A 41,522-nucleotide genomic window follows, 5' to 3' on the forward strand; every position below is an offset into this window, starting at 1 on the left:
TCAGTTGATCGTCGGCGGGGAACAGCATCTTGAATGCTTCGAGCGTATCGTCGGTCAGGCGGAAGAGGATGTCTTCGTACTTTCGACCTTTGTGACGCCTCACGGCGAAAAATACACAGAACGCCACGAACGTGTCCGAAAAGCACTCGAACAGGCAGCTCAGCGTGGCGTGCGTTGCCATTTGTTCTACGGTACAGCTCTAGACGCCGACAGAAAGAACGCCATCGCGATGCAGGAGCTGAATGTACGGCTCTCCTCGGTACGGCGCGCGCGGGGCTTTGTGTTTACGCAGCGCGACTCGGTTCGAAGCCACGTGAAATGCCTTGCTGCAGATGACGGCCACGGGGGCGCGGTCGTCGTGCTCGGCTCCTCCAATTGGTTGTCGTCGCCCTTTTCAGCCTTGGAGGTGTCTGTCGAGCTGACCGAGAACCGCGCAGCCGCGGCCGGCCTGGATCTTTTGCGTTCGATCGTGTCACCTCTTTCAAGCGCGAGCCGTTCGATTGAAACGCTGCAGTTCATAGCATCGGATTTAAGGCGCGCGCGGAGCGCCTTATCACCCAGCGCCGACGTGGGTGGTATTCCGGTTAGAATGAACATTCTTCAGGCTGACGAGCACGAGCGATTGCTTCGGAAGGTGGCACACGAAGCCGACGAGCGATTCGTCTGCTGTACCAACAAGGTCGGGGCCCCCATGGTGCCAGGGCTCTTTAACCCTGCCGAAATCGCAGGCCGTAGGCTCGACGATGTCCGTGTTTACTACTCGCGTCAGACTGGGCCGATCAAGCGGCGACACGTCAAGGCGCACCGCGAACGGCTACATGGCGTGGTCGATTTGATTGCCGTCGAGGATCCGCAAGTCCATGCAAAGTTTCTTTTGTGGGACAGAAATCACGTCGTGGTGAGCACGATGAATTGGGGCTCTCAGTCGGGTTCACCCGATAATCCTCTCGACGAGATCGGCCTCCATTTGGAAGGGCATGGCTTAGCCGAGTACCTCCTGGCGAAATTCGAGGGTCAACTCGACGATTAGTATCTGACACGTATTTTGGGCCGCCGCGCGCCAATCACGCCTTCTGAAATCGTTGGACTTTTTCGCTGAAAAGCGAAAGGCGTGGTTTCGCCAGCTATCGCGCAGCACCTCTGATCGCCTCCGCTTCGCGAAGGAGTTTCGCCACGTCGGAACCTACACAGCGAACAAGCGTGTCCTGATCTAGAGCATATACGGCGTCGACCGTACCTGCACCAGCCGCAAACAGTCCGAGATACTGTCCGCGAGACAGCGCAACAGGCAGATCGATCAGCTTGAGTGCGCCTTTCGGCAGCCCGAACTCCAGCCTTCGTAGCAGTTCATCGAGGGCTTCCAAGAACGCTGGCTGGTCGGGAAATAGCGCTGAAAGAATCTGATGAGCGGATCGCAGGTGAAAGCGCGCGCCGTCAGCAATCCGGATGATGTCCCCGTAGCCAACCGCGCCCTGGAACGGAGTGGTCGAATAACGACGCTCCAGCTCATCAATCGACGTACCCTCGACCCAGTCGAACAGGATCGACGCACGCTTGCATCGTGCCCAGAACTCAAACTCGTCACGGCAGTACCTTTGAATCCCTTGTGCCATCGCATGTCCGAAGCGTTGTGCGACGTCACCTGCGCGCGCGCTTTCGGACCGCCCGCGCTTCATGACCGGCGTGTAGATGCCGTCCATCTCGGCCAAGACCTGAATGGTGCCGAGCACCTGCACCGGATCGGTCTGCGCCACATTAAGCTGTCGCATCAGTTCGATAAGACGCAGGCTCGATTCAAAAGACAGCGACGACGCACCGCAGGCTCTTCCAAGCAGTGTCAGATGTACCAACTCGCCATCAAGTTCGGCGAGGCCCGCCTGTAGCAGTCGAGCCACCAGCGCCGACACGTCTCCTTCTACAAGCCGCATCCATTGTGGATTGGCGCGCGAAGCAGAGTAACCACCAAAGGTATTCACAAGAAGGCCGGGAATTTCTTCGGGGCGCACCCCGCGCACCTGGCTCAACAAGCGCAGCGTCCACGTTGGCAGGTCGCGTTGCTGGAACGACGATCTTACGTCTTCCGGCGTGCCCAAGACATATTTCTGGAAGAGTTGGGCGCGCTCGACAGGCGTGTCGGCCAGGATGATCGCCTTTCCGATCTCATTGTAGCCGAGGCGACCCGCCCGGCCTGCCATGTTCTTGTATTCTGCAATGGTGAACGGCCGGCCATCCTCACCGACAAATTCGTTCTCCGCCAAAACGACGGTCGAGGCTGGCGTGTTTATTCCCGCCGCAAGCGTCGTCGTGGCCGCCAAGACGTGGATGCCACCGTTGGTGTTGCGATAGCCTCGCTCGATCGCTTCGCGCTCTGCCCGAAGCAGGTTTGTGTTGTGGAACGCCGTACCGCCCTGCAAGCATTCACGCAGATCCTGCGAAGCTCCAGTCAGGTCTTGTGTTGGCAAGGCGGCGATGACGCCCGTGGCAGGTGCGAGACCGAGTTCCCTGGAAAGATATCGGGCGCAGCCCTGCGCTGGACCGCGCATGTTCCGAAAGACAAGAAGCTTCTCGCCTTTGGCCACCAATTGCTTAGCTAAAGGAACAATGACGTCTTGCGACGACGGCTTGTCTCTTCGCTGCACGATTTGATGTGACGGCAGCTGCGCTTCCGTCTTGGTCGTTCCGTCGACATCGACAAACTGAAAGACACCTCGCCGATCGAGAACGCCCTCGATCAGCGGAACTGGTCGTTCCCGCGAAGTCAGGAGCGGCAGACCCAGCCAACTATCGAAGCTGTTGAGATTGCCGATCACGGCCGACAACACGACGAGTTGAGGCACGACGCCACGTTCCCGAGCCCGAAGCAACAGCGCAAAGATCAGTTCGACGGTGATGCCGCGCGTGGGGTCGGTGATGAACTGGCCTTCGTCAAGGACCACCAGCCCGAGCTGATTCAAGAGACGCGGCGATGCGAGCGCCAGATTGAGGAACATCTCGTAGGTGAAGAAGGCAAGGTCATATCGGCCGCTCATAACCGGACCGACACCGTCCGACGCATCGCCGCTGCATCGCATGACTCGCAGCCCGGCAGGCGCAAATCGCGCACTGAAATCCTCGAATTTTTCGTTCACAAGGGCTCGGTACGGCAGAAGGAAGACGGCCTTCTTCCCCGCCGTGACGGCGCGGATCGCGGCCACTTCGCCGATCAGGGTCTTACCTGAACTGGTCGGTGCCACCACGAGCAAGGACTTGCCTTCAAGGACTCCATGTTCATTGACGGCCTTGAGCTGTAGCGCATTCAACCCCTGCGGAAAATGCTCCTCCCACTGCTGGACGACTTCCTGCGGGAAACCATGTTCGGCCAGCTCAGTGAAGGAGCCCGACATTTGCCGAACGGCGACCGTCGGGAACGCGGCTGCAAAGTTGTCGCCACGTTTGAGCACGGGAAAAACCAGCCCACCTTGCACGGTGCCGAGAAACACCGGCGTCTGGGTAACGCTAATTCTTTCGGCTTCGACGCGCGTGAGGCGAATGATCTCGCCAGCCACCTCTGGAAAGCTGACCGTCTCGCCCACAGCCTTGGTCATGGCCTGTATGGTGGCGTAGGTCAGAAGGCCGTGGCCCGTCCCAGGCTGTTCCCATGCGGCTTCGTGGGTAGCGCAGGCCGCGAGGAGAATCCGACCTTCGCCGTAGACCTCCGCCACGGCGAAGGCACTCCGTGGGCGGGCCTCTGTTTCGAGGACGCGCGCTGGCGCCTGGCCGCTGAAACAGCAATCCAAGATGCACAGCACCGCCCTAGCCTTGGTTCGCTTGAAGGCCTCGGCCAAGGCCGCCATGGGAAGCGCGGTATGCGCTAGGTCCGCAGCGTCTGTGTCAAAGAGCACCAAGCTGCCATCAGGTGACCCATGACCGGCGAAGCCCACCATGACGACGTCGTCCTCCTGCGCCGAGTCCAGCGCGCCGAGGATGGCGCCAGATACGTCCGCATGAGTTGCCCGCTCGTCGACGAGGAGATGCGCCGAAAGCCCCTCGATTGTATCGGTGAACAGCGCCCAGAGGGCTGTCGCGTCCCGCCGCGCGCCACCGAGCTCCGGAATTGTAGGGTCCCGGTGCTTGTTGACGCCGACAAAGATCGCCCTCGTCGCCATATCGCCTCCTAACGGCTCCGGATTGGGAGATGCTCGATCAAATCGTTGACCTCCACCCTCATCGCTCCAACCTCACGCGCAGCCTTCGCGCTCGCTCCTGGAATGCGCCTTCACCTCCCTCGAGGATGTCGCAGACCGCCTTCCTGATCTCGGCGTTCTCCAACCCGCCCGACCTGTACGAGATCGGCGGCAGGGTGCCGTGCGGATGCGGCCCGGCATCGGCAATGATGATCTGGTCCGCGTCGGTGTTGATCACAAGGTTCGCGTTGTGCGTGACCATGATTACCTGGCGGTGGGCCTTCGCCTCGATAAAGAGGTGGACCAGCTCATCGAAAACCGACTTGGGATCTAGGTTCTCCTCGGGCTGGTCGATCACGAGCGGTCGGTTGTCGCTGTCATCCAACGCCAGATAGAGCAGCAAGAGCACGATGCCGCGGGTGCCCGGCGACAGTTTGCGGATGTCGACACCATCGTAATCGATCCCATACCGGATCGAGATGTGATCGGTGCTGAACAGCCATTGCGCAAAGCGCTTCGACCACGCGCGAAATTCTGCCTGGTCGGTGTGCGCGACCGGAGAATGATCCAACAGATCCTTTTGATAGAGGCGTCGGAACTCCGCCATTGCCGCGATGACGGCGGCCGAATCCCCGGTCTCCCACGCGTCCTTCAACACCTCATTCGCCTTCTGCAGCAGCGTGCCCTTGCCGCGGAATGCGCCGGCTTTCCTGAGGTCGATCAGACCGTCTTCCGCCTCGGACGCCCATTGCTCCACATTGGCGACACGCGTGACGGAGAAGGAAAGCTTCTTCAGCGTGCCGGACGCCGCGGCGAGCCGCGCCATGAGCGGCGCGTACAGATCCTCCAGCACTGTTTGCTCCGCGACAAGCGCGTCGAACGCCCGGCCATAGGCCTCCTCGCGCTGCGTATGCAGATCACGCGCGCGATCTCTGGCGCCCTGGGCGTCTTTCAGCTTATCGGCAAGCGTTTGCAGCGCCGCAGTCTCGGTCGCGATGCTGCCCGAAAGAGACGTGTAGCGCCGCTGCGTCTCCTTGTCGGCGCTGACCAGCTTTTCCAGCCGCGCCATCTCTGCCTCGAGCACGGCCTGAGACAGCGTGCTCAGATCGGCGTCGTCTCGAAAGTACGGCATATTCGGATCGCTCGGCGTCGGCGTCGTTCCCTTGAGCTTGGCGATCTCGCCGTCGACCCATTTCACATAGCCGGCGAGATCGTTGTCGACGGGTCCCTTGTAGTCCAGCAGGAACGACGCCCACTGCTCTGCCGACATGCCACTGTGGGTATGGCGTGACTGGGCCTGTCTCAGCGCTTCAGGGGCCTGGTTGCGTCGCAGGTCCTTCACCTCGTCCTGCATTGCCAGGAAAGTCTGCCGCTGGCCGGCGAACTGGCGCAGCTTCGCTCGAATCTGGTTTGCGGCTCCGGCCAGCTCGGTGTGACGCTGGGCTCGCTTCTCGCTTCCGGCCGAAACGAGCTTCGCACGATCCGCCGTGTAGGCGTCGACGAGCTTCTTCTTTTGCGCAACCTGTCCCTCATAGGTGGCAATCAGCTTCTCCTTCTCCAGCTCGGTGCCGATGCGCTCAGAAATCTGCGCCACGGCCTCGGCCTCGCGTTCGCGCGCGAGGCGATGACGCGACGCGCGGTGGTCGAGAAGCTCGGCGAAGTCCAAGGTGCCGTCCCGAGCGTCATCTGGATGGGCCTCGAAGATCACACGTTCGATTTCGCGCAGGAGACCGTCAGTCAGCCCGCTCGACGAGCACAGCTCCTCCACGAACTGCTGCGACAGATACCGCACGCGCTCATAGCTGAAAGGCCCGTTCGCATCCGAGCCATCGAGCGCGCGGTTGCTCGGTTCTCCGGACGCCCAACTCACCTTGACCTTCCCATCGCCGACAAGGGGCCGGGCGCGGATGAGAAAAGAGGGGTTGGCCCATTCCTCGGCGTTCCACGCCTCGTCCGAGATCGAGTCGCATCCCGCCGCGATCATATCGGCCAGCGCGGTCTTGCCGGAGCCGCGGGCGCCGATGATGGCGACCAGCCCGGGATTGAGCGGAATGACCGGCGTCGTCATCCAGGGTGCATCAACGATCTCGATACCCGAGATCACCTGCGATGGCGTTGCCGATGCCGGCGGTTCGGCACCCACATGCGCGCGGCCGCCGGGGTCGATGCACGCCTGACGTAGAGCATCGAACTCCAACCCACCCTTGATCCAGGAGAACCGGTCCCCGAACGGCGAGGCGACATCGTCGAGCTTGTGGGCGTCGCTCCCGTGCAGACAGGGTTTCAATCCACCGTATCGGGCTCGCATTTCATCGGGGGCAAGATCCCTTCGGCCAAGCCAGAACTCGCGCTGCGCCGGGCTGCTGGCAAAGATCACATGCGCGAAGCCTTCGATTTCGCGTCGGATTGTCTGGTCGGCGGCCTCCCGCACGCCCGACGTTCCGTCGGTCGCGCCGCCCGCGACCGCAATCAGGATGTTCTTTTTCGCCCATCCGCTCTCCGAGAACACCTCGCGCAACTTCTGGAAATTGACCTTGAACTGGTTGGCCCCATAGGCCAGCGCCGCGTTGTCGTCGGTGATGTTCGGGTCGGCCTTCTTGCCAAGCCTGATGAGGTCCGCGCGCGTGCAGTCGAAGCGGTCCTGCATGACGTTGAACTGCAGGCGCGACAGCAAACGCTGCAGTTCCTCGACGTGCTTTGGATCCTCGGGGCTGACAAACAGGTGAAGATTGACGAACCCGCCCCTGGCCGTAGCCACATCGAGCCGGAGTTCGACATTCGGGAAGATCAGCTTGGTGGCAGGTAGCCGGCCAGCGGCCTTCTGCCTCAGCACCTCCTCATAGGTATCCGTGACGTAATAGTCGGTGACGGCGATCGCCTCGATGGCCGGCGTGGCCCTCTCCAGCGCGGTGAGATAGTCAGTCCAGGCCGTGGGGCCGCTGAACTGGTTGTTCATCACCGTGCCCGGTGCGTGAATATGCGGCTCCCACCTCCGCCATTCCGATCCCCGACTGAGCATTGGCCTCCCCCTTCTACGCGCCCGCGCGGTTGGCCCGCGCGGCGATATCGGCGCAGCGCGCCATCAGCGCCTCGAAGGGTTCGGCATCGTCCAACAGCAACCCGTCCTCGACCATACGGCCGTAGTCTTCTTGCAGTGCCTTGGAGGCATCGCCGCCGGGCACGAGCTGCAAACCGCCATTCACGGCGGCCACGTAATCGATCGGATTACGGTCGGCGGCCTTCTCGGCGAAGAACATGCCCTTGTGGCGCGCGACAGCGTTCGCCAGCTCGCGATCCGCGAAAGCCGCCTTCGCAAGTCCGGCCTCATCGAGCCGCACGACGTCGTGCCAGTGTCGCGCGAAGCGATCGCCGCGGAGCCGCTCCTGCAAGCAGAAGACGTGGATCGCCGTCGCCTTTTCCCAGAAGGTTCGCTCGGCGTGCATCACGCGGGGCCGTGCCGTTGGGAACACCACGCCTTCGACCAGGCCCGATGCTTCGCAGGCGATATCCCGCAGACTTGCCGGCTCGCCCGTCGATCGAGCGCCGAACTCCAGCATCACGCTTGGCGCCACGTAGCCGGAGCCTGCCGCAGTCGCCTCATAGTCGATGAACAGCTTCTCGCCCTCGACGCGGATCGTGGCGACCAACGCCTGCGCGGCCAGCGCGTCCGCGATGACCGGCTGTGCGGCTCCCGCCACCCACTCCGGCAGGCGCTTACGCACCTCGCTCGACCAGCGCTTCTCCTCGCTGCGAGTTTTCGGCAACGCCTCGCCGTTGCCGTCTACCAGATCGGGCGCGATCGCCCGGATGTCGTAGGTCAGGTCGACGTCCTCGGAAAACCGCCGAATGACCCCATAGGCCTTCGACAGTGACGTGCCGCCCTTGAACACCAAGTGCTCGCCGAGCGCCGATCCGTAGAGCGTGGCGAGCGCCCACACCACCCATACATCCTTCTCAAGAAGGTGCGCGGGTCGCCCCGACCGATCGGCCGCGACGCTTAGCGCCTCGCGGCGCTCGGCGACCGGGAGGAGGAGAAAGGCGTCAGCCATGCGCCGCCTTTCCCACGCTGCGCGCGAGCCAGGTCGGAAGCTGCGGCGCCGCCGCCACCAGTTCGCTAAAGGTCGACGGAGGGAGCTTCCGCTTCAATGTCTTCAAGGCGGCTTCCGCCTTCTCCGGCCCAAGCCAGGCCAGCGCTCGCACCGCCTCGCCCGCCGGCTTGTGAGCCAGGGCGAGCTGCCAGCGAGGAGCGTGACGAAGTTCGACGACCTGCTTGCCGAGATTCATCGTCCGGCTGCGGCCGGAAGTCAGATAGACCGATCGAACCGGCACCTGGGTCGTCAGGCCGAGTGTGTTGGCCGCCGCCGCCCCGCTCGGGACGATGACTTCACCACGCTGGTTGGCGAGCGCCTCGACCGCCTGCTGGACGGAGGGAGCCCTCGTGCCGAACCGGCTCGTGATGGGACGGAGATAAACGCCGCGACCGGCCCGGATCAGTTGACCCCGCTCGGTCAGACGCGACAAGGCCTGATCCACCGCGGCACGATTGCCGAGATGGAGCAAGCTTTTAGCCGCTACGGGCGCGCCTTCCGGCAACCCTTCGGCATGTGCAAGAATCTGCTCGGTTAACCGTTGCATGGCCGCGCTCCTGTCAGAAATATACGCGGTTTTCTGACAGGTTTCAAGCGAACGGACCTGCCCGGGAACCGTCCGTTTCGGCTAGATCAAGGGCGCGCCCCTATCGAGCAGACCGTCCAAAAAGTCCTCTCGCGAGCCGAGCGGGCCCGCGAGCGTGGCAATGATCAGCGCCTCCACGACCTGGCGGGCCAAAGACGCGCCATCACCCGCTCGTTCGTCGAGATGGCGGTCATGGCTCGCCCGTGGAGGAAGGCGCTCCGCACGTTGAAGAGTTGCTCATATTGGTCGGCGAAGCGTCGATCGCCCAGCAGGCCGGCCACCCGTCCCCGCATTCTATTCGTGGCGCGCATCCCTTTGTGGCGATCAGGCGCGATGCGAAAGTTCTTCTGATAGTCCGCGCCCAAGCCGAGCGCCGCCTCAATCGTCGTGATGTGCGCGAGGAACTCATCCACGCCCTCGGCCAGGAATGCGCGGACAAGGAAGTGAGGGATCGGCGTCTCGAACAAGACCGATTGTTTCGCCTGCTCGACGGTCACCCATCGGCTCTGGTCCCACACCGTCAGCTCGGTCTTTGCATCCTCCTCCAGGTGGAGCTCGATCGGGCGCTCCTCCTCGTATGTCCCGCCATATCCGTCGTCGTAGACTCGGTCCTCCCAGCTCAACGTATCGGGGGACGGCGGCGAGCTGGGACGAACGACGATGTCGTTGTCGATCGTGTAGACCCATGGCACACGGAAGCCGCGCCAATCGAATTCCCGCATGGTCGACCAGCTTTCCCAGGGCGCGAGCAGCAGGAAGAACAGCGCATCTTCCAAGGCCGTCGGGAACCGCCCTTTATGCGGTTCGATCCGCCCCAGATCCTGGCTCATATCCATGAACAAGACCGGGACCGCGCGCTCCTCCGGCTCCTGCTCGAGCGCCACGACCTCCTCAACGATCAGCCAGTGGAATTCGGAGAAGCGCTTGGCATCGAAGTCCTGACGCGGATAATGGCGCCTTAACCGGGCCGTATCGATCACGCCGCGCAACTCGTCCGCGCTCAAACGGCACACCCTAGCCGGACCAAATGCGAGCGGCGGCAGGTCGGCGCCAAGATCAAGCGGCGCAAGGTGAATGCGCCTGGCCCGGGTGGCGCGCAGCGCCGCGTCCAGTGCCTTCGCCGCCTCCTCCACTGGCAAGGCAAGATCGGCCGTGTCCTTCTGCAGGTGACATGGAAGACCCAAGGCTCGCAGCGCGGTCGCGAGGGCGAAGTTCGGCCCTTTCTTGCCGGCATTTGGATAGCCGTCGCGGCAGATCTCACGCAGCCGCACAAAGGCCGGGTGCGCAAGAATATTGTCAGGCCCGGGCGGAGGGAGCCGCCACAAGTCCGTCATCGCCGCCAGCATCGCCATGCTTGGACCGGTTTCGCTCATCAGGAGATCCGCAGCCGCCGCAAAAGCTTGCCGAGAACCGTCTCATACTCCTCGGGCTTGGAGAAATCCGCGTAAAGCTTGCCTTTCAGGAACTCCGGCAACTCACAATCCTCGTAGAGCAGCGGCAGCACGACCACCTCACCGCTGGCGATCTCGCGGTTCATCGCCACGTCGAGCTCCTTCTTCACCCAAGGGGCTCCGATCGACTTTTTCGACAGCACGACGGCGATGTAGCGGCTGAGCTTCATCCCCTCTTCCATCTTGGCGATCAGCGAGTCCCCGATGTCGATTTCGGCCTCGTCCAGCCAAACATGCTCGACGCCATGAGCGAGCAGGTCCTTGCGAAGCTGGCGCACGAACGGTTTGTCGACGCCGGTGTGGCTCAGGAAGATGCCGTGATACTTCTCATGCGCTGGATGGGCCTTCTCCAACGCGAGGCTGTCGCGAACGAGCTGGTTCTGGGCTTCCTGCGACGTCGGCGGACTCAGCAGCCAGCCCGTCGTGGCCCCGAGCGTAACTTGGCCGCCGAGGCTGTAGCCCTCCGGCGTCCCAGCGATCGACGCATAACCTTCGCCGGGATTGGAAAGACACAGCGTCCAGCCGCCGGTCCGCGACAGAACCTCAAAATAGCGCGCGAAGGGGCTGTCGGGATCGACCGGCTCCATCCTGCGCCCCTTCTTCACGAGAAGCTCCGAGCGCTTGACGAAACTCGCCACCTTCGGCGTCACATATCCAAGATGGGTTTCGCGATAGCCGAAGAAGTTCGCCCGCTTCGGTTCGGACAGGCACCAAACGACCGTCGCACCATCCGCAATCGCGGCCTCCATTTCCTTGCGCCGGTCCTCGCCATCGAAGGCGGAGTCGAGATCGTAGCGATCGTTCTGCCCCTTCAACTTGCCCAGTTCGTTGAGTTCGTTTGAAAACTCTCCGGCCTTGCCGAACAGGAAATGCGTGTAGCTCTCCGGATTGATGATGATCGTGTCGTATTCGTAGAGCGGAAAGGCCGCCCGCTCTCGATCGGCATCGGGCTGGCAGAGCCCGAGATTATCGATCTCCACGCCTTCGATTTTGTCGCCGGTGTAAGTCACCCCAACCGTCAGCACCCGTTTCATGCGTCGTTCCCTCCGGCCGCCTGCTCGGCCGCCTCTCTCGCTTTCACTTCCAAAACCTCGCCGCGGCTGCCGACGAGCGCGATCTCGATGCCGGCCAGTGCGCAACGCGGCGCAAGCCGCTCGGCCAGGCGCAAGGTGCCGTCGGTCAGCGGCGCCACGGCGACCTGACGCCCCTGCGATGGCGTCGCCATCAGCAGGCCCACGGTTTCGCAAAGACCGCGGTAGAGCCGCGACACCTGACCTGGATGCCGCGTATTGATGATGCCGCCCTTGCATTCGGCCGCGATGACATGGTCTCCGATAGCCGCGACGACATCACCGAGCCCGGACTTCGGGTTGATGGTGATCGTCTTGCCCTCCGGATTTCGATAGACCCCGCCATAGGCGGTGCTACCGAGGCCGGAGATTTTGGTGAACGCTCGCCGGCCCAACCAACCCGCGAAATCGAATTGCTTTCCGTGTTCGCCGTCGGGATAGACACGGACGTCCCATGCGCCCTGCGTGCGGAGCAAGTGCATCGCGTAGGCGACCATCACCGCGCCTTCGTAGAGATGGTGCTCGTGGGGACCGTCCGCTTTTCCGGCGCGGTTCGGCGGCGGCTCCAGCGCCGTCACGAGATCCTCGAAGTCCAATCCAGCCTCCCCCGCTATATCTGCGCACGCGCGGCGCGCAACCATTGACAGGCGCTTATAACCGGCCATATTTGCCCGGTAAAGGAGACCCTGTCATGTTTGCCTATAACCCCGAGAAATTTGCGTCGCTGTACGCAACCGAGCTTGGTCAGCGCATCTGGACCTTCCTCACGCGGCCCGAAAATGTCGCGCGCCTGGAAACCGCATCCGAACTCGGCAAGCCCGCGGTCGAAGGCATCGAGGAGCAGCTCCTGGCGGAGTTTCGCGAGGAGGTCCTGGCCGACCGCGTGAAGCAGATGGTCGGCCATATGGTCCGGCAGATCCTGGAGCAGCGCGATTGGGTGCTCGACCAGACCGACGTGAAAGTCCAGTCCGTCCCCTTCAGCAAGGCGGCGCGCTATCGTCGGCCCGACTGGTTCACCTTTCACGCCTTCCGCAACAGCAGCGATCCGCGCGACGTCGTCATCACCGATCGCCGGCAAAAGCCGACGCTGCCCGCCGGCCCGCGCTGGACCTTCTACGCAACCTTCGCCAGCCCGCTGAAGGCGGCGGTGGCGTTCGGCGTCAACGACATCAAGCAGCTTCGTCAGCAGGTCCATTCGCACGGCTATCACCGGGTGCAGGTCCCACGCACGCTGCGCCGGGCATGAGACGAGCAGACGATGAGTGATCTTTTCGACGTCGATGGCGCCAATCTCGATCGCGGGTTCGAAAACCTGAAAGCCGCCGAGCTTCCGATCGAGCAACAGCTCCACACCATGCTGCAAGAGATGTGGGAGCGCTACGAGCCCTATGCCGATCCCGACTTTCGGCATGGTTTCGCACGCGACGTCGATGGCCGTTTTTGGGAGATGTATCTGGGCTGCACGCTGCTCGAGGCGGGCCGCACCCTGCTTCCCGTCGTCGAGCGCCAGCGCGAAGGCGGCCAGCCGGATCTGTGCGTCCTGGAAAATGGCCGCCGAATCTGGATCGAGGCCATCACCCCTGATGAAGGCGCACCGGGTCCGGACCAGATCGCGCGTCCCGTTCCCCTCAATGAGGGCGGCGGTCTCTTCGCCGCACCGATCCGTCAAGCGCAGTTGCGCACGTCCGGGGCGTTCTGGACAAAGGCGCAGAGGATCGCGCGCTATCTCGAACAGGGGGTGATCGTCCCGGAAGACACGAGGATTATCGCGATCAGCGCGAGCCGCTTCGGCGTCTATGTCGCCGAGCAGCCGTTGCCGCTGATCATGACCACGTTGTTTCCGATCGGAGACGCCTACATCACCATCGATCGCGAGACCGGCAACGTCGTCGAAGAAGGATTTCACCCAGCCCCCTTCATCGACCGCGAACGCAATCCGATCCCACGCACGGCATTTCTCGACGAGCGTTTCGCCGACATCTCCGGTGTGATCTGGTCGCGCGTTGGCCTCGGCAACTTGTCGCGCAAGACCCGCCCGCTGACCTATGTCAATAATCCTCTGGCACGGGTTCTGCTGGCGACAAATTGGGGCGTCTGGGATCGCGAGTTCGTCATCACGCCGCGCGGCGACGAATGGGAGGCCAATGACATCCTGGCGCAAGCCGCAGCGGAGGCATCATGACGATGCGCCCGCGTGCACGCGCCAGGCGCGTTCCCGCCCTTGAGGTTTGATCATGGCCGTCGGCGATGAGCAGCGACTGATCACGCCCATCAGCCAACGGCAGTTCGAACTCTATGCGCTGTCGCTCGAACATGGACCTAATTTTGATCCCGCGCAGATCTTCGGGAGCTATCAAGCCGGGCGCGGCAGCGCGAGCGGCTGCATCCTCCTCGACCCGGAGCGCGGGACCTTCACCACCCTGGCCCTGCGCCGGCGTGTCGATCATCGCTGGGTCCGCGTCGATGAAGGCGGCCCCTATCCCACTCCCGAAGCCGCGCTGGATCACCTCAACATCAGCATGCGCGCCGGCGAGCCGCCCGAGCCATTACCGCCAGGCGCGCGGCGGCGGCCGCTTCTGCTGAAGACCGGATCGCGAGGGACATCGCCGGAGTTCGACCTGCTGACGAGCACGATCAGCCATTGTCCGGCGTTGATGGCGGTCGGCGAATGCTACCTCGCGCTTCCCAATCCTGATGCCAACTTCGTCACCGATCTGCAGACCAACAATTTCGCGTCCCGCCTCTTCGAGCTCTACCTTCTTGCCTGCTTTCGCGAGCAAGGCCTGATCGTCCGGCAGGAGCATGTCTCTCCGGACTTCCTGATCGAAAACGATGGCGCCGCCTGCTGGATCGAGGCAGTGACCGCCAACTCCGAGACGCCCCGCTCCGGCGGGATCGGGGATTGGGTGCATGCTCCCGTTGACCGGAATGAGCGCATGACTGGCGCGCCAGCCGAGCGCTTCGCCAAGACGCTGCGCGGCAAGCTTCAGCGCAACTATCATGAACTGGCTCATGTGAAGGGGGCGCCCTTGGCCCTCGCGATCGCCGACTTCCATGAGTCTGGTTCGATGGTGTGGAGCCGCGAGGCTTTGCCAACCTATCTCTACGGCCTGCGGGCAGATGTGGAAGGCGAAGGTGCCCAGCGCCGTGCGGTGGGCACGCCTATCAGCACCCTGACCGGCAAGCATGGCATTCCGGCCGGACTGTTCCGCGATCCCGACTTCGCCCACCTCTCCGCCGTGATCTTCAGCAATGCGGGGACCTTGGCGAAATTCAACCGCATGGGTTTTCTCGCCGGATGGCGGCCACCAGGTCTCACGATGACCCGCCGCGGCATTCTCTTCGACCGAACGCCTGGCGCGCTGGAGCCCATTGATTTCAATCTTCCAGTCGATAGCGCCGAATACCAGGCGCTTTGGCCTTGGGGCGAAGCCTGGTGCCAAGAACTGGAGGTCTTTCACAACCCGCAGGCGACGCACCCCATTCCCTTCGACCTCATGCCCGGGGCGACACACTGGTTCGAGCGCGACGGCGCCGTTGAATGCAGAACCATCTGGGCGAACTCGGTGATTTCGTCGATCACGTATCTGCGCGTGGCCGGCAAGCCCGAGAAGACGGACGGCGCGCCGGGCGAAAGCGAGCTGCCATGATGTGTCTGCCAGCCAGGCGTCGCCGTCATCGACCCTCAAAGGAGCATCGTTGAACATGGAAGCCGAACCATCCGACCGGACCATCGTCCTCCATCTCCTGCGCGGGGCTGTACCCGAGCGTGCCAACGAGATCAGCGGCCTGTGGAGCCAGTACGGTCATGGTGTGGAAATCGGGCCGAGCACCAAGGGCGTCACGATGAACGCCGATGACAAGCGCATCCGGTTCGACACCAAGACGATCGATTTTTTCTGGCTGCTCGGCTTCAGCGCATGGCGCGCCATCGAGGTGTATTCGCCGGCCCTGTTGATGGCGACATGGACCGGGATACCGCTAGACCAGGCCCTCAAGATCGATGCCGAACGGGGGCAATATGAATTCGATTACAAGCAGCGCATCAGCGCCGCTCAATCGCTCTTCGCGGCCGAACAGACCGCACAGATTTCCTGGCCTGCGGACATCCCCGAGCCGACCGCTGACCGCGACAGCTTGGGAGATATCCAGCACGAGACGATGTTTGACCTCGTCTCGTTTGCCCTCGCCTTCGCGCTGCTGCACGAATTCCGGCACGTCATGTATTGCGCCGACAAGAACGCACCGTCGACGCTGCCCGAGGAGGAAATCGGCTGCGATAACTGGGCTCGCGAGTTCATGACCAGCGGTCTCGCCGCCTACGCGAAAGAGCATGGGCACTGCTACGCCCAAGTACAGCAGAAGCGCGCGATGGGAATAGCGCTCGCCGCCGTGATCATCCATGCCATGACGCCAACCCACACGCATTGGGGCAATCGACAATATCCGCCGATCGCCGAGCGGCTGACAGCCATGATCGGCGGCTACAATCTGCCGCCCGGCTCGTCCTTCTGGCCCTTCACGGCCTGCCTTCTCATCGCGCTCATGAGGCAGGAGAACCGGCCACTCGACATCGTCGCATACTCAAGCCATTCAATGGTCGAGGCCCTGCTCGACCGGCTCCGCTGACGCTGTAAGGAGCGCGACGTGCCGGTCTATTTCATTGGCGAAGATGAAAACGGATGCTCCCCGATCAAGATCGGCGTGGCGAAGAACATCGAGGCGCGCAAGCGCAACCTCCAGACAGGGAATCCCTTGGAGCTGCGGCTGCTGGGGTGGATCGAAGCGACCGACACCTTCCAGCTTGAACGAGAGCTGCACCAGCATTTTGGATCGACCCATGTGCGTGGAGAATGGTTCGACATCGAACCGGGTGACATTCTCGCCATTCTCAAGCGCGCTGGCCGCGATGGATTTGTCGCCAAAAACGCCGACGCGTTCCAGGTCGTTGGATATGATCGCGACGCCATTCCTGAATATCTCGGCGTGTGGGAGTGGGCCGATCTAGAGATCGACGAGTGCTGCCCGTTCTGCGGATGCCTGTGCGGCATGCATTTTCAGGAAGCCTCGCAGATGTACTATTGCATCCGATGCGACACGCTGACCGACTTTTCCGAGCTCGATCCGCGTGAGTATCCGCCGGACGAGTGATGTCCTGAAACGCGGAAAGATGCCAACCCGGAGAAGCTGAAACCCGGCTTTGCGCTTCTGAGGGGAACGCCTTGCGGCCGGCATTCGTCTCAGCCGATCCCTTTTGCGGCCCCCGCAACGCCCCTTCAGAGTGAGAGTGCGGAGCGGCTTCGCTGCGACGGGTGGGCCGCCGCGGAGATCGGTGATGTCCAGAAAGACCAGACAAGCTCGGACTGGCCAGGACCGGGCGAGCCATATGATGAAATCACCGACAATATCATCGCAGAACTTGAGGCCGGGCGCGTGCCTGGGTCCAACCTTGGAGGACGGCGGCTGCGAAGGCGCCGCTTGCCAACGCCGCGACCAAGGCGGAATTATTCCGGGATCAACGTGCTGATCCTTTGGAGCGCCGCGGTGAACACAGCTTTTCGGGCCAGAGCCGGCTCACCTCCGCCAAGCGCTCCCGCTCGGCGGCAATGTCCGCAACGGCGAGCGCGGCACGACCTTCGTGTACGCCGACCGATTCGCAACCGACGCGCCCGAGCAGGCGCGAGCGGCGATCGTTTGCTGCGCAATCTTGCTATGCTCGGATCCTTCCCTCCTACTGATTCGCGCCTGTCCATGAGCATTTTATCGAGCGACCCGACTATTCAGCTCGCATTCTCAACGTTCGAGAACAAAGGCGTCTATGCCTTGCTTCTCGGCTCTGGTCTCTCTCGTACGGCCGGGATTCCAACTGGCTGGGAGATCACTTTGGACTTGGTTCGTCGGGTTGCTCTCGCGCAAGGCGTAGAGAACCAGGCCGATTGGGCGACGTGGTATCGCAAAAAGTATTCTGCGGAACCCGACTATTCAGTGATTCTGGCAGAACTAGCGGCCTCGCCTGCCGAACGGCGATCCATCTTACATTCGTACATAGAGCCTGACGAAGACGACCGCGCAGAGGGAAAGAAACTTCCAACTGTCGCGCACCATGCCATCGCCGGCCTAGTTCGCGACGGGTATGTTCGGGTGATAGTAACAACCAATTTCGATCGGTTGCTAGAAAACGCCCTGCGCGAAGTTGGCGTGGAGCCAACTGTCGTCACCTCCGTTGACACTTTGTCAGGAGCCGAGCCGCTCACGCATAGCCCGTGCTACGTGCTGAAGCTTCATGGTGACTATAAGGATGCACGCATCCTGAACACCGACGAAGAGTTGGGCGCTTATCCGCCGCAATATGATGCGCTCCTCGATCGGATTTTCGACGAGCACGGCCTTATCGTTTGCGGCTGGTCAGGCGAATGGGATGACGCGTTGCGGGCGGCATTGTTGCGAGCGCCTAACAGGCGTTACCCTACTTTCTGGAGCATACGAGGGAAAGTTGGGCACGGTGCGGAGCCCATCATTAGTCAGCGTAAGGCTGTGGCGGTTCCGATTACCGACGCCGATAGCTTCTTTCTGACGTTGGCAGAGCGCGTGCAAACACTCGCGGAGACTCGAAAACAGAGCCCGCTGACAATTGATCTACTCGTCGGCTCCATCAAACGATACGTTGCGCGGCCAGAATTCCGGATTCGACTCGATGAAGTTATCACACAAGAAGTTACCAAGCTTTTCGACCGCCTGGACGCGAAGGAGCTCTTTCCGCAAGGTGCGTGGTCCGTTGAGGAATTTCGCCGGCGCCTTAAGCTCTATGAGACCGCGGCCGAGCCGCTCGCTAAAGCCTTTGGTGTCCTCGGGCGATGGGGGGATAACGCCGAGTTTGCAATCATCGCCGATACGATCCGCGGTGTGGTTGCCAGGGCGAACAAGGTGGGGAGTGGCCTGAATTACTGGCTAGACCTAAGGACCTATCCAGCTGTTCTACTCATGACGGCCTATGGTCTTGGACTTGCGCGAGCAGAGCGTTGGAAGACGTTGCATGACCTGTTCTCTCTCTCGATGCCTAGAGAGGAGCGGGACCCCAAACGCCTCGTAAATTCGCTCTTCCTGTGGGACTGGAGGGGTTCAGACGACAATCTCTGGAACAATGTTGAGGGTTTCACGACTGCCAACAACCGTCGAAAAACACCGCTCAGCGACCATCTATTCGACGTAACTTCCCAGTGGGGCGCGGCTTTTTTAGGCATTCCCATAGATAATGCTCTGCTGTTCGATCGTTTCGAGGCGCTGGGGGCATTGGTCCACCTTGAAGAGAACAGCGAAAGCGAACTGAAGGATCAATTGGAGAACGGCGACAGGAAGGCTAGGATGTCGGTCGGTCGCATCGGCAGGCGAAGCGAGGGGCGACGCTCAATAGAACACGAGCTGAAATCGACTCCTACCAGGCAACAACTGCTTAAAGCAGGGTTCGCATTGGGCAGCGAAGCGTACCTCGATCTATTTCTGGAAAACCTGTCACGGGTAGCGAGATGGATGGAGTGGCGCTGACACTCCACCTAGCGATACCGGCCAGGGAGCAAGCCGGACGATGTCTATACGCCTGGGAGAACTGTTTGCCTGTACGGAGCAAGGCGGCGCTTTCGTCGCCGAGTCTGCCGAGGGCCGACTGCTGCACATAGGCGAGGTGCCCTCCGGCCTCGCCTGCAACTGCGTCTGTCCCGGCTGCGAAAGGCGACTGGTTGCGAAAAAGGGAGATGTGCAGGCCCACCATTTTGCGCACCACGCTCAGCAAGACGGCCGGTCATGCGTATCCGCCGGCGAGACGGCTCTGCATAAGTTTGCGAAACGCATTCTGGATGAGCGCCTGGAAATTACTTTACCAGCGCAGGTCGTGGAGGAGCAGAAAGATCGCGAAGTTGTTGTCCGGGCCGCGAAGCGCGCTTTCGATCAAGCGATTCTGGAAACCAAAGATGGCCAGATCGTTCCCGACGTCGTGCTGCTCTTACGCGATCGCCGGCTCATCGTAGAATTCAAGGTCACTCATCCGTGCGACTCGGAAAAAATCGCTCGGATCCAAGCGATGGATGTCGGCGCAATCGAGATCGACCTCTCGCAATACCGCGACCACAAGCTCAGCGAGATCGCAGACGAGATACTATATCACGCGCCGCGAATGTGGCTGCACAATCCGCGGGAACGTGAAGCGCGCGCCCGCCTCGAAGAGCGAGCTCTGCTGCGAGCAGAGGAGAAGCGGACAAAAGTCGAACATTATCGCGGCTCTTACCGCCATCGTTCACCGTCAAATGCGCCGGGAAGCGGGGCCTGCGAATCTGCGGCCCGGCAAAACGGCCTCGCCGACCTCATTAATCTGCCTGTTGATGGGTCTGGTTGCTTCACCGTGGCCGTTGCGGAATGGCAGGCGGCTGTTCTGGAAGTATTGCTCACCCCAACTAAGGCGCCCTTCCGAACTCGCAATGGGCTCGCGACACTCCTAAACAAACGATGGCTCGACACATCGTTTACTGACATTTCAGATGAAATTGCACGTGCGGTGAGAGCGTCTGGGATTCCGTTCAATTCCCCGCTCGAAGCCGTCGAAGCATACTTGACGCAACTCGAGCGCCTTGGTTTCGTTCATTCGGGCCCGACCGCGATTTGGCGGCCCTCACATACGCTGCAGGCGCGTATCGACAAGGCTCGCGAGCTCCGCGCGCGCCCGGTGAAGCGCACGCGACAGCTCCGTCAATTAGTTGAGGAACTGATTGCCGATCTTCCAGCTGACGAGACCGCAGCTTTCGTATTTGAACAATGGTCCTGTTCAACACTCCCGAAACGCGGCCATTCACCTCATGAAGCGGTCGACTTCGATGAAACGAGGTGGCGATCGTTCACAAACGACCTGGATAACATCGCGACCCAAATTCGATTCTCGCCGCGAGAACGCTTAGATCTGATTGGACTTCCCTACCAAGGCGCGCTAGCGCGCGCCCTCGAACGCCAGCACGCAGAGGAAGCCGAACGTCAACGCGCCAACAAAGCGAAAATCGAGGCAGATAGAGCTTCGCGTGTCGCCGATCTGCGGAATCGCGCGCTTCGACAGATCAGTGGGGAAGCGGAAATCTGGCTCGTGGCGATAAACTCTAGCACTGGGGGACGCCCTCCCATCGAGGCCGCTTCAGATAGCCAAGGCGGTCACGAGGACGCAGTCGGCGCTCTTCATTCCCGAGCACGAGAGATTGAGGTTCAGCATCGAGCGAACGAGCGGAAGGCAAAGGCCGTCGCCGAGCTCGCCGTGCTCGCACAATCCCGGTACTACGACGACGAGCGGGCAACCTTATGGATGCGAGGCAGGAGGCGCGAACTGGGTGGTAAATCGCCAGAGGAATTCACGATTGACGAGGCTACCCGACAGCGATGTAGTGAACTACTACCTACGAAACGTTCGCGTCGGTAGGCGTTCGGATGTTCAGTGTCCATGCACCGCGTCAAAACAATGAATCGGCCTTCTAAAAAACACCACTACGTGCCGCAGGCGCAGCTTCGGAATTTCTCTGCAGATCCGGAACGCAATTTTCTTTACGTGCTAGACAAGCAAACGGATCGCTCCTTCCGAACCTCGATACTCAACGCTGGCTCAGAAAACGACTTCAACACCGTCAGTCTCGGCGCCAGCAAGTGGAACTTCGAAGATCTATTCCAGGAGGTCGATACCCGGTCGCCCCGTCTTATTGCGGAGATCCTCTCGCGCGAGTCGGTAGCCTGGCTATCCGAGGATGATCGTCTTGCTTTGGCCGACTTGTTCGCCACCCAAATGCTCCGCACGCATTTCAGTCGGACCACACCGGCGCACCTCGCCGATCGTCTTCGGGAGATGACACGGCAGCTAGGCTACGATCCGGATCAGGATCCGACCATGGCGAAGCCATCCGATGCCGCGCTGCGCCTCGGCGCAGTACGGACATTCCTCAATCGCAGCGAGCAAGTGGTCGCGCTTCTGCGCCTGTATCCCGCCCTCTACCGAGCGAATGGAGGCCATAAGTTCATAATCTCTGATCATCCCGTCGTGCTGATGAATCCCTTCCCCTATGGGGAGCTTGGACTTACTTCGCACGGCATACTTGTCGTCCTGCCGATCTCACCCGAGATCATGATAGCTTTGCACTGTCCGACAATTGTGAAGCGCTACGAGCTGGCTGAACAAGCGGGTCTCGAGGCGGATCAAAAGGAACGAGTGTTCGGATACAGAGACGGCCTCAGGTCCGGCAACCCGATCGATATTGATGAGGAGACGGTGCTCTTCCTCAATCATGAGCAAACTATTCATAGTGCGCGGTATCTCTACGCCGCCACGGATACGTTCGGTCTCGCGCGCGAAGTGTTGGAACAGCAACCTCACCTTCGGTCCGTCGCGACACACCTGACGTTAGGCGACTTGGGACGGCCGCCTAAACGAGATTCAGGGATGCCGCCGGGAACACACCTCGTTGTCCACGGTCCCGCCGATCACGGGGTGCTCGCAATTGACGAAATCGACCCTTCGGGAGAAGGGATCACCGCACGGACAGGCCAGATCGTATTGTTAGCCCAAATGGCATCTGATCAGGGAATGCTCCGTGTCCAACTCTATATTGATGGACGCCCCATGCGCACCCTGGGCGCGGCCATGATCGAGCCTTTCGGAAACACGGCCGATGGCTGGTTCCGCGTGGTTCATCGTGATGCCAGCTTGAGAGAGTTAGGCAAGCGTCTGGATCGCAACCGCCTTTAGGCTTCATTTTCTGGCCAGCATGCCGCCGATATTGAACGTCGAGCAATTGGTAGCAAACGTCGCGAACCTTACGCAGTGAAGCGCATCTCTTCTTGGACCGTGGCGCTTTCGCCCACAGTTGGGTGGGCTGGAACCGCCGACCACCTGTTCCACACTTTGTGGTGCCCTTAAGTCACACATCCATTAGCTCGACATGTTGGTGTCAAGCAGCGCCAGAAGTGAGCGCACCACAACTAGTCGTCGACGTCCGATCGTTGTCGTGACGATACGCCCAGTTCCTATCAACTCGTAAAGCTTCGTGCGTCCCAAGCCGGTCACTTCGCATGCATCGTCAATCGTGCAGGTGAGCCGCTGGGCGAATGGCATTGTGCTCCGTTCTGCGGCTTTCGGAGCGGATGGAATGACTTGCGACTGTTGTCCGCCAGTTTTCTCTCGTCGATTGTATCTCACGCGGCCCTCCTATTCGCAGAAAACTCGACGAGACAAGAGTTGATTGTGTGACGAGCAACGTCAATGCGAACAGCCGAGGGCGCTCGCGTGCGACAGCGTACGTCAGCGGCGGTTTGAATATTTCCGGACACCAATGGCGATGAGGAAATTTTTCGCGAATGCGCCAGCCACAATGAGGCATCGTGCTGAAGCAATTTGGCGAATATCGGCAGCAAAGTCCGCAAGCGTTCGCCGCTGTTCACCAGCGTCTTATTCAACCATTATTCAACGAACGCGGCTGATGGCTACCTAAGTGCCTTAGTTTGCTGGCGCTCCCTAGGGGAATCGAACCCCTGTTTCAGCCTTGAGAGGGCCAAGTCGATCCGCTCGATGATCATCCTGAAAAGAGTTCGGCGATAGAGGCCCATAGATGTCAATCGCCGATTCGTCTGCCCGAGCAGGCGCGACCGCACCAGTTTCGCACCAGAAACGACCCAACCGAAGCGTAACGAACGCGATCGGGTTCTGACGAAAAGACAGCAACATCAACGAGGCCGATCGCTATCCCGCCGCTCATAACGATCTGATTGCTGGTTCGAGTCCTGCCATTTGCACCAGGATAGCAACGACTTATACTAGAACGCCTTTCTTGGCCCTGCCGAAGGACTAGAGACTGGATCGCCTAGAGCAGCGAACTCGCAGCCCCTAGGTATCCGCCACAAGCATCAGACATGTCGGTCAATCGAACATTCGCCGAACGGACGTTAGCTAATTTGTTCCAATCGTATCTAGTTCACCTCGATCATGCGCTCCTTTCGAGGCCCTGCTGACTTGCGGACTCTACAAGCCGCGAGCGCGACAATGCGCTTCTGAAACTTTTTAGATGCCTCTCACCGCCAGTCAGCGCTACCCATAGATATCGATCATCTTGGGATCCAAGATCCGCAGAAGAGTCAACGCTTCGCCCTCGATCGTCCGGACGCTTTGAACCTTGACATCGAATTGCTCGATATGTCGGCGATCAAACCAATAGCTCGCGGACTCCTTCTTGACAGGTCCGACCCGGTTGACGCCTGCGAGCGATAGGCTCACGCTCGATCTCAGGTCGATATCGTCCCGAACTCTTAGACCCCCAACCATGATCCCCGGCCATTGCCACTTCGTGCCTGCCAGATCCTGTGCGATCAGGATCAAAGGCTCTCGTGTCATCCGCATGATTCTTATGCCGGTAGCAGCCAGGCTTGCTTTGAACTCTTGAGAAAGCCCGACTACAGCGTCGAGCGAAATATCTCCGATCGCTTGAAGCTTCGGCTTGATGAGGTACGGAGGAAGGATGAGATCGGAGGAATAGACGTCGGCCATCCGTTCGGCATTTCGCGAGCGCTCGTCCAAGGGACGACCGATGTCGTCGGAACGGCAAACGAACGATTGACCTCGGTGATGATGCCAATGTCCAAGCTCATGACCGGTGCTGAACCTTTTCCTGTTCGGTTTAGCTCCGTCGCTCACATAGACGATCGCCCGGTCCTTAAAGCCGATGATCTGGGCTTCGCAGCCGACGAGCCGCCTGTACAAGACTTGCACGCCGACACAATCCGCGATGGCGAGGAGGTCGATTTCCTTGGCCTCGGAAATGCCGAGTTCGACGAGGAGCTGTTCGGCCGGGCGCAAGCTATCATTCCTTCAGCTTGCCGGACTCGTCGATAAGCCCGAGTCGCAGACAAGCCTCGAGGAAGCTGTCGAGGTCGTTGTCTGATTCGATACGCCGATTGCGTGCCGCAATGGTCATGTCGCCGGTGAGGTCGACCCTTTTGGTAACGGCAGAGTGGATCTCACGCTTCTTCGCCGGGTCGAATGATAGGACCATTGCGCTGAGGGGTGCTTGAGATTCGCGCGGACGCTGCCGGGCGGCCGCGAATTTCCGGCGCTTCGCAGCGATTTCGGGAGCCTGGAAAACCGCGTCGAAACTTTCCAGCAGATCGTTCGGATCCATGCCCAAGGCGATCAGATACTCGTCTAGTTCGGATCCTTCGAGCGACAGAATCTCCTGCTGGATCTCTTCCAGGAGCTCTTCGCGAAACGAGAGTTCACGATCGGTCTCCATCACAATTTCCCTTCCTTATAGAGGGAAGCACCCCACTTCTTCATTCTCTTCCTGACAGTTTCATAGTTCGTTACGTCCCATCCGGTTTCGGCGAGGATTTCCTCCCGCGTCGCGTTGTCGTCCAGGAGGAGCAGCAGCGTTTTTGCCTCCTCGTCGTCGCAGATCCGGTAGATCTGCTCGCGGAGGAATGCGGCATCCTGGGGAGGCCCCAGATCCTGCGCGAGTTCGATCGGGTCGGGCGCATCGGCCGACGCGGCTACGAGCCGCTTTCCCTCGATACGGCGGACCGTTGCGCTTCGGCGCCGATCGTTGGACGCAATGCTGTTCACCGCGCCCAACAGAACTTCGAATGCATCGTCTCCGGCCTTCGAATCCGGATTTAGCCAACGTGCCCGAGCGCTCTGAAGGAGGTCATCGACTTGCAAGGTGGTGCCGCGCACCTTCACCCGCGCCAAAGCGACCAGCTTCTTCCGCTGGTCCGCGGTAAGCGTCAGCAATGCCGCCGCTTTTGGGGATTGATCGGTCAATCGGCTACCTCCGAAAGCCATAGCTCGCGAATCGAGCGAAGTAGGAAATAAATTTAGCGGAATTCCGCTTCCGACTTCTCACTGGTCGCGAGCTTTAGAAGGTAGGGGCTCACTTCGAGCCGGAATACATTAGGCGAGACGAATATGACAGCCAAGCTGACCTTTTATCCCCTTGTCAGCGCCGACGTCACCCGCATCGACCTGCCCGAGGTGCTCAAGGCCGACCCGCGGGCCGCCATATGAGCCTTCCCGTTGCAGCAGAAAAGAAGTTGAGCTTCTTTCTTGAGCAATTTTGCCCGGATCCGGTGGCGATCCGGAACGCGTTGGAACGCACCCGTCTCTGCACCGAGGTCGACCGGCTACCGGGTGAAACGATCTGCAAGAGGGGCGACCGTGTCCAGGGCTGTTGGCTCGTCATCGATGGCCAGGTCGAGATCCGGGCCGACGATCAGATCGTTACCTTCCGCGGGCCAGGCGAACTTTTCGGTGAGCAGGGTCTGGTGCACGTCCTGTCCGGCAAGGATGGTGCCCGGACCGCGGACGTCAAGGCGATCGGGCCCGTCAAGCTGCTGTGCATCGACGCCTCGTTTCAGGAGCGACTCGACGACCGAGAGAAGGTCATCTGGACGCTGACGCTGGCGGGCGTGATCAACCACAAACTCGAGCAGGCAACCAATATGCGCTCCGAGTTGCGCAGCCTGGCCGCGCAGCATGAACTGCTTCTCCGCCGGTTTTCGGACGGAGACGCCCTCGGCCTCGTCAAGATGGCGACCAGCGGCGAAAGACCTTCGATTCAGAACCGCCGCGCGATCGTCCTGTTCAGCGACATCGCCGGCTTCAGCATCTGGTCGGCCTCGAAGGCCGCGATCGAGGTCGCCGAACACCTCGGCAAGCTCGCGGCGATCCAGATCAACGCGATACGCGGATCCGGCGGCCAGATCGACAAGCTCATGGGCGACGGCGCGATGGCCTACTGGTTCGTCGACTCCGACGACCGCGAGCGGTGCGAGCCGACTTCCGCACTCGCCTGCGTTCTGAAGATCGCGTCGGAATGCAAAGCCTACTTCGAGCAGCACGGCCTGCCGCTTGGCCTGCGGATCGGGCTGCATGCGGGCGACGTCTCGTTCGGCGACTTCGGCGCGGAGAACAGGATCGCCGTCACGCTGCTTGGCGCCGCGGTCAACACAGCGGCCCGGTACGAACAGGCGAAGTCGCCTGAACTCGGCGACATCAGGATCAGCCCGACCTTGCGCGACCTGATGGTCCGGTCGGGCACCAACCCCGACACGTTCCGGGGCCCGACGAGGGTGGCAGTGAAGCACGACGTCGAACTCGACGTCTATTCCATCTGAGGAGAAGGTCATGCCCTGGAATCAAGATCGCGCTAAATCGAGAATCCGCGAGCACCTGAAGACGGTGCCCGAAGTCGATCGCCAAGTGGCGCTCGACAGCGCCGTCCCGGCTAAGCGGGGACTGTTGAGCCGCATGCCGAACCGCGAGGCGTTCGTCGTCGAAGGCGCGCACCTGTACGGCCAGCTTCTCGACTTCGAAGATCTCGTCACGGAGCACGGTCAGGAGACCGAGGCGGCACACCGCCGCCTGCTGCGCTTTCTGAACATGCACTACCGGGTCTGGGACTCCATCGTCGAAGGCGACGACGGCGACCGCATCGACTATCACGGCGCCCGTCTTCACGCCGTCATCGCATCCCCGGTCGGCAACCCCGCGGCGCAGATCGAGCGCGCCGTAGCGCTTGCCCGGAAACTTACGGAAGCCGCTCGGAAGGTCGGCGACGCGCACGGTTTTCCCTCGCGTATCCGTTTCGGCATCGATCACGGCAAGTGCCTCGCCATGACCACCGGCCGCGGCGCGCACGAAAAAGACACCCTTTTCCTGGGGCGGGCCGCGAACCACGCCGCGAAGCTCGTCGCTTCGAGCTCCGAGCAGGGCATCTTCCTCACCGACACGGCCCTGAAGCGCGTCACCGCCGGGGCAATTCAAAAGCGCGCGGGTACCATGACGCTCGACGAGGCTTACGTCGAAACCGCAGCGAGGAAATATGCCTTCAACAGTCTCGATCGAACCGCCTCGGCCGTTGCGACGGATTTCTCGGAGCCGATGTTCCGCTTCAAGCGCCCGACGCTGCCGCTGTCCACCGTCAAGTTCAGCGAGCTGTCACCAGCCAACTCGATCCGCATGGGCATGGCTTCGATCTTCGCGGACATCGACGGCTTCACCAACTTCGTCGACCAATCGATCCTGGGCGGCTCCGAAAAGATCCGCGAGGCGGTCAAGGTCGTTCACGTCATCCGAGAGGAGCTCAACTCGGTCCTGAAGGAAGATTTCGGTGGCAAGCGCGTGCGTTTCATCGGCGACTGCATCCACGGCTGTGTGGCCGAAGGCGAGCGCGCCGACGATGCGGCGAAAAGCGTGCGCGAGGCGGTGCTGTGCGCCTCCGCCATGAGGTCTTCGTTCGATCTCTGTCTGGAGACGGTGCGTTCGGACGCCGCAATCGATTTGGCGGTCGGCATCGAATACGGCCCGACCCCGTTGACCCGACTGGGCCACCGCGGCGACGAGGGCGTCCGCTGCGCCGCCAGCCGCGCCACAATCGACGCCGAACGGACGCAGCAGGCCATCGAACATGGCGGCGTGCGCCTGGGCGCGGCCGCGGCCGCCGTCGCCGACCCAGCCGTCCGCAAGCACTTCTCGGCAGGCCGGCTGATGTCATTCGACTCCGCTTCGGACCTGCTTTGGACGGCGCAAGCACCCGCGGTGCAGATTCTCCGTAGCGAACCGGCGGCGCGCTCCCATGCAACGCTTTCGAAGTCGCCGCGGGGATAATCGCCGGTCATGTCGCTCGCCGCGCTCGCACAATGCTGTCCCACATGGGCGGAGTTCCGGCCAGTAGACGGTCGCGAGGCGCACGTCGACATCGTTGCGGTGCGCGCCAGCAAGACCTTCACCAGGCTCTTCGAGCTCAAGTTGCTGCACCTTGGCAGCGACGTCAGCGTGTTCGAGCGCGAGATCAGCAAGGCACTGCCGTCGTGCTGCCCCGAGCGGCATATCAACCCGGACGGCTCGTTCTGCATCGGGCTGCGTGCCGGCGAAGGCATCACGACCGAGACCGCACCGGCGTGGTGGGACAAACTGCATGCGTTTGCGCTCTGCCAGGAGACCGCCGAGGAGACCGGTTTCTGGCCCAACGAAGCCCAACTTTCCCACGGAGAAGCAGGCGAAGTGGAGCTCGCGGCGGAGAATGCGGCTGATCAACTCGGCTTGCGCGCGATCTATCGCGAGGCCGTCGCCTTCGATACTGGGCTCATCGCGTCCGGCTTGCGCAAGATCGCCCCTAAGACCGGAGCGTTGCGGAACGGGCGCAGCGCGTGCGTCTGCGGGCGCGCCGATCGGCACGGACGCGTCATGCTTCGCCGGGATTGCCGTCGTAGCGGGCTCGGCTGCCCGATCGTGTTCGAACACCGGCGCCGTGCCCTGGTCGACGGATTTTGGCGTAGCCTTCGGGGCCATGTGACCTGCTGCGGCACCATGCAGGAATGCCCGCTCAGAAAGACCGACGGCAGCGCCCGTCCTGTGACCGCAGCGCAGGGGGTTACGACGTGACCTCCTTCTTTGTGCTCACCTCGGCGGAGGCCATGGCTACAGCCGAGGCCATCGAAGCACTACGGCCGCTGTCGTGGTCGGCCGCTCTGCTCGAACGCGCGGGCGAGCGCGGCGGCCTGTCCACCAACAACATGGCGACGCTGTTCGAGGTCCGCTTCGGTCGCGCGCTGCACGATTGCGGCGTCGCGCCCATCTAAAGGAACTCCTGCCTCGCTAAACAAGTGATTACCCGTTTGCGAGCGATAGCAATCGCCGTGGTAGCTACCTTGTAGCTATTACGGATCGCCAATTAGGAGAAGCACAGCTAATCATTTGATTTTAGTGGTACAGTTGGGTGGGTACTGCCAACTCCCAGCCGGGGCCTTGATAAACCTGAGTTATTTGCTGCCGCAGTGTCAGCTTTTGTAGCGGACTTTTGTATTTCAGCAATGAGTTTTAAAATCAACCTGACTGTCGCATACTACTATTCCTAACGGCGGGAGGAGCTTGATGGCTTGGCAACCGGACATTTGGACGGGTGATGTGCGTCGGGTGCTCTATATGCGTTTGGTGAAGGAGTTTGGTCCGCTCGAGGATTGGGAGAAGACGCACTCGCCCGGGCGCAATCTAGACCAGCAGTTTGAGGATTTCTGCGCTGCGTTTGCCAAAGCTGTCGGAGCCAAATCTGGAGAGGCGGTTCAGATTCAAATTCGGTTTGCGATGCCAGAGACAGCAAAGGGCAGCAACTGGGGACGACAGGCACAAACGGCCATTCTGAACAAGGCGGCCGCTTTGGAAGCTGGCTTTATCGAGGACAAGCACCTTCCAGACCTGCAAGCCGTCGGGCGACAGCCTTCGCTGGACCAGCTTTAAACTAGGTCCTAGCAACGAACGCCTTGGAAGGGGGCTCGACCTGCAGGTATTGCACCTGCGCGCTATGGAACAAGAAAATTCCCAAGCCGAACCGCGCTAGCTAGCTCGAACCAGGTGATGGAGCACCGAAGAAAGGCATTAGCCTTTTCCTCTGCTCGCCATTCGCAACCATATTGAAGTAGGGCACCCAAAGCTTTTCCTGAACTTTCCGAACAACGCCGTCGTATTCAGGGATGGCCCAAAGCTTCTTCCACGCCGCCCCATCGTGTTGGGCAATTACGAAATTGATCGCACAGATCGGATCCATTGGGGGTGTAGGGACACGCGGCGGGGCCGTCTGCATCAACGCACACAGGTTAGCCCCAGCATGGAACTTCGCTTTCTCTAGGCAACTCCCGGGAAGAAATCCAACCGTTTGGGCAAACTGATCCTGAGCGTGCCCGCCCCTCTGATAGTGAACCCACGGATGGGGCTCCGCAGAATCTCCCTCAAAACAATGCGTGTCGATTCTCCAATGATCTTCCACTGCGACGGACGTGTTCCCAAAAGCAACGCTGCCTTTAACGCAAACCTGAAAATCTGCGCGCCGTATTCGATCAAAGTGCTCGCCTCCTAGCCGTGTGGCAACTTCGACCTTTTCGTAGCACTCGTAAATTATCTGCAGCGAAGCTCTTTCAAGCTTTGTCTTCGCTGGATGCAACTGACGCGCAGCGGGCGGGACAATCATAAGCTCCGGTATCCGAATGGCTCTATAACGCCTTCCGGTGCCGTCTTCCGTTGCAACCACGCTGGCCTGATTGCGAATTGACCCCAAGCTTCCCAGCAAACCCGCCGCCAAGTCGGCCGTCTGCCTCACTCTATTCAACGCGTTTGCGAAGCGCTGCAAATCCGCAATCGTTTCCGTCCAAAAAACAGGTAACTTCATGGCCTGAGCCGCTTGAGATCATTTTTGTCCAGGCGACCGTCGTCCTTATGCATAAGCGCAACATCCAGCGCCGCTTGTTCTGGCTCCAACCAAGGCTCTCGCGTGACGGCCGGAATCATAGAAATCGCAGTCTGCGGATCGATTGGGACCAAGCGTCCTTGCTCTCGCGATATGGTGCAAAGCCTCCAGTACCGATTATTCGGCTTCGATAGCGGCTTTAGGCTCTTCAACTTGAAATGAGCAATTAGCTTTTCCACGCGTTGAGCTGCGGTGAGCTCTTGAAGGAAATGTTCGGCATCGACGCCATGCCAAAACCTTTCCAATCCTCGCGCCCACCAGCGCTTAAACGCTTTCGAGCCCAAGCCGCAATACGCGGCAGTGTCGATTTTTTTTAGCAACGTCTTCCAGGATGGGCCGGATGCCTTCACATCTATCCCAAGCCGTACCGCGACCAACGCTTCGTCAATCAACAGCCCTTCTGGCTCGAGGAACGTCCGTACGAATGCTCCAGCGCCAACGTGAACGGCTCCCCCCTTGGCCATCCCTGCTTGCATTCTCTGGAACAGTCTCTCGTCGGACCAAAGCTCAAATTCCTTTACGGTTAGGCCGCACATGCCCGCTAAGCGCTTCTCACTGAACGCCCTGCGCGCTGACAGTTCATCGTATAACTCCCTTAAGGCTACGCATCGCCGCGTAACATCCAAGGCATCTTTGCGCGCAGCATCTTTCGGAACCAGAAGATCAAACAGGTCATTGCTGCCCGGGTCAGCTCCTACGAATTTTCCTACAGGGACTGGGTTGGCAAAACGAATCAATGGATAGTCGGCCAACAACCGACTCTTCTGCTTCGCCCGAATATCTTGAGCTATGCCAAGCCCAGTCCCCTTCACACCCGGGTCGCTTGACAGATCGATATCCACCAAGACACCCGCAATCGGCTCTTTCGTTCTGCTGAGAAGCCCTTCGCCTACTTCGGATGGCTTCATCCGACGCCACCTAAACCCGGCGCTTTCGACGACCTCATTGAACGTATCGCAATAAGCATCAACGTCCTTTTGATCGTCAACCACTACCCAAATTCGCGTCGTCTTAGGCACGACCAACTCCCTCATCAGGAACAAGCACCTCGAAGCAGGTTGCGTACCCAAGCGGGGGCTTCCCCACACTAATTTCGCCACCAAAATTTTCGACGATCTGCTTCACAATCCACAAACCGATTCCCGTACCGACGGCGAACCGTCGCTCTGGTGCAAAGCTCGGCGGAGCATCCTGGATCGTTACAAAAGCGTCGAATATCTGCTTTCGAAGTGATGATTGAATACCATCCCCTGTATCACAGAAGCGAAGCACCAACCTCTTTTGAGACACCCGATCTGCTTCAATTAGAATCTTACGGTCACCGCCTCCGCGCTTAATCGCCTTTATCGCATTCGTGAGAAAGTTAAGAAGAATGGAGCTAAGTTCAGCTTCATGCATTGGCGCTGCAAAGAGTGGATCCAACTCGGGTACTTTTGTTTCGACCTCGATACCTTGCAGCTCGACTATGGACTCTACGCCTTGTGCAAAATCTACGACGGCCTTTTTCAAACTGACGGGGGCCCGCTGCCTAAGATTTCTTGATGCCATCGTCTCATTGAAGTAGCCCGTGAAGGCTTCGATCCTCTGTCGGGCGCCGTCAACTCGCGTGATCGCTTTTCGGAGACTGGCGTCCTTCGAAACACTACTTGCAAAGGCCAACACTCGATCCATGTCTAGACCGAACGTCTGAAACGTGACACGAATCTCGTGAGTGAATTCGGCACTTGCCATTCCGATGCTGGCCAGAAATCTCAGCATCTCAACTTCTTGAACATAAGCAGCTGCATCGGCCTCAACATCCCGAAGGCCCTGTTCGATGGATTCCAGTTCGTGCCGCAGTTCAGGCGGAGGACTCTCCGCACCCGTAAGGTCGACTTTCTCAATTAATTCCTTGACCTTCTGCCGCATACTACCGGCGTCACTCGCCCGTTCGCGCGCTTTTGGCTTTCGTTCGCTCGCAGCACCAACCCGTCCCCGATCTGAGGCAATTGCATTTACAGCGGTAATTAACACAGAGGACAGTAGATTTTGGAGTTCCTGAAATTCAGGGTTGTCAATCAATCCCTCTCGCGACGTACGCTCTTCAAATCTGTCCCCTTTGACGTCATGGAGTTCGACGACACCAAAAAAATTTCGATTTGCTATTGGCGCAAGTGTTTCCGCTCGGCGAGAGTAAATGAAATCTAAGCCAAGCCAATCGTCGTCGGGGTCGCCATAGGGAACGACTCTGAAGCCGTTCCTATAGACTCTAATACCTCCTCGCTCACTGAGAAGCTGACGGATGCGAGTTGAGACGATACCTGGCAGAAGATTACCTTGAAGAATGAAGTAGTGCGCTTTCGCCGCAAGGTCGCGCAGGTGTTTGTAAGCGACCGGCTTCTTGTTGTTGGCATCATGGTGGATTTGCTTCCATGAGCGATTTTCGCCGAAGCGATTTTTCGTCAGCCTCCATTGTGCAACTCCCTTGGAGTCGACCCGCACTTCTATGATGGCGTGGGCGTGAGACAAAATCTCTGACTGCAGATCGCTAATAGTCGTATCTTCGAAAAGCTCTCCCTCTCGAATGAAGCGAACTTCGAAGCCGGGGTCAGCGCTCTCATCTCCCGCCACCTTGGCAATTGGAAATGGCTGCAACAGTCCCACTACATTGTGAAGACAACGACGGAGCTGATCTTCACTCCAAGAATCTCTTAATTTTTCGATCCGAAGAGTCGTGCCTAGCGCTTTATCATTGGTTTGCTCTAGCCGAGCCTTCACGTCTCCGAGCTGAATCCCGGGCTTGAACGCGTCCCAGTCGACGGACAGCCGAATTCCCTCCGTCCTACGGCTCTTTGTTGTAAGCAGAAGTGATCGCCCCAAACGCTCGGCTGCGAAACGTCCGATACCTTTTCGCCCAGCGCGAATGCGGCGGAACTTAGGGGACTTAGGCTGCTCCACCTTTCCGGTGCTCGCGATACGCAGGAATCCGTTTGTAAGCTCCTCCAGCGTCATCCCGCTTCCATTGTCTCGGATCTCGAGAACTGAAGGCTCTTGCTGCGTGAGGACGACATCTACGTGAGTAGCATCGGCGTCGTATGCATTCTTAATCAACTCAGTCAGCGCGGTCTCTTGTTTGCCCACCAACTCGCGCCCGAGTCGAGCAATAACGCTTGCATCGGTACTGAAGGAAACATCCTTACTGGCCACGGGGTGCCTTCCGCTTCTTGCTTCCAAGACGTCGCAGTGCTCGTCTCTTAGTAAGCTCCATTTCCATTTGACTCACCGCCGCTCGCCATTCCGAGCCGAAAAACTGAGGCATCACAAACTCGTCCGCGAGGGCGCGGGCTATTTCCGTTGCTCCAGAGCGCAAAGCTATATCGATCCGATTGAACATTGCTTTGCTAATATGTTTTTGGGGCAGCAGAATCGGAAGGCGTCGCACGTCCTTTAGCTCGAATTTAAGGACACCGCCTCCATAGACTCGGCCAATTCGTTCAGCATGAAGTTGCGTGTAAGTCGAAAGGACAGCGACGCAGACGCTACGCATTGTTTCTTCATCTCGGCATTTGAATCGTATGCGATGGAGCGTGTTCGTGCAGGTCACTCCTCTCTCGACCATAGTTAGGTGCGGACCGAGATGATTCATATAACTAAAGACGGCATCGCATTCACGTCCGAGCTGAACGCGCCACCAAGGCGCCCTTTTTGAAAACCAGAGAACTCCTTCGCGGCGCTCCTTGGTGATCTTCAGGAGGTACTTCCGCAGAGGAGATCCGCGTTTCCCAAGTGCGCCCTTTGGGAGGAACAGCAGAGTCCTTTCGCCCAAACGGGCCAGTTCGCGGGCATCTTCCTTACTGAACGAAAGTCCCTTTGCATGACGCGCTCGCCCGATAATGGGCGTCATGGCCCTAGACGGTATCTTGCTTTCACGGGCCGTTTCTTGGTTCAGCAGGAAGAAGTCGTTGGCCCCCGTAACAACTCCGATTTCGACCGTTGCGAGTTCAGCTAGAGTGACGCTGCTATCAACCGTGAACTTATCGCCAGCCGTGGGCACGTCAGAATGATAAACGCGATCACTGGCGATTTCTCCACGCTCGAGTCTTTCCGCGGGGCCGTGGCCATAATCCGCAGCCAAAACTAAAACGGCGCTTTGCTGCGCATCGCCTTCCCACTCGATTGCCTCCGTGACACGAACGAGTCTAACTTGCCTGAATCGTCGCAACAGCTCTTCGACAGCGGGACGGGCATAGTCCGCGAATTCAATGGAAGCAGGAACGACAAAGGCTAGCCGCCCCCCCTGCTTCAAGAACTCCAGGCTATGAATGAGAAAATACACCCATAATCCAGGTGCACCTGAGACGATGTCCTTGAAGTTCGTCGTCCCTCTGAGTTCTTTTCGCTTTTTTTGACTCAGGTCGTGATTGCGGGTGAACGGAGGATTAGCGACCACCGCATCGAAAACTCCCAATTCAATTGGCGATTGACGCAAGAAATCTACGTTGCGGAAAGCTGCGCTTAGGCCGGGAAACGCCTGCTTCGTTTTCTTGATGGTGCGCGCATCGATTTCACAGCCGACAACCGTGCCTGCAGATTCTGCTCTCAATCGATGGAGGACTGCTCTTACGAGAGCACCTTGGCCGATACTTGGCTCCAGAACCCTCTGGTTTGGTCCGGTTACCACCCAATCTGCCAGAAAGTCAGCTAGATCTGGTGGTGTGTAATAGGCTCCAAGTACCTTCCGTCTGGCTTCTTGCACGAATCCCGCCCCCAGCTCTCGCCGTGCCCCCTATACAAGAATTTGCCGCTGACGTCTTTTTGCCGAAACCGCCACGTTTTGCGAAATCAGCGGCGTGTCACGGCTGCAATACTACCTCGCGGCGGGCACCAAAGCGGAAGGTGGCAGCGAAAATGCAGTTGTATAAATCCTAAACGGACGTATAGATTATTTACAGATCCCGTCTGGAGGATCCTCACGTGCCCACGGCTCCCCTCATCACCTACATCCGCGCATCTACCTCGGGCCAAGGCCGCTCAGGCCTGGGCATTGAGGCCCAGCGGCAGACCCTGGCCCACTTCGCGTCCTCCGAGGGATACGAAGTGTCCCGCGAGTTCGTTGAGGTAGAGACGGGCAAAGGCTCTGACGCGCTCGACCGCAGGCCTCAACTCAAGGCCGCCCTGGCCGCTGCACGGAAGCTCAAGTGCCATGTAGGCGTGGCGAAGCTGGACCGGCTCAGTCGCGACGTTCACTTCATAAGCGGGCTCATGGCGCACAAGGTGCCCTTTGTGGTCGCTGAGCTTGGCCCTGACGTAGACCCGTTCGTGCTCCACCTGTTCGCCGCGTTGGCCGAGAAGGAACGCGCGCTGATCTCTACGCGCACCCGGCAAGCCCTGTCGGCCGCTAAGGCCCGCGGTCTCACCCTAGGCAACCCTAAGCTCCACGTGGCCCGCAAGGGAGCCGTAGAAGCCGTGAAAGCCGAGGCGGACCGCTACGCCGCGAACGTGCTGCCGATCATCCGAGAGGCCCAGAAGGCCGGCGCGAGCACGCTCAGGCAGGTGGCGGACGCGCTGAATGCTCGGGGTATCCCTACAGCCCGAGGAGGCCAATGGTACGCCCAGTCGGTCGCAAACATCCTTGAGCGGGCATAGGGAGCGGCCACGATGTCAACCCTTGGGACAATGATGGTGCTGCTCTCCACACTCCTCACTGCGTTCCAGGCCCCCAAGGGCCCAGGCGTGCTCCTCATCGTCGGCCTGTGGCTGATCTACCGCAGCGGTTGAGGCGAAGCGCGCCCGCACGAATCTGAAATCAACGGGTCCTTCCTTGAATAATGGATCCTAAACTCATCATCGCCCCCCGTGCCACTTCGAGCTTCCTTGGCTTGAAGGGGCGGCGGCGGCGAAGGTTGCGGCAGCAGCGTGTTGCTGAGCCCGCTATGGTGCCGGACCGTGCCAACCACATCAAAATGCCTTCGCCTTTAGCAATCATTCGACACTTGTAAATTAGCTGCCACGCCGTTCCGTATTATTTACTTGAGGGCCGTGCTTCTCTCATCCTCTTGCACTCTGGATGAGGAGCACGAAGTGCTACACGATGTTCAAAATCAGTTTCGTCAACTCGGATCCATGGAGCGAACCCTCGTTGTCCGCTTCTCCACAGCGATACTTGTGTTGCTGGAGTTGTATCATCGCTTGACCGTTGCGCAGGCCACCACATTCCTCGCGGTTTGGGCTGAGGAGGGACTAAAGGTATCGACGCTGGCGGACAGGTGCGGCGTCAAGCCTTCCACCATCTCCCATCATCTTCGGGTCCTTACTACGAGACATATTCGTGGTGCCGATGGTCGGCCTTCTGGTCGTCAAGGATGAACGCACCCAACGTGACCTTCGACACCGCTATGTATTTCTGACCGAGCGCGGATCCGCCCTGGCTGCACGCATGGTTGAAGTTTTAGACGCTGGCGGACGGCGGAGGATAGCCCCGATGGGCATCCTGGACCGCCCGGAGGACTGACCCTGCTCGCCCGTGCCGGTACTTTCGGGCGGGTCCGGCACCGGCAGGCCGGTAGGCTCAGGGTTGCCTTGGCGTCCTATGGCTTCTCTGGATTCGTAGGGAGGCCGGTGAGCGGCCCTCCGTTCTTTGGCGGCTCCTGAGTGCACCGGCGCCGCATGTAGTCCTGAGATTCCGTAGGGCATTCTGGGGCCTGTCAGGCCGCGCGGTGCCCCAGGCGTTCCCCACCACACCCGCCTTGTAACATTATCGCCACGGCAGGAACTCCTTTGGGGCGCATCACCCGGGCCCGGTCCAACATTCTTTCCACGTTATGGTGCGGGGCCTCGCCGGTATAGCTCAGGGATAATCCCGTGGAGATACACCCCTGAGATATGCCCCTCGGACCCCTACCGAGTTGTATCCCGTCAGCGTTATAACTGAGTTTACCAATCCTCTGGATCGGCTTCGGGTTTCACTCTGGCCACCCTTCCCGTTTGTAAGCGGAAGTGGAGGAGTAGTGCCTCTCTCGCGACCTTGTACTTGGAGACGGGGACGATGAGACTATCGTGGACAGGGAAGCTCGGAACTTGATGATCTCGCATCAGGGTCAGCATGGCTCCAAGAATGGCCTGGCTTTCAAGGTACATCAGATCAGCCCAGCTCATGATCCGTCCTCTGATGCGCCCGCCCCACCGCTCAAGCAACGGATGACGGTGCAAGACCTTCTCTCTAATCACCCTCATGGGATAGCGCCCTGGATCGAAGCCGGTTCGTTCCTTCGCTGCGAGCTGGCCAAGAAGGCTATCGAGGACGTTCTTGCTCCATTTGCTGAGGAGATTGCCATTGGAGAGCGAAGCATTGACCCAGAACTTGGCCACATGCCGGTCGAGGTCAGTGGGGCCGAGGATACCCATGTAGGCATCTTGGCTGAGGTCGAGTTGCTCATCGCACAGGGCGTAGAAGATAGTGAGATAGGACGAGGATAGGTCGAGCTCGACCACACGGTGGCCGTCGATCCGCAGCTCCTGGCGGTCTACTGAGGGGAGCGATTGGTAACAATGGGCTCCTTGAGGCTGTGAGTACAGCCGACCGCCCTTATCCCACCTGAAGCCTGCACCGTACTGATGGAATTTTCGAACCCATCCGAGGTGCTTGATTGTGCGCGTGGGGTGAGTGAGCGGGTGTTTGGCAGCGAATGCGTTGAGTTCTGCAAGCTGTTCACGGAGCCGCGCCACCACCTCAGTGTTAGGAGTGCGTTCGAACGGTTGGCTGAGCTGAACCAACTCAGAAAGCATTACGAAATCGAGGTCGAAATGATCCAGCACATTAGCTGGTGTGATGCCGTGCTCCGCAGCAATCTCCAAGAGCTTCGTCGTGGCCCGATACCGCGTGAGCTTGCCGGACGTGGGGCCTGGGTTTCCCATCGCGAGCATGCCCGGATAGCCCTGCTTACGCTGGATCAATTCCGCTTCAAGCCAAGCCTTCGCCACGCCATCGAACATAGCCCATGAGACGTCTCGGCCAGTGTAGTCGCTTTTCCTATGGGAGCACCTGATCCATCCCTCGCTCCGGCCGGTTTCAATAGCGGCGAGCAACTCAGCGATGAATGCACCGCTCGCGTGCGCATAGCTGACCAGTGTCTTCCGCCGCGCGTATGCTTTGCCCCTTGCCGCTTGTGACCTCGGATAGCGCTGGGCCAAATCGCCCATGAGCTTGAAGGCTTGTTCGGTTGAGGGTGTTGCACGCAGCGTGGCTAAAGGCGCGTTGCCGAGCGGTTCACGGTGCTCCCGTGGGGTCTTTGGCTCCCACCCCACCCGCTCCTGCGGCTCCCAGTTCTCGGATTCATCAGCCATAGTTCAAGTCAACCTGTAGCGTGGGAACTTCTTCAGAGCCTCTGCCATGTCCTCGACAGTAGGCGCCCCGTACTTGCGGCCCTCCGTCGCGTGCTCGTGCCCTGTGATTTCGTCGTGTAGCTTCTCTGGGATGCCGACGCGGTCGGCAATTTGCTTGAAGGTGTGTCGCCACGCATGATTCGGCTTCACCTCCGGGTCGGTCACGCCGATTTCACGCACCCATGTGCTCAGGTGGGCGCGAGTGGTGGCCGCACGAGAGCGACGTGGCTTCGTCGGATCATCTTGCGTTGGGTCGGTGTCGTGGGGATTGTAGAATAACGGCCCATTCCCAGCCCTACGCACAAACTCGGTAAAGCCCTGCTCGACAAGGTGTTCGTGAATGGGAACTATGCGGGTCCGTCCCGTTTTCATAGTCCCCGCTTCTACCGTGAGGGTCATGGCATAGAAGCCATCACGTCGTTTGATGTCCTCGCCGCGCAATTGGGTCACCTCGCCAGACCGAGCACCGGAGTAGGCGCATAGCCAAGGCACCCAACGACGCGCGCGATCACGGGCTGTCTTGGGCGCCTCATAGGCCAATGCCGCCTGCAAAATCAAGCTCGCTTCCTCCGCCCGGAACGCTTTCGTTTCGCGCGTCCGCCGCCTTCTGGGCACATCCACATGCACCTCTTTGAACGGGTTCTTACCTACGTGCTTGTGCAGAGCGGCCCAACCGAACACGCGCCGTGATGCTGACAGCCACACCTCTCGCACAGTGTAGGCGGTGCGCTCCTCCCCAACGAGGCGGGCGACCCACGAGCGGGCGGCATCCTCCGTGATGCCATTGGCGGCGGTGTCTGCGAAGTGCTTCTGCATCTCAAGGAATACAGCACGCCATCGCGAGACGGTCGTGGGCGCTGGCGTGGTGGCTTTCACGAAGGCTTCGAACAATTGCCAACAGCTCGCACCAGTCGCCCGATGCGCGGCGCTCTGGGCGAAAGGCGGAAATTGTTGGGGTGTCAAATCAGGAGAGTAGTCACCGTTCGCCCGCTTCTCCAGCAGAGTGATGGCCGACAGTAGATGGTCGCTAACGGCATCGACAAAGAGGGCGTAAGCTGTGTGGTTCAGGGCTATGCCCTCGGTGGCAAGGAACGTCGCAACTCGCGCTATCTCTGCAATCTGGGGGCGCACTGCCTCGCGAACTTCGGGCTCCTTATCCCAATCAGGGTCAAGGCGAGGATCCTCCTGATAGCTGTCTGGTGCGTGATCATAGATCACATCCCATACAAGATAGTCGCTCAACTGCGCCCACCGCTTCGCTGGCCCTGGCTCATCCTCGTGTTGCTTCACGAACCAGTTGTACCAGCGCCCCGCGAGCGCGATTGCGTTTATTCTTGTGAGCGGCTGGCCCTCGCCGTTCCTTTGGGCACGCAAGGTCGCAATGCGGGTCTCTATCTCGGCTTCCCACTCTCCGAGACGGGCCTTCGCTTCGTGTTTTGGTGTGTCAGCAGGGAGCTTGAGGTGAGCCTCACGCTTATGCCCGTAGAGCCTCTGGTACTCCTCACGGACATCCTCGGGGATACCCTTGCGAGCAAACCACCGACCGTCCGCAGCTCGGTTCAACGCGACCATTCGCAATGCCATTTGTAGCGCCTTTTGTATTTAGGCGGCGCAAATAGGTTAGGTCTATCAGTAAGATACCGGAGTTGCGAAGGAATTTCCCAGCTTGGTACAGTTGGGTGGGCTCGAACCACCAACCTCCTGTTCCACAGCCAGAGGCATGGGCACGACGATCGTCGGTTCTGCCGTCAGCGGCGCGGGTGTCGTTCATTTCAACGTCGGCGACAGCCGGCTGTATCGTCACTCGTCTTCCGGTCTTGTCCGACTGAGCCACGACGACGTACCGATAGGTACAAGTGGACCCGGCCCGCGTCGGTTTTCACACCTCATCACCCAATCCCTCGGCGGGCGCGTCGCAAACACCCGCATCCGGCCGCACCTCGGCTCGACGGGGCCGCTGACGATCGGGGAGACCCTCCTGCTTTTGCAGCGACGGATTAACCGACATGGTCGGTGAAGACGAAGTGGCTTCGGTTATCGATGCCGCCAAAGGCGTGGAAGACTGTGCATCCGATCTGCTCGGATTAGCGCTCTCAAATGGCGGACGCGACAACATATGGATTGTCGTTGCAAGGATACTAAGCGCCTACGATCCGTCCCATTTGTACGCCACAGCTACCTAGCAGCCATACCCGCGCTCTTGATTTCTATCTTGCTGGAGACGTCTACGATATCTTATTGCCCCAGACCGGTCATGGTTCGGGGCGGAGGCATGAGCGGCAAGGACGAAAAGACTCGGATCGAGGCATTAGGGTCGCCAGGCAGTCGGAAAATCCCACGTGTCGCGAAGCGCCATCGCAAGAACCGGGGCATGCCACCGCCCGCGACGTTCGATATCGAGACGCTGCCGGGCAGCTCTAATTTGACGGCTTTGGAGACGGCCGCGGTCATCCGGCGCACGCCCGGAGCGCTGGAGCAGTGGCGGCGCGATCCGAACCACCCGCT

The 41,522-nt window shown here is 60.0% G+C and carries 34 protein-coding genes, 1 tRNA gene and 2 pseudogenes (1 of these 37 only partly in view); 19 read left to right on the forward strand and 18 right to left on the reverse strand.

Going from position 1 to position 41,522, the window contains the following annotated elements:
• Nucleotides 1–1,030, forward strand: the 3' portion of a protein-coding gene (locus QRQ56_RS37480) for a hypothetical protein (protein WP_438746775.1). The gene continues 707 nt to the left of window position 1, outside the view; the window shows 1,030 of its 1,737 coding nt (coding positions 708–1,737); the start codon falls outside the window, past its left edge; the stop codon is at nt 1,028–1,030.
• A 94-nt stretch (nt 1,031–1,124) separates the two neighbouring features.
• On the opposite strand, the gene QRQ56_RS37485 is transcribed toward QRQ56_RS37480, so the two are convergent.
• The 7 genes from QRQ56_RS37485 to QRQ56_RS37515 all read right to left on the reverse strand — a co-directional run bounded on the left by QRQ56_RS37485 (nt 1,125) and on the right by QRQ56_RS37515 (nt 11,954).
• Nucleotides 1,125–4,145, reverse strand: a complete 3,021-nt coding sequence (locus QRQ56_RS37485) for a DEAD/DEAH box helicase (RefSeq protein ID WP_438746776.1) — start codon at nt 4,143–4,145, stop codon at nt 1,125–1,127.
• Nucleotides 4,146–4,203: 58 nt separating this feature from the next.
• Nucleotides 4,204–7,182 (reverse strand): TrlF family AAA-like ATPase, encoded by a 2,979-nt coding sequence (locus tag QRQ56_RS37490; protein ID WP_438746777.1) that lies wholly within the window; start codon nt 7,180–7,182, stop codon nt 4,204–4,206.
• Between the two features lie 13 nt (nt 7,183–7,195).
• Nucleotides 7,196–8,212, reverse strand: a complete 1,017-nt coding sequence (locus QRQ56_RS37495; protein WP_438746778.1) for a nucleotidyl transferase AbiEii/AbiGii toxin family protein — start codon at nt 8,210–8,212, stop codon at nt 7,196–7,198.
• Nucleotides 8,205–8,798: a DUF6088 family protein gene (locus tag QRQ56_RS37500; RefSeq protein ID WP_438746779.1), complete on the reverse strand. Its 594-nt coding sequence runs from the start codon at nt 8,796–8,798 to the stop codon at nt 8,205–8,207. The genes QRQ56_RS37495 and QRQ56_RS37500 overlap by 8 nt, the downstream gene beginning before the upstream one ends.
• Nucleotides 8,799–8,962: 164 nt before the next feature.
• Entirely contained in the window at nt 8,963–10,210 is a 1,248-nt protein-coding gene (locus QRQ56_RS37505; protein ID WP_438746780.1) for a hypothetical protein, read from the reverse strand.
• Complete coding sequence (locus QRQ56_RS37510) at nt 10,210–11,427, reverse strand: toll/interleukin-1 receptor domain-containing protein (RefSeq protein WP_438746781.1); 1,218 nt, start codon at nt 11,425–11,427, stop codon at nt 10,210–10,212. The genes QRQ56_RS37505 and QRQ56_RS37510 overlap by 1 nt, the downstream gene beginning before the upstream one ends.
• Nucleotides 11,319–11,954, reverse strand: coding sequence for a hypothetical protein (locus QRQ56_RS37515; RefSeq protein ID WP_438746782.1), 636 nt, complete (start codon nt 11,952–11,954; stop codon nt 11,319–11,321). The genes QRQ56_RS37510 and QRQ56_RS37515 overlap by 109 nt, the downstream gene beginning before the upstream one ends.
• A 95-nt stretch (nt 11,955–12,049) precedes the next feature.
• Here QRQ56_RS37515 and QRQ56_RS37520 point away from each other — a divergent pair, with 95 nt between their 5' ends.
• The 9 genes and pseudogenes from QRQ56_RS37520 to QRQ56_RS37560 all read left to right on the forward strand — a co-directional run bounded on the left by QRQ56_RS37520 (nt 12,050) and on the right by QRQ56_RS37560 (nt 22,120).
• Entirely contained in the window at nt 12,050–12,604 is a 555-nt protein-coding gene (locus QRQ56_RS37520; protein ID WP_438746783.1) for a hypothetical protein, read from the forward strand.
• Nucleotides 12,605–12,616: 12 nt separating this feature from the next.
• Nucleotides 12,617–13,540 carry a hypothetical protein gene (locus QRQ56_RS37525; protein ID WP_438746784.1) on the forward strand — a complete coding sequence of 308 codons (924 nt, stop codon included), beginning with the start codon at nt 12,617–12,619 and terminating at the stop codon, nt 13,538–13,540.
• A gap of 52 nt (nt 13,541–13,592) precedes the next feature.
• Entirely contained in the window at nt 13,593–15,008 is a 1,416-nt protein-coding gene (locus QRQ56_RS37530) for a hypothetical protein (protein WP_438746785.1), read from the forward strand.
• 55 nt (nt 15,009–15,063) lie between these two features.
• Complete coding sequence (locus tag QRQ56_RS37535; RefSeq protein WP_438746807.1) at nt 15,064–15,987, forward strand: phage exclusion protein Lit family protein; 924 nt, start codon at nt 15,064–15,066, stop codon at nt 15,985–15,987.
• Between the two features lie 18 nt (nt 15,988–16,005).
• Nucleotides 16,006–16,509, forward strand: a complete 504-nt coding sequence (locus QRQ56_RS37540; protein WP_438746786.1) for a GIY-YIG nuclease family protein — start codon at nt 16,006–16,008, stop codon at nt 16,507–16,509.
• Nucleotides 16,510–16,791: 282 nt separating this feature from the next.
• A pseudogene (locus tag QRQ56_RS37545) lies at nt 16,792–16,860 on the forward strand (hypothetical protein); the annotation flags it as partial.
• Between the two features lie 249 nt (nt 16,861–17,109).
• Nucleotides 17,110–18,900, forward strand: a complete 1,791-nt coding sequence (locus QRQ56_RS37550) for an SIR2 family protein (RefSeq protein ID WP_438746808.1) — start codon at nt 17,110–17,112, stop codon at nt 18,898–18,900.
• A gap of 40 nt (nt 18,901–18,940) precedes the next feature.
• The gene (locus QRQ56_RS37555) at nt 18,941–20,806 is read left to right on the forward strand and encodes a hypothetical protein (protein WP_438746787.1); all 1,866 of its coding nucleotides are present in this window, start codon (nt 18,941–18,943) and stop codon (nt 20,804–20,806) included.
• Between the two features lie 21 nt (nt 20,807–20,827).
• Complete coding sequence (locus QRQ56_RS37560) at nt 20,828–22,120, forward strand: DUF4238 domain-containing protein (protein ID WP_438746788.1); 1,293 nt, start codon at nt 20,828–20,830, stop codon at nt 22,118–22,120.
• Nucleotides 22,121–22,303: 183 nt separating this feature from the next.
• Here the strand turns inward: QRQ56_RS37560 and QRQ56_RS37565 are convergent, their stop codons facing one another.
• From QRQ56_RS37565 to QRQ56_RS37585, 5 genes are all read right to left on the reverse strand, one after another.
• Nucleotides 22,304–22,486, reverse strand: coding sequence for a helix-turn-helix domain-containing protein (locus tag QRQ56_RS37565; RefSeq protein ID WP_438746809.1), 183 nt, complete (start codon nt 22,484–22,486; stop codon nt 22,304–22,306).
• A 390-nt stretch (nt 22,487–22,876) separates the two neighbouring features.
• Nucleotides 22,877–22,941, reverse strand: a tRNA-Glu gene (locus QRQ56_RS37570).
• 514 nt (nt 22,942–23,455) lie between these two features.
• Nucleotides 23,456–24,220, reverse strand: a complete 765-nt coding sequence (locus QRQ56_RS37575; protein WP_438746789.1) for an ImmA/IrrE family metallo-endopeptidase — start codon at nt 24,218–24,220, stop codon at nt 23,456–23,458.
• Between the two features lie 4 nt (nt 24,221–24,224).
• A complete protein-coding gene (locus tag QRQ56_RS37580; RefSeq protein WP_438746790.1) occupies nt 24,225–24,653 on the reverse strand; it encodes a hypothetical protein in 429 nt (142 codons plus the stop codon).
• A complete protein-coding gene (locus tag QRQ56_RS37585) occupies nt 24,653–25,180 on the reverse strand; it encodes a hypothetical protein (RefSeq protein WP_438746791.1) in 528 nt (175 codons plus the stop codon). Before QRQ56_RS37585 ends, QRQ56_RS37580 begins: the two co-directional genes overlap by 1 nt.
• Nucleotides 25,181–25,419: 239 nt before the next feature.
• Between QRQ56_RS37585 and QRQ56_RS37590 the strand changes: the two genes are divergently transcribed.
• The 5 genes from QRQ56_RS37590 to QRQ56_RS37610 all read left to right on the forward strand — a co-directional run bounded on the left by QRQ56_RS37590 (nt 25,420) and on the right by QRQ56_RS37610 (nt 29,653).
• A complete protein-coding gene (locus QRQ56_RS37590) occupies nt 25,420–26,532 on the forward strand; it encodes a cyclic nucleotide-binding domain-containing protein (protein ID WP_438746792.1) in 1,113 nt (370 codons plus the stop codon).
• A gap of 10 nt (nt 26,533–26,542) precedes the next feature.
• Nucleotides 26,543–28,024, forward strand: coding sequence for an adenylate/guanylate cyclase domain-containing protein (locus QRQ56_RS37595; RefSeq protein WP_438746793.1), 1,482 nt, complete (start codon nt 26,543–26,545; stop codon nt 28,022–28,024).
• Between the two features lie 9 nt (nt 28,025–28,033).
• Complete coding sequence (locus QRQ56_RS37600; protein WP_438746794.1) at nt 28,034–28,801, forward strand: E2 domain-containing protein; 768 nt, start codon at nt 28,034–28,036, stop codon at nt 28,799–28,801.
• The gene (locus QRQ56_RS37605; RefSeq protein ID WP_438746795.1) at nt 28,798–28,998 is read left to right on the forward strand and encodes a hypothetical protein; all 201 of its coding nucleotides are present in this window, start codon (nt 28,798–28,800) and stop codon (nt 28,996–28,998) included. The genes QRQ56_RS37600 and QRQ56_RS37605 overlap by 4 nt, the downstream gene beginning before the upstream one ends.
• Nucleotides 28,999–29,290: 292 nt before the next feature.
• A complete protein-coding gene (locus QRQ56_RS37610) occupies nt 29,291–29,653 on the forward strand; it encodes a hypothetical protein (RefSeq protein WP_438746796.1) in 363 nt (120 codons plus the stop codon).
• Nucleotides 29,654–29,753: 100 nt separating this feature from the next.
• On the opposite strand, the gene QRQ56_RS37615 is transcribed toward QRQ56_RS37610, so the two are convergent.
• The 4 genes from QRQ56_RS37615 to QRQ56_RS37630 are packed head-to-tail and all read right to left on the reverse strand — an operon-like array spanning nt 29,754 to nt 35,391.
• Nucleotides 29,754–30,578, reverse strand: coding sequence for a hypothetical protein (locus tag QRQ56_RS37615; protein ID WP_438746797.1), 825 nt, complete (start codon nt 30,576–30,578; stop codon nt 29,754–29,756).
• Nucleotides 30,575–31,675, reverse strand: coding sequence for a hypothetical protein (locus tag QRQ56_RS37620; RefSeq protein WP_438746798.1), 1,101 nt, complete (start codon nt 31,673–31,675; stop codon nt 30,575–30,577). Before QRQ56_RS37620 ends, QRQ56_RS37615 begins: the two co-directional genes overlap by 4 nt.
• Complete coding sequence (locus QRQ56_RS37625) at nt 31,668–33,842, reverse strand: sensor histidine kinase (RefSeq protein ID WP_438746799.1); 2,175 nt, start codon at nt 33,840–33,842, stop codon at nt 31,668–31,670. The genes QRQ56_RS37620 and QRQ56_RS37625 overlap by 8 nt, the downstream gene beginning before the upstream one ends.
• Complete coding sequence (locus QRQ56_RS37630) at nt 33,832–35,391, reverse strand: N-6 DNA methylase (protein WP_438746800.1); 1,560 nt, start codon at nt 35,389–35,391, stop codon at nt 33,832–33,834. The genes QRQ56_RS37625 and QRQ56_RS37630 overlap by 11 nt, the downstream gene beginning before the upstream one ends.
• A gap of 218 nt (nt 35,392–35,609) precedes the next feature.
• Here QRQ56_RS37630 and QRQ56_RS37635 point away from each other — a divergent pair, with 218 nt between their 5' ends.
• Nucleotides 35,610–36,281, forward strand: coding sequence for a recombinase family protein (locus tag QRQ56_RS37635; RefSeq protein WP_438746801.1), 672 nt, complete (start codon nt 35,610–35,612; stop codon nt 36,279–36,281).
• A gap of 477 nt (nt 36,282–36,758) precedes the next feature.
• Nucleotides 36,759–37,001 (forward strand): helix-turn-helix domain-containing protein, encoded by a 243-nt coding sequence (locus tag QRQ56_RS37640; protein WP_438746810.1) that lies wholly within the window; start codon nt 36,759–36,761, stop codon nt 36,999–37,001.
• Nucleotides 37,002–37,568: 567 nt separating this feature from the next.
• On the opposite strand, the gene QRQ56_RS37645 is transcribed toward QRQ56_RS37640, so the two are convergent.
• The gene (locus tag QRQ56_RS37645; protein WP_438746802.1) at nt 37,569–38,978 is read right to left on the reverse strand and encodes a hypothetical protein; all 1,410 of its coding nucleotides are present in this window, start codon (nt 38,976–38,978) and stop codon (nt 37,569–37,571) included.
• A gap of 3 nt (nt 38,979–38,981) precedes the next feature.
• Entirely contained in the window at nt 38,982–40,601 is a 1,620-nt protein-coding gene (locus QRQ56_RS37650; RefSeq protein WP_438746803.1) for a tyrosine-type recombinase/integrase, read from the reverse strand.
• Nucleotides 40,602–41,023: 422 nt separating this feature from the next.
• On the opposite strand from QRQ56_RS37650, the gene QRQ56_RS37655 reads away from it, so the two are divergent.
• Together QRQ56_RS37655 and QRQ56_RS37660 are read left to right on the forward strand one after the other, a co-directional pair.
• Nucleotides 41,024–41,200, forward strand: a complete 177-nt coding sequence (locus tag QRQ56_RS37655) for a hypothetical protein (protein WP_438746804.1) — start codon at nt 41,024–41,026, stop codon at nt 41,198–41,200.
• A gap of 89 nt (nt 41,201–41,289) precedes the next feature.
• Nucleotides 41,290–41,522: pseudogene (locus QRQ56_RS37660) on the forward strand (hypothetical protein); the annotation flags it as partial.

It is taken from the genome of Bradyrhizobium sp. U531, from assembly GCF_051710265.1.
Classification (GTDB): Bacteria; Pseudomonadota; Alphaproteobacteria; order Rhizobiales; family Xanthobacteraceae; genus Bradyrhizobium.

Excerpts from the sequence above, each read along its gene's own strand:
- QRQ56_RS37485 (WP_438746776.1), bottom strand. The coding sequence starts at position 4,145 with ATGGCGACGAGGGCGATCTTTGTCGGCGTCAACAAGCACCGGGACCCT.
- QRQ56_RS37490 (WP_438746777.1), bottom strand. The coding sequence starts at position 7,182 with ATGCTCAGTCGGGGATCGGAATGGCGGAGGTGGGAGCCGCATATTCAC.
- QRQ56_RS37495 (WP_438746778.1), bottom strand. The coding sequence starts at position 8,212 with ATGGCTGACGCCTTTCTCCTCCTCCCGGTCGCCGAGCGCCGCGAGGCG.
- QRQ56_RS37500 (WP_438746779.1), bottom strand. The coding sequence starts at position 8,798 with ATGCAACGGTTAACCGAGCAGATTCTTGCACATGCCGAAGGGTTGCCG.
- QRQ56_RS37505 (WP_438746780.1), bottom strand. The coding sequence starts at position 10,210 with ATGAGCGAAACCGGTCCAAGCATGGCGATGCTGGCGGCGATGACGGAC.
- QRQ56_RS37520 (WP_438746783.1), top strand. The coding sequence starts at position 12,050 with ATGTTTGCCTATAACCCCGAGAAATTTGCGTCGCTGTACGCAACCGAG.
- QRQ56_RS37525 (WP_438746784.1), top strand. The coding sequence starts at position 12,617 with ATGAGTGATCTTTTCGACGTCGATGGCGCCAATCTCGATCGCGGGTTC.
- QRQ56_RS37530 (WP_438746785.1), top strand. The coding sequence starts at position 13,593 with ATGGCCGTCGGCGATGAGCAGCGACTGATCACGCCCATCAGCCAACGG.
- QRQ56_RS37535 (WP_438746807.1), top strand. The coding sequence starts at position 15,064 with ATGGAAGCCGAACCATCCGACCGGACCATCGTCCTCCATCTCCTGCGC.
- QRQ56_RS37550 (WP_438746808.1), top strand. The coding sequence starts at position 17,110 with ATGAGCATTTTATCGAGCGACCCGACTATTCAGCTCGCATTCTCAACG.
- QRQ56_RS37555 (WP_438746787.1), top strand. The coding sequence starts at position 18,941 with ATGTCTATACGCCTGGGAGAACTGTTTGCCTGTACGGAGCAAGGCGGC.
- QRQ56_RS37560 (WP_438746788.1), top strand. The coding sequence starts at position 20,828 with ATGCACCGCGTCAAAACAATGAATCGGCCTTCTAAAAAACACCACTAC.
- QRQ56_RS37565 (WP_438746809.1), bottom strand. The coding sequence starts at position 22,486 with ATGCCATTCGCCCAGCGGCTCACCTGCACGATTGACGATGCATGCGAA.
- QRQ56_RS37580 (WP_438746790.1), bottom strand. The coding sequence starts at position 24,653 with ATGGAGACCGATCGTGAACTCTCGTTTCGCGAAGAGCTCCTGGAAGAG.
- QRQ56_RS37590 (WP_438746792.1), top strand. The coding sequence starts at position 25,420 with ATGAGCCTTCCCGTTGCAGCAGAAAAGAAGTTGAGCTTCTTTCTTGAG.
- QRQ56_RS37595 (WP_438746793.1), top strand. The coding sequence starts at position 26,543 with ATGCCCTGGAATCAAGATCGCGCTAAATCGAGAATCCGCGAGCACCTG.
- QRQ56_RS37600 (WP_438746794.1), top strand. The coding sequence starts at position 28,034 with ATGTCGCTCGCCGCGCTCGCACAATGCTGTCCCACATGGGCGGAGTTC.
- QRQ56_RS37610 (WP_438746796.1), top strand. The coding sequence starts at position 29,291 with ATGGCTTGGCAACCGGACATTTGGACGGGTGATGTGCGTCGGGTGCTC.
- QRQ56_RS37615 (WP_438746797.1), bottom strand. The coding sequence starts at position 30,578 with ATGAAGTTACCTGTTTTTTGGACGGAAACGATTGCGGATTTGCAGCGC.
- QRQ56_RS37640 (WP_438746810.1), top strand. The coding sequence starts at position 36,759 with ATGGAGCGAACCCTCGTTGTCCGCTTCTCCACAGCGATACTTGTGTTG.
- QRQ56_RS37645 (WP_438746802.1), bottom strand. The coding sequence starts at position 38,978 with ATGGCTGATGAATCCGAGAACTGGGAGCCGCAGGAGCGGGTGGGGTGG.
- QRQ56_RS37650 (WP_438746803.1), bottom strand. The coding sequence starts at position 40,601 with ATGGCATTGCGAATGGTCGCGTTGAACCGAGCTGCGGACGGTCGGTGG.
- QRQ56_RS37655 (WP_438746804.1), top strand. The coding sequence starts at position 41,024 with ATGGTCGGTGAAGACGAAGTGGCTTCGGTTATCGATGCCGCCAAAGGC.